Here is a 57,506-nt window from a genome sequence, read left to right as displayed (position 1 = left end):
CTCTACACAGAGCGTACAGATGGGACAGGAGGGTTCCCTGGTAACCTCAAGATCTGGATCAGCTACCACTTGGAAGAAACTGGTGCCTACGAAGTCAGCTATAAGGTGACGACAGATCAGGATACGCTTGTCAATCCAACTAATCACAGCTACTTCAACTTGTCTGGTGATTTCACGCAGACAATTGACCGCCATGTCTTCCAGCTAAATACGGAGGGCATTTACCCAATCGCTCCCGACGGTGTTCCAGCAAAAACTCCAGATGTTGATCGTGATGTGGTGAAACACATCTACAATGGTGCTTTGTTGAAGGATATCTTTGCAGAGGAAGATGAGCAAATCCAGTTGGTATCTGGTTTGGATCACCCATTTGCTCTTCCTGCAGGTCATGACAATGCTGGTTTCCTTTATGACCAAAACTCAGGTCGTTTCCTGCTTTTCAAGACAGAGGCCCCTTGCTTTGTGGTCTACACAGCAAACTTTGTGGATGAGAGTGTCATCATAGGAGATCAGCCAATGGCACAGCACAATGGGATTGCCCTTGAAGCGCAGGCTTTACCAGATGCCATTCACAGTGACCTTAAAGACCAAGTCATTCTCAAAGCAGGGGAAACTTTCACCAGCAAAACTCGCTACGAGCTTGTTGTTAAATAAAAAGAAGAGCTGGTTTCCAGCTCTTTTGAGTTGTCTTCGTTGACATTTTATCTCAATAGTGTATAATTGATGTAATCTAAAAAGTTACAACAAAAAGGAGACACCCCGATGACTTATGCTTACCAAAGCCATATTTACCTAGCAGAGGTGGTTTTAAATGTCAAGGATTTGACGAGTCAAACGGCTTTTTATCACCAGATTATTGGCTTGGAGATTTTATCGCAAACGGAGACGGAAGCGATTTTGAGACTTGGTAAAAAAGCCTTGGTCCACTTGATTCAGGCAGAAAAAGCTGGGGAAGTAAGGGATCATTATGGACTCTACCATCTAGCGATTTTATTGCCAACACGAAAAGCCTTGGCAGATGTCTTGAAACACCTAAGTGACTTGCGGATCCCTCTGGTTGGGGGTGCAGATCATGGATACAGCGAGGCGATTTATCTAGAGGATTTGGAAGGGAATGGCATTGAACTCTACCGTGATAAGCCAGTGTCTTCATGGGATATTCGAGAAGATGGTCGCATTATCGGTGTGACCGAAGCCCTTGCGGCACAGGACATCTATGAGTTAGGAGAAAAGGTGGATCCCTTTGTCCTAGCTGAAGGGACGAGAATGGGGCATATTCATCTATCGGTCAAGGATAGTCGTGCGGCGAGCCAGTTTTATCAAAAGGTCTTAGGACTAGAAGATAAATTTAGCATTCCTAGTGCTAGTTGGATAGCGGCTGGTCAGTACCATCACCACCTGGCTGTCAACGAATGGGCTGGAAAAGGGCTGGCTCCGCGTGAGCAAGGCTTACCAGGCTTGGCCTACTACGTCCTTGAGGTCGAAAGCAAGGAAGAACTCTTGGACATCGTTCAGCAAGCACAAGAGCTAGAAGCACCGATCAAATGGCTAAATTCGAGTGAGTTGGATCTTGTAGACCCAGATGGGATTGTGACCCGCATTCGCTTGGCACGATGAGACGAGGAAAACATATCATTTATTTTAGAGACATAGGAAAAGGCGGATAAGCTCGTATTCTGTTTTTAGAATGCGAACTTGTTCGCTTTTTTATGAAATGACGACCCCTTTCTTGGATCTAGCAAAGGTATCTGCCGGGGATATTTTCCCTTTTCTGGGGGTTCATGCTATAATACTAATAAACTTTTCTTTCTCTAGGAAGCAAATGCCAAAAATCGGCTAGACTGCTGGCAATCGTCGTCACGATGCTTTTAAGAGAAAGTAGAACTCTGTTTGAACATCCGTATTGAGTTTAGGAGACAGGAAATAGATGGACACAAGTGTAAAAAATTTAATCAGTATGGGACCTCTGGAGAATTCTTTTATCTATTATGATTTGGGGAATCAAGTATTCTACAGTGTAAAACAAGGCATGAATTATTCAGCCATTGCAGCTCCTATTGCAATCTATTCCTTGCAACGGCTGTCGAAGTTGCTCAACCAAACCTTTGGAGATGTCTCATCACCTTTCAATCTGCTTTTCTTTATCTTGATGTCTCTGTTTTTGATTTTCGGGACCATTCTCCTTGCCAAATCTACCCGACGTAACATGAAGACAGATAGATTTAGAAAAGTCCGGCTCACAAAAGCCAATATCAAAACACTTAGGAGAAAATCTAGGGCGTTGACAGTAGTTGGCTACATTTTTGTTTTAATAACGATTTTTTCAGCCTATCGTTATCTGACTGTTTCTGATTTTCAATTTTTACTTATGTACATGTTAGGGATTGGTATTCTTACATATATAGTCTATGATTTTCGGATGAAAACGCGCAAACGACTGTTCAAGGAGCTGATGGAGACATTACAGGACGGTAGCCGAGGGAAAGAGGGAGAAATGTAAGATGAGAAAAATCATTTATATAGGCCAAGGATGCCAGCAATCCGTCTACTATAACACAAGGACGAGAGAGGCTTTAGCTACAGAATCTAGCACCTCGTCTGACACCGAACAAAGGGAGTAAAGGTTCCCTCGGCTGAAGCCAATAAAAGAACCTTAGCTGGTATTGGGACCTTGATTGCCTTACTCTTGTCTTTCGGACTATCCTATAAACCTGTGAAACAGTCGAACGTAAAGGTGAATCAAGTAGACAAGCTACCTAAGATTGATTTTAAAGCTCCTGAAAAGTCTAGGTCTTCGGAGTCTGAGTCATCTAGCTCCTCTGAGACGAAAGAATCCAGTTCCTCAGAGTCGAAAGCCTCGTCTTCGACTGAACAAAGTTCTAAAACCGAAAGTTCAGAAACACGGCCGTCAAAAAGCGAGTCCAATAATTCTTATTATCAGATTCCAGGGCTTACTGACGAACAGATGAGAGATATCGTATCGAAATCTGTGAAAGATTTGAAAGAACAAGAGTCAAAAGAAAAATCCGAAGAGTAGATTCGATGTCGATTCTGGACGAGTTCCTTCTTTGGGCTTTCACTCTATAGAATAACTGGAGGAGTTCATATGACTAAAGAAATGATTGGTTTGATAGTTGGGACAGTCGTCACTCTCCTATCTTTTGTGTTTGTATGCGGGACCTTCCTCTACCTCTATCTTCGAGATCGGAAGATGGTACGGCTTGCCCAGTCATCTGTAGAGGGAACGGTTGTTGGCTATAGTCGTTTTCGTGAGGGTTATCCACCTATCGTTGAATACACGGTGGATGGGATTACTTATAAGAAAACCTTGCAGTATTTTATGATCAAAACGGTCACAACTCCGTGGGGGCCTACTAAGGTTTCAAATGATTATACAAGAGAAGAAATGCTGGCGCCATCGATCACTCGCTACAGCAACTCCTTTGTTTCCTTCAAACGATTGATGCAGACCCATTTTCCTCTTCATTCGGAGCTGACGGTTTGGTACGATCCAGACAAGCCGAACAGGGCCTATGTCGAACGCTATAGCGGGATGGACAAGTTTTACAAGTGGTTTGGTATCGGATTTGGACTGACCCTAGTTCTGGTCTATGGGATAGTAATCCTAGCCTTTTTGTCTAAGATATAAGGCATAACTAATCGGAAACTTGATTTCCTGATCGTGCTTCGAGGAGAACAGCTTTAGTTCTCCTTTTTCATGTTCAGTAATCTTTTCTAGCCAATACAAAGAAAAGGTTGTCTCCTATAAAGACAGATAGGATGAGAATTTTGACAAAGAACCTTATTCGAGATATAATGAAGAAAAAGTGACCAAGGATAAATCAATGACAAACTCAAAGTATATAACACGCCTGAAACGTTCAGAGGGCCAGTTGCGTGGGATCCAAAAGATGATCGATGAAGATCGTGACTGCGCAGATATCATTACCCAGTTGACCGCGGTGCGCTCCAGTGTTGAGCGCGTGATTGAGATGATGATTACCGAAAATCTCACTGCTTGCATCAACCAACCGCTAGACGACCCTGAGGCTCAAAAGGAACGCTTGGAAAAGGCTGTTCAGTACCTAATCAAACGAAAATAACCCACTTTTGGGGACTATCAAGTTGATAAAGGAGGCTAGAAGATGGAAGCATACGAAAAAGTTGTAGAGGTGCTAAATGGGCTAGATATACCCTTTGATATCGTGGAGCACGAGCCAGCCTTGACAACCGAGCAGGCAGACAGTTTTATCGAGGGAATCGAAGGTGTCCGTACCAAGACCATGTTTCTCACAAACAAAAAGAAAATAGCCTACTATCTGCTAATCATGGATGATCAAAAGCGTCTGGATATGGACCTCTTGAAAGAACTAATAGGAGCTAATAGAGTTCGGATGACCTCGTCTGAGAGCTTGTTTGAAAAAATGAGCTTGCCCGCAGGAGTTGTTTCGCCTTTTGGCTTGCTCAATAATACCGACAAGGACATTCAAGTTTATTTCGACAAAGAAATCATGTCGGAAAAACGGATGAGTTTTCACCCCAATACCAACGAGAAAACCCTCTTTTTGGATACCGTAGATTTGCTTCGTTTTTTAGAAGCGATTGGTTACGAGCCCCATATCATTGAGTTGTAAAAACGAAAAAACCGATTAAGTTCCTTAATCGGTTTTTTGCTTATTCTACTTGACCGGGCCAAGCATTCATACCACCTTCTACATTGGTAACGGTGAGGCCCTGGGTGCTGAGAAATTGACAGGCAGAGGCAGAACGCACTCCACCTTGACAGATGACATGGTATTCATGGTCAGGTTTGAGTTCTTTGTAGCCTTGCTCCAAGGTACTTAACGGAAGATTTTTGGCACCTGGTGCATGTCCTGCTTGGAATTCATGTACTTCACGGACATCGATAAGATCTAGATTTTCATGTTGATATTTTTCATAAAAGTCAGCCATGCTGATATTAGTTAGCATATTCTACTCCTTCTGGCTTAGCCATTTTGTATAGTGAATAAGCGCCGTCAAGGTTTTGGACGGTAAATCCTGCTTGCTTGAGGATACGCTCTGCGATATAGCTGCGCAAACCACTGTGGCAGCTAACGATGTAGGCTTGGTTCTTGTCTAGTTCATCCAAGCGTTCCCGTAGTTCGTTTAGGGGGATATGAATGGTGTCGACTTTGAGTCGACCACTTTGGAATTCGCCACTGGTCCGCACGTCTAGGAATTTCTTTCCCTTAGCCAGTTCGTCTTCGAGCTGGTACCATTGAATATTGTCGCTGAGACCTTCGATAAGGTTCAAGGCTGCGTAACCCAGCATATTGACGGGATCCTTGGCAGAGCCAAATGGTGGCGCATATGTGAACTCCAATTCTGGTAAGTCAAAGACGGTGAGATTTCCCTTGATAGCAGTTGCTAGGATATCAATTCGCTTGTCAACACCTTTCTTCCCAACTCCTTGGGCACCATAGATTTTTCCAGTGTTTGGGTCAAAGAGGAGCTTCAAGGTCATATCAGTAGCGCCAGGATAATAACCAGCGTGGTCTTTTCCACTGACATGAAGTGCCTTGTAAGGAAGTTGATTCATGCTAAGGATACGCTCGCTGAGACCAGTCGAAGCAGCTGTCATATCAAAGGCACGAACGATCGCAGTGCCGATACTTCCCTTGTTTGTACGACCAAGTCCTGCGATGACGTCCGCCACTTGGCGTCCTTGACGATTGGCAGGAGAAGCGAGTGAGATGAGAGCGTCTTGGCCCGTAATCTCTTGCTTGACGACGATGGCATCCCCAACTGCAAAAATATCTTTTTGACTGGTTTCATAATGTTCATCGACCAGGATTCCACCACGAAGTCCCAGTTCAATCCCCGCAGCTTTGGCCAGTCCGTTTTCAGGTTCAACACCGACAGAAAGGATGGTGAGGTCAGAAGTGATCTTTTGACCGTTTTCGAGAACGATGACTTTTCCTTGGTCTTCAAATCGAGTCGCAGACTGAGAAGTGATAACGCGAACACCGTTTGCCAGCAATTCTGCTTGGACAAAGGCCGCCATTTCGTGATCTAATGGTGGCAAGACATGGGGTGCTTTCTCAACGATAGTAACTTGCAATCCACGTTTCGCAAGGTTTTCAGCCATTTCAAGCCCGATAAAGCCTGCACCGATAACGACAGCTTCTTTTGGATGATTGTCCAAGGCAGCCATAATCTCGTCAAGATCGGGGACATTGCGAAGCGTGTAGGCATTCTTAGCTTCTGCCAAACCTTCAATGGTAGGAACAAATGGTTTAGCTCCTGGGGAGAGGATCAACTTGTCGTAGCTTTCTGTGAATTCCTGTCCATCATGGCGTACGGTCACAGTGTGCTCTGCTGGCGAAATGCTGATGACCTCGTGAAATGGTCGCACATCAAGATTAAACCGTGCCTTGAGACTTTCAGGAGTTTGGACCAATAAACTATCACGATTTGCAATTTCTCCTGAAACATAGTAAGGAAGTCCGCAGTTTGCAAAGGAAACAAAGGGACCTTTCTCAAAAATAGTGATTTCAGCGTCTTCCATGAGACGTCTGAGGCGGGTTGCTGCTGACATACCGCCTGCCACTCCCCCGACAATGATAATTTTCATTAAATTTCTCCTTTATGCTTCTAGATGACCTTGCCTGTCCAAGCGCTCATACCGCCTCGGACGTTGATGACATCGTAGCCTTTTTTCTTTAGCTTCTTTGCAGCTAGTTTGCTTCGCACACCAGAATGACAAATGACATAAAGCGCTTCTTTTGTCGCTGGTGCATAAGAGCCGATTTCGGATAGAGGGACATTCTTGGCATTTTTGATATGACCTCTATGGAATTCCGTAGGCGTCCGAACATCCAGTAGCTGAATCGGTTCTCTGAGTTTAGCTTCTAACTCGCTGGTCGAAATACTGTCAATTTTTGTAAATAATAAGTGAAACATAGGCACCTCCAAATATACCCTTATGGGGTATATTAAACCATGAAGTTAAGCTTTTGTCAAGCAAGTTGTTTTGAGTTGGGATGGGGAATGGTTTCGAGAGTCTAGAAAGCAGGCTATTCTTGACCTTTCAAAGGCTTTTTGATATGATGGGTCCAAAGTGAGTATGAGGTGATAAGATGACCAGTGAATACCAGAAAATGATAGCAGGGGAGCCTTACCGTCCGTCGGATCCTGAATTACGGACCTTGGCGCAGGCTTCTCGCCAAAAACAGTTTGCCTTCAACCAGGAGTTAGATCTCTTGAAGGGAGCGGAGATTATCAAGACTTGGTTTGGTTCAACTGGGGAAAATCTCTATGTCAATCCACGTCTGGTGGTCGATTATGGAGTCAATATTCATCTAGGGGAAAATTTTTATTCTAATTGGAATTTGACCATGCTGGATGTTTGTCCGATTCGCATCGGCAACAACGCCATGATTGGCCCCAACTGTCAGTTTTTAACCCCACTCCATCCACTGGATCCGGATGAACGCAATTCAGGGGTTGAATACGGCAAGCCCATCATCATTGGAGATAATTTCTGGGCTGGAGGTGGCGTCATCGTCCTTCCTGGGGTGACACTGGGTAATAATGTCGTTGCTGGAGCTGGATCTGTGATTACCAAATCCTTCGGAGATAATGTTGTCCTAGGTGGCAATCCTGCGCGAGTTATCAAGGAAATCCCAGTGAAAGAAAATTAAAAAGAACAGCTGGGGCTGTTCTTTTTGTAATCTTTATCTTGGTCTTATAGATTTTTCTTCTTTTTGGCTTTTTTGATTAGAGTGGCATCGCACTTGGGGATGTTGCTTTTAAAAACTATTAAATGCATTTTAGTACTCTCAAATTGTTTCTGGTAGCCCTTTCAAAAGAATACTGAGTGAAACTGAATTCAAGGAAACTTTCAGAAAAGTTTTAGTTTCGTTTCAGGAATCTTCTGTAGACTGTCTAGCTATATCATACGAAGGAGAGGAAAAAGGTATGAAATCAAAGAAATGGACCCTACTCGCAACGAGTTTAACGGCAATGGTGCTGTTGGCAGCATGTTCCCAGTCAGCAACTACATCCAATACCAAGGCAACGACAAATAATGCAACAACTTCAACAAAGACAAACCAAACTTCCTATTTTACAGAGAAGGACAATGATACTTCTTATGATGAAAGCACAGCTTCTAAGATTGAGTTATCTGGCTCATCAGCAAACGTCTCTGGAGATGGGGTGACAGTTTCTGAATCAACAGTGACCATCACAAAATCTGGAACCTATGTAATTTCAGGTCAGTCTGACGGAGTGCAGATCAAGGTCGAGGCAGATAAGTCTGCAGATGTTCATCTAGTCCTAAAAGGTGCGACCATGACCAATACCAATGCAGCGATTTCTGCGACATCAGCTGGCCATGTCTACTTGACTCTAGTAGAGGGAACCACCAACAGTCTCTCTGACTCAAGCTCTAACAGCGACGAAAAAGCAGACGCAGCTCTCTTTTCTAAGGTGGATTTGACCATAAACGGGAAAGGAACTCTCAATGTAGATGGCAGGAAAAACAATGGTATCAAGGCTAACGACACCCTCCACATCATGGGTGGAACCTATAACATCACAGCAGTTGGCGATGCCTTCAATGTCAATGATGAACTCAACATCACTGGTACGACCATGACTATCGATGCCAAAGAAGATGGAGTCAAGGTGGACAATGATGAAGATACTTCAGTCGGAACCATGTACCTATCTAACAACAAGATTACCGTTACAGCAGGGGATGATGGCATCCACGCTTCTGGAGACCTCGTCATCGATAGTGGGACCTACACCGTCAAGAATTCGACAGAAGGACTTGAAGGGAAATCCATCACTATCAACGAAGGGGATATTAGCATCTATTCAACAGATGATGGAGTCAATGCGGCCAACAAAAATGCCCAACAAAGTGAAATCTTCTTCACCATGAATGGCGGGAACCTGACTGTAGAAGTTGGTCAAGGAGATACAGACCCAATCGACTCGAATGGGAATATCACTGTCACCGGCGGAACCATTAAAATGATTAGTCAAACAGGTTTTGACTTTGATGGAACTGCGACCTACACAGGTGGGGACATCTATCTCAACGGTGAGAAACAAACGGAAATCGTCAATTCTATGCCTGGAGGCGGTGGGCCGAATGGAGCTCCTCAAGGTGACGGTCCAGCCCCTGGCGGACAAGGATAAGCAAAATTCTCCTTTCTCGAGAGAGAAGGGAGATTTTTGTGTTGTTACTAGAGGAAATGTAAAGACAACTCCTTGACACTCTGTCAGCTTTTGATACAATAGTACAAAATTAGAGGAGGTGGGCGATGATTCAGAAGCATGCGATTCCCATTTTAGAGTTTGATGATAACCCCCAAGCGGTCCTTATGCCAACACATGAGGGGTTAGACTTGAAGTTGCCAAAGAAGTGTATCTATGCATTTTTGGAGGAGGAGATTGACCGCTACGCCCAGGAAGTAGGGGCGGACTGTATTGGTGAGTTCGTTTCGGCCACCAAGACTTATCCAGTCTACGTCCTCAACTACGAGGGCGAGGAGATCTGTCTGGCCCAGGCGCCCGTGGGCTCTGCCCCAGCGGCCCAGTTTATGGATTGGTTGATTGGCTATGGTGTGGAGCAAATCATTTCCACTGGTACTTGTGGAGTCCTAGCCGATATAGAGGAAAATGCCTTTCTAGTTCCTGTTCGCGCTTTGCGAGATGAGGGGACCAGCTACCATTATGTAGCGCCTTCTCGTTATATGGAGATGCAGATTGAGGCTGTCTCTGCCATTGAGCAAGTCTTGGAGCAAAGAGGCATTCCTTACGAGGAGGTCATGACCTGGACGACAGATGGTTTTTACCGAGAGACGGCTGAAAAGGTTGCCTATCGCAAGGAAGAAGGCTGTGCTGTTGTGGAGATGGAGTGCTCTGCTCTTGCGGCAGTAGCTCAACTACGTGGGGTTGTCTGGGGAGAGCTGCTCTTTACCGCAGATTCCTTGGCGGATCTAGATAACTACGACAGTCGTGACTGGGGCTCAGAAGCTTTTGATAAGGCACTCGAACTCTGTCTTGCCATTTTGCACCATATGTGAGTACTCTTACTGTTTTTATGGTAGAATGTAGTTATGTTATTCAAATCTTTTTTGGAAAAAATCAAGACGACATTGGGACGTTTATCGCCAGCCCGTCGCATCTTTTTAAGTTTTGCTCTGGTTATCCTCCTAGGCTCACTCCTTTTAAGCCTTCCCTTTGTGCAAGCAGCAACGTCACAAGCGACCTACTTTGACCATCTCTTTACGACTGTGTCCATGGTCTGTGTGACAGGGCTCTTCACCCAGCCGGTGGCCTCTACTTACAATATCTGGGGCCAGTTGATCTGCATGATCTTGATCCAGATTGGTGGTTTGGGGCTCATGACCTTTATCGGAATCTTTTATATCCAAGGCAAGCAAAAGCTCAGTCTTCGTGGCCGTGAGACTATTCAAGAAAGTTTTAGTTATGGGGAAACCCAGTCTCTAAAGGACTTCATCCGCTCAATCTTTCTGACGACTTTTCTGGTGGAAGGAATTGGTGCCTTTCTCTTGAGTTTCCGCTTTATTCCTGAATTTGGTTGGGGACGAGGGATTTTAACCTCTATCTTTTTGGCTATTTCAGCTTTCTGCAATGCTGGATTTGATAATTTTGGTAGTACGAGTTTGGTAGCCTTTCAAACGGATCCCTTGATCAATCTAGTGATTGCAGGTTTGATTATCACGGGTGGGCTAGGATTTATGGTCTGGTTTGATTTAGCGACCCAGTTTGGAAAAAAGAAAAAACGCCGCCTGCGTTTCCATACCAAGTTGGTTCTCTTTTTAACGGCGGGAATTTTACTCTTTGGAACCGTATCGACTTTGTTAATCGAGTGGAACAATCCTGGAACGATTGGAAATCTCAGCGCTCCAGAGAAATTGCTGGTTAGTTTCTTTCAGACCGTCAGCATGAGAACGGCAGGTTTTGCTTCCATTGACTACACCCAGGCTCGACCAGTTACCTTGTTCATCTATATCCTACAGATGTTTCTGGGAGGGGCGCCTGGAGGGACAGCAGGGGGGCTCAAGATTACGACCTTCTTTGTCTTGTTGGTCTTCGCTCGTAGCGAACTATTGGGCTTGCCTCATGCCAATGTGGCTCGGAGGACCATTGAACCCCAAACCGTGCAAAAATCTTTCAGTGTCTTTATTATCTTCTTGCTAACATTCTTGCTGGGCTTGATTCTACTAGGGATAACAGCAGAGGGAAATCCGCGCTTCATCTACCTCATGTTTGAGACCATTTCAGCCCTTGCGACAGTTGGGGTGACGGCAAATTTAACACCAGAGCTAGGCAAGATAGCCCTCAGTATCGTTATGTTGCTGATGTTTATCGGCCGTATTGGTCCCTTGACACTACTGGTCAGTGTAGCAGAATACCAGCCAGACAAGAAAGATACGATTCACTATATGAAAGCAGATATCACTATCGGATAAGAAAGGAAGAACGATGTCAGATCGGACAATTGGAATTTTAGGCTTGGGAATTTTTGGGAGCAGTGTTTTGGCTGCCCTAGCCAAGCATGACATGAATATCATTGCTATTGATGACCACGAGGAGCGTATCAATCAATTTGAACCTGTGCTGGCGCGTGGAGTAGTTGGAGATATCACGGATGAAGAACTCCTTCTATCAGCGGGGATTGACACCTGTGATACCGTAGTTGTCGCAACGGGTGAAAATCTGGAGTCCAGTGTTCTCGCGGTTATGCACTGCAAGAGTCTAGGAGTGCCGACCGTTATTGCCAAGGTCAAAAGCCATACAGCTAAAAAGGTTCTAGAAAAAATTGGCGCGGACGCAGTCATCTCACCAGAGTTTGAAATGGGGCGCTCATTGGCACAGACCATCCTCTTTCATAACAGCGTAGACGTCTTTCAGCTGGACAAGAATGTATCGATTGTCGAGATGAAAATCCCCCAATCATGGGTAGATAAAAGCCTCAGTCAGTTGGATTTGCGTGGGCGATACAACCTCAACGTACTTGGTTTTCGTGCCTACGAAAATGCTCCTCTGGATGTCCAATTCGGACCCAATGACCTCTTGCAGGCAGATGCCTACATCATGGCCGTCATTAATAACCAACATTTGGATACCTTGGCAGAGCTGACTGAGTAGAAGAGGAAGGGATACTCTCTTTCCAATAATTAACGAGTCAATATAAGTATTTTATAAGAGGGATTTAAGAAAAATTTTAACTTTTTCTTAATCCTTTTTAATTTTAGGAGATTATACTAGAGTCATCAAAAAAAGAAAACTCTAAGGAGAATCCTATGAAATTCAATCCAAATCAGAGATATACTCGTTGGTCTATTCGCCGTCTCAGTGTCGGTGTTGCTTCAGTTGTTGTGGCTAGTGGCTTCTTTGTCCTAGTTGGTCAACCAAGTTCTGCACGTGCTGATATCGTCAATCCAACTCCTGCCCAAGTCGTGCCAGACGCAACTTCGGTGAGTGAAAAGAGCGACTTACCAGCAGAGGTTCTCAAAAAAGCAGTCGATGTAGCTCTTCCTTCAGAACAAGCAGACTCAGCACCTAAAGCAAGTGTGGATACGACAAGCTCTTCAGAAAAAGCGGACGCAACTGCTAAAGAGCTTGCAGTAGCGCCAAAAGAAGAAGTACAAGCACAACCTGACTCTAAGAAACAAACAGAAGATGCAGTTAAACCTGTGGAAAGTCCTGTGCCTACAGTTTCTGGACATGACCGTGAAGCCAGTGAAGCGAAATCAGCGACCACACCAGCTGAAGTGCAAAAAGGTGTGGCTGACAACACCAAAGACACAGTAGATGTCCCAGCTAGCTACCTTGACAAAGCTAATTTCCCAGGACCATTCACAGCTGGTGTCAACCAAGTCATTCCATATGAATTCTTCGCTGGAGATGGCATGTTGACTCGCCTTATCTTGAAAGCATCTGATAAGGCTCCATGGTCAGACAATGGTTCAGCTAAAAATCCAGCTCTCCCACCAGTAGAGAAATTGGGCAAAGACCTTTACTTCTACGAAGTGGATTTAGCAGGCACCCAAGGAAAATCAGATAAAGAGCTGCTTGATCTCTTGAAACAAAATGGTACTCAAAGCTATAAAGCTACTATCAAGGTGTACGGTGCGAAAGACGGCAAGCCTGACTTAACTAACCTCGTAGCAACTAAAGATTTGACTGTTAATTTGAATGGCTTGACCACTCCAGCTGAAGTCCAAAAAGGTGTGGCTGACAATACCAAAGATACAGTAGATGTCCCAGCCACTTACTTGGACAAGGCTAACTTCCCAGGACCATTTACAGCTGGTGTCAATCAAGTCATTCCATATGAATTCTTCGCTGGAGACGGCATGTTAACTCGTCTTATCTTGAAAGCATCCGATAAGGCTCCATGGTCAGACAACGGAACAGCTAAAAATCCTGCTCTCCCACCAGTAGAGAAATTGGGCAAAGGTCTTTACTTCTATGAAGTAGACTTGGCAGGCACCCAAGGAAAATCAGATAAAGAGCTGCTTGACCTCTTGAAACAAAATGGTACTCAAAGCTATAAAGCTACTATCAAGGTGTACGGTGCGAAAGACGGCAAGCCTGACTTGACTAATCTGGTAGCGACTAAAGATTTGACTGTTAATTTGAATGGTTTGACCACACCAAATCAGGTTAAAGAGTCTGTTGTTAACAATGTCAAAGACATGATTGATGTTCCAGCTAGCTACCTTGATAAGGCTAAGGTTCCTGGACCTTTCTTGGCCGGCGTCAACCAAGTTATTCCGTACGAAGCTTTTGGTGGAGATGGTATGTTGACTCGCCTCTTGTTAAAAGCTTCAGACAAAGCTCCATGGTCAGACAACGGAACAGCTAAAAATCCTGCCCTATTGCCACTTGAAGGCTTGGCTAAAGGTCAATATTTCTACGAAGTGGATTTGAATGGCAATACGGTTGGCAAAGATGGTCAGGCCTTGCTGGATCAACTTCGAGCTAACGGAACCCATACATATCTAGCTACTGTTAAAGTCTATGGATCTAAAGATGGCAAACCTGACTTAACTAATCTCGTAGCGACTAAAGATTTGACTGTTAATTTGAATGGTTCAACCACACCAAATCAAGTTAAAGACTCTGTTGTTAACAATGTCAAAGACATGATTGATGTTCCAGCTAGCTACCTTGATAAGGCTAAGGTTCCTGGACCTTTCTTGGCTGGTGTCAACCAAGTTATTCCATACGAAGCTTTTGGTGGAGATGGTATGTTGACTCGCCTCTTGTTAAAAGCTTCAGACAAAGCCCCATGGTCCGACAACGGAACAGCTAAAAATCCTGCTCTATTGCCACTTGAAGGCTTGGCTAAAGGTCAATATTTCTACGAAGTGGATTTGAATGGCAATACGGTTGGCAAAGATGGTCAGGCCTTGCTGGAGCAACTTCGAGCTAACGGAACCCATACATACCTAGCTACTGTTAAAGTCTATGGCTCTAAAGATGGCAAACCTGATTTGACCAATCTGATTGCTACTCGTCAAGTAACGATTCAGCTTCGTGGAAAAGAAATGGCGACAATACCATCTCAACAAGGTCAGATGAATACGAAGCCTTCTGAAACAGGCTCTACAGGTACGACTGAGGGTATGATGGGTACAAATCACCATATGTCAGATATGAAAGTAGATCAACCAGCTTCTAGCCCAATGGCTAATATGATGAAAAAAGATGATAAAGCGATGCTACCAAATACTGGGGAAGCTAAAACGGCTACAGCTGGCCTTGGCATCTTTGGTCTAGCCTTGGCAGGGCTTGTTGGACTTTTGGGTTTGACAAGCAAACGAGAAGATTAAGATTCAAATCACTTAAACATTAGAGAAAATAGTGTTATACTAAAGCAAGTATAACACTGTTTTTATCGAAGGAGTGTCAGATGAAAAAGACAATTTTGCTGGTTGATGATGAAATAGATATTCTAGATATTCAAAACCGCTATCTTATACAGGCAGGTTACGATGTTTTGGTCGCCCATGATGGTAAGGAGGGATTAGAGCTTTTCAGAAAAAAATCTATCGACCTCATTATCACAGATATCATGATGCCCAATATGGATGGTTATGATTTTATCAGTGAAGTTCAGTATATCGCTCCGGATCAACCCTTCCTCTTTACAACTGCTAAGACAAGCGAACAGGATAAGATTTATGGATTAAGTTTGGGGGCAGATGATTTTATAGTCAAACCCTTTAGCCCACGCGAATTGGTTTTAAGAGTGAATAATATCTTGCGTCGCCTTAGCCGTGGAGGAGAGACAGAACAGATCGAGTTTGGTGACTTGGTAATCAACCATGTGACTCATGAGGTTCGCATTGGGGATCAACCTTTGGAATTGACAGTAAAATCCTTTGAACTTCTATGGATATTAGCCAGCAATCCCGAGAGAGTCTTTTCAAAGACGGAACTTTACGAGAAGGTATGGCAAGAGGACTATGTGGATGATACCAATACACTTAATGTTCATATCCATGCTTTGAGGCAAGAGTTGACCAAGTATACAAATTCAAATGCTCCTGCTATCAAAACTGTCTGGGGTTTGGGCTATAAGATGGAAAGGCCAAGAGGTAGAAAATGAAATTAAAAAACTATATTTTAGTGGGGTATCTAGTGTCGACTCTGCTAACGATTTTGGTCGTTTTCTGGGCAGTCCAACGAATGTTGATCGAGAAAAGTGAAGTTTACTTTCTAGTTGGAATGACCTTGATTGCTAGTTTCATTGGCGCTGCAGTGAGCATCTTTCTTTTGTCGCCTGTGTTCTCTTCTCTGAAACATTTGAAAAAACAAGCTCAGGATATAGCAAGCAAGGATTTTAGCACAGAAATTGAAACCAAGGGACCATTAGAATTTCAAGAGCTGGGCCAGGCTTTTAATGACATGTCCCACAATTTGCAAGCCACCTTTCAATCACTTGATGAGAGCGAGCAAGAAAAGAGAATGATGATTGCGCAGCTCTCTCACGATATTAAAACTCCCATTACCTCCATTCAGGTTACTGTGGAGGGAATTCTAGATGGAGTGATTAAGGAAGAGGAACGGCTCCACTACTTAACCACGATTGGTCGGCAAACTGAGCGTCTAAACAAGCTAGTGGAGGAATTGGATGTTTTGACTCTTAACACCCAACCTCAAGATACTGCTGATGAAGAAGTCGAAGAGGTCTTTTTAGATCAGTTGCTGATTGAGTCAATGAGTGAATTTCAACTCCAGATTGAACAAGAGGAGCGGGATGTTTACATTCAAGTATCACCTGAGTCAGCGAAAATCAAGAGCCATTCTGACAAACTTTCTCGCATTCTAGTCAATTTGTTAAACAATGCCTTTAAATATTCAGAACCAGGAACCAGAATCGAGGTTCTTGCCCAATTAACAGAACAAGAGCTGACAATCAGTGTGAAAGACGAGGGTCAGGGGATTCATCCTGAGGATTTGGAAAAGATCTTTAAACGACTTTATCGTGTAGAAACTTCGCGCAATATGAAGACAGGTGGACATGGCTTAGGTCTTGCGATTGCACGAGAACTAGCTCATCAGCTTGGTGGCGAAATCACAGCAGAAAGTCAATATGGCTTAGGAAGCAAGTTTACATTCAGCCTCAATTTGAAATAAAGCCGTAAAATCCCTTTACAAATCTAGCTTTTCATGGTAAAATAGCCTTTGTGTGAAATAGCAGCAGGAAAGCATGAAGCTCGTCAACAGGTGTCTTATGACAAGTAACCTTGGCTGTTTAGGCGAAGGGCATCTGCACGAATCAGGGCTTTCTAAGTGACTATTTCCACCGAAATATTATTTATATCAGGAGGACATTCACATGTCACGTTATACAGGACCATCTTGGAAACAAGCTCGTCGCCTTGGCCTTTCACTTACAGGTACAGGTAAAGAATTGGCACGTCGTAACTACGTACCAGGACAACACGGACCAAACAACCGTTCTAAATTGTCAGAATACGGTTTGCAATTGGCTGAAAAACAAAAACTTCGTTTCACTTACGGTGTAGGTGAAAAACAATTCCGTAACTTGTTCGTACAAGCTACAAAAATCAAAGGCGGAATCCTAGGTTTCAACTTCATGCTTCTTTTGGAACGTCGTTTGGATAACGTTGTTTATCGTCTTGGCCTTGCGACTACTCGTCGTCAAGCTCGTCAATTCGTAAACCACGGTCACATCCTTGTTGACGGAAAACGCGTTGATATCCCATCATACCGCGTAACTCCAGGTCAAGTGATCTCAGTTCGTGAAAAATCATTGAAAGTTCCAGCAATCCTTGAAGCAGTAGAAGCTACTCTTGGACGTCCAGCATTCGTATCATTCGACGCTGAAAAATTGGAAGGTTCATTGACTCGCTTGCCAGAACGCGACGAAATCAACCCAGAAATCAACGAAGCGCTTGTCGTTGAATTCTACAACAAAATGCTTTAATTTTAAGAAATATCTTACAGAAAGCCTACAACAGTGGGCTTTTTGCTTTGTCTTAAAAGAGTGATTTCTGGGTTTGTTCAGTTATTTGTTCAGTTATAAACTTTTTAGTGCAGTTTCATAGAATGAAACTGCTTTTTTTGTATTCTCTTTTGAGAGGTGACTATATATATCCATGGTCATAGATAATTGGGAATGTCCTAAACGGTGCTGAAGTTCCTTGTAAGGTATTCCAGAGTTAAGCAAGAGACTAGCGTGAGTATGGCGAAAACCATGAAAGCCTATATTAGTTACCTTTGCCCGTTTAAAGTGGGTTCTTAACCTAGTATGTAAGGTTCGATTATTGGGGTATTCATGAATAAAGTCAGAAAATACTACAGTTTCAGACCGCCCAAGTTGCCAAGCTTATTGTACTTGTCTATGTTTGCACTGCTTCAGCATACTAACAGTCGCTTGATCTATATCGATATCACGATAGCTAGACTTTGATTTTGGGCTATTGATTTGCCCTAGATGGTTTAGTGTATTTGTAATGCTAATGGTTGCATTCTCTAGATCAATATCGGACCAGCTAAGCGCTAGAGCTTCATTGATACGATAATCGATTTCTATATACCAAAAATACCTATCGAGTAACTATAAAGTCAGCGCGAATCAAATACTTTCGCTTCTTTCTTATGGTAAGTTGAATTAATAAAATAATTATGATATTCTTTTTCTATAAGGAAAAAATTAAAATGATTATAGGATAGTTTAATTAGAAAATTAGTCAAAATTTTTTCTAATTAATTTAGAAATCATTAACAAGGGGGATATTATGGCTGAAAGAATAATACATCAAGCTGATCTTCGTGAAATCGAGAATAGTTTGCGCTCTATCCATGAAGGATTACGAACAATTGATGCTAGAGTTGATGTAGCAAACGAAAATCTTCAAATCGTTTATGATGAAATTGGTAGTTTAGCACAAGAATTTCATGAATTTGTGAATATCCAACAAAAAGCTAATAGATTAGGACAAGCTGAAACTCGACTCGTAAAAATCCGTCAGGAAATTGAGAAGAAATATGGACATTATGATATTGTTCGTCGTACTACCACAGGGATTTTACAAGCTGATGATTTAGGAATTGTCAAAAAAGAAACAATCAGTACTGCAACAGAAGAACTAATGATATCAACTCCAGGCTACTGGCTTGCTCCATGCTTGGTTGCATTAGCAGCATGGATAAATAATCAACCTGAGTTAGCTGAAAAAGCAGTCAAGGAAGGGATTAAACGAAACGATGAAAAAACCTCCCTTTTCTTTGCCTTAATTTGTAGAAGAGCTAACAGAAAGAACGCATGCCTTAAGTGGACTCAACGTTATCTAGCTAATCAAGATGAAGAAAATCTCGACAGAAATTCTATAATTATCTTAGATGCTTTTGCGAGTGGACTCTTGGGAGCTGATACCGAAGGAGTCATCTCACGTCAAATGAATGAATGGCTCAGTCGACTTGAAGAAAAACCTGGTTTTACTGAACAGCAAACAGAACAATGGTCCGAAGCCATTAACTTAAAAAGAAGAGAACTAGATGAAGATTTATACCCTAACCTAAGAAAATATAGTAATAGTTGGCCTGTTCTAGAGGATATTTTAGAAGGTGCTCATCTCCATGAACAAATATTAAACTATCTAACTGATATTTTTGAGAAAAAAGGGTCTACAGAAAGCATCAAAGAACAATTAGATGATATTTTAGATACACTTGTGACTGATTTTGATAACGAGGAACTAGCTCTTCGAAAACAAGAAAAATTCGAGCAGTTTGTGGTTGACTTTGGAGGAGATGACAACCGTGCTCATCAAAACATGGATATTGAGGTGACTGCATTTGAAACCCATAAAGACTTCACCCAGTTGCTTACCGATGCAGCAATGAAACCCGAATCTTCTCACTCAAGTATATCAACCCAAAAATTTGCACTGGCTCTTTCTCGTGATTGGGTAACAAACGCTTATAATGACGTTACTGCAAAAAATCGCATGAAGATTCCTTACGAAATTGAAATTAATGTGGATACTTTTAATGATAAATCAACAGATGGCCAAAACGAAAACGAGTTGATTGAAAAATTCAATTCTCAGATTGACTCTGAAAAAGAACAAACTTTGTCAAACTACTTCCCAAGTTTATTTGATAAATTCCTTTTGTATGGTGGTATAGCTATCGGAGTAATCGGTTTAATGATGATTTTTGGGAATATTTTCTTAGGTTTAATAGCTATTATAGCAGGGATTGTTATGGTTCTTAAGCATAAATCTAATATTGAAAACATTGAAACGAATCGCAAGAAAATTGAAGAACAATACGAGAATAAAAGAGTGAATGGTGAACAAATTATAAGAGCTACTCTAGCTGAAATTGTAGACTTTAGAATTGAATTCGCAGAGAAAGATGCTGAAAGCACTAAAGTTCTTGATTTCCTAGAACAAATAAGACCTGAACAATATGTAAACAAGTTGGCATCATCTAATAGAAAGATTAAAATTTGAGGAGGTAATTGACATGGATGAAAAATATAAAGGCGATAGTAAGCTATCATCTAATAACACCACTCCATTTAAGAGCATTAATACTGAAGAAGATATCACTGAAGAACCTATGAGCGTATTTGCTGAGGGACTCCCTTCATGGGATATTGTGCCCCCACAATTGCTAGTCAGAAGGAAACGGCAAAAATAATGAATAAACCACAAACATATGCAGAATGGGTAAACGTCTTAACTGTTTTTAAAAACAAAGATGATGATGAAACAGTTTTAAAAATGATGAAATCTGGAACTATCGAATGGCAATACGGTGTGGCAGAACGTTTCTCTACAAAGTTAATTGACGCTGTTAATTACCGTATGAATGTAGCTTCAGATAAGTTTCAAAATGATTTACTAAAATCCCAAGGATATGAGGGAGCTATTATTCAAGCAATTCTTTCTTTGAGAAAAGAAATGACGTTCTTAGCTGAAGCAATCAATCTTCCTGTAATTCCGGATAAAGAGCGACAACACTACCTAAATCTCGTTATAGAACAAGCTAATAGTATGCAAAAATCTTTAGAAGAATCTGCAAAACAGGACCGAAGCGGGAAAATGTCAAGTATTATTAGAAATCATAAAATTAATTCTTTTTTAAATAAAGGTGAACAGTAAATGAGCAATATAGTAAAAAGCAAAGAACTTCTTACGAGATATTCACTTGCAAGAATTCCTTTTATTGCTATCAATACCATTGAGCCAAGTAGAACATTAGATATGTTAAAGGAAATATCTGAAGAATTACAACTTCCGTTCAACGTACATACTCTCACCAAAGGTGTGTATGATCTTAGTTCTGGTAAGAATGTTAACGATGATAAATCTATTTATGGTGCAATAGATTACATGACGGACCAAATGCAAAAGAAACAATACCAAACTATTGTACTGACAGAAGTTCCGGATCTTAGTAATGAAAATAGCGATTCTAAACAAGTCTTAGCACTGGTCAATCTAGCCAATGAAACTGGAGGCGTTGTAATAGTTTTTACCAACACCCCTATTTGGAATCAACTTCAACGGCAAGGTATGACAGTAAAAATAGATTTACCTAACGAAGAGGAAATGTACTCAATAATTCAAGAATACATTGACGACTATAGAAACGATATCCAGATTGAATGGGACAACTCCGATATTCGAGAAGCTGCAGCAGCTCTCAATGGGGTAACTAGAATTGAGGCGGAGAACGTTATCGCTGCTTTGATTGCAAATAAGTGCATAAGAAAATCTGATTTAGATGAGATAAGATTTGCAAAAGATCGCCTATTCTCTGATATCTCTGGTCTAGAAAAAATCGTTGTAGATGATTCTGTAAAGGATGTCGGAGGACTTGAAGGATTAAGGAAGTGGCTTAATGAAAAGAAAGAACTACTAACTCCCGAAAAGAAAGATATGTTACGTGAGAAAGGATTGCAACCACCTAGAGGAATACTCCTAGTAGGTGTCCCTGGATGCGGAAAATCTTTATCTGCTAAATCAATTTCCGCTAACTGGAAACTTCCATTATATCGTTTAGATTTTGCAACGGTTCAAGGAAGTTATGTAGGTCAGTCTGAACAGCAACTCAAAGATGCTCTAACTACCGCTGAGAATGTATCTCCATGTATTTTATGGATTGATGAAATAGAAAAAGGACTGTCAGGAGCTACTGGAGGCGCTAATGATGGCGGTGTATCTACTCGTATGGTTGGTCAATTCTTATTCTGGATGCAAGAATGCAAAAAACAAGTTTTTGTAGTTGCAACAGCTAATGATGTGTCTATGCTTCCATCAGAACTTCTCCGTCGAGGAAGGTTTGATGAGTTATTCTTTGTTGATTTACCTACTGCAGATGAGCGTAAAGAAATACTTGCTTTGTATTTTAAAAAATACTTAAGTCTAGAATTTGAAGGAAAGTTTGCTGATAATATCATTCAAATAAGTGATGGTTTCACTGGTGCGGACTTAGAATCGACAGTTAGAGATTTAGCTTACCGAGCTATCGCTAATAACAATTTTATTCTCAACGAAGAGAATATCATGAATGCTTTCAATAATGTAGTCCCACTCTCTCAAACTAGCCCAGAAAAAATTGAGGCTATTAGAGATTGGGGGAAAGAAAGAGCTGTTCCTGCATCTGGAAAACCAATCGGTGGAGAGGGACTTGTTCATAAACAAAGTGGACTTAAAACAAGAAAAGTACTTGTTTAATAAGTTCATTATTTGGACACGGTAACTGTAATCTCAGTTTCGTGTCCATTTTTATAATTCCTTAAATGAAGATCTATTCTGAGAGTACCATTAAAAGGAATCTTAAATTTCAAAATATAACTTATAACACAATTAGGAGAAAAATAGATGCCTAAACCAATATTAAATCCATATCAATCCAAAAAACAAACACAAGCAAGCCATATCATGACTTCTAACTTAAAACAACCACAGATAGATAAATTGAGTTTAGATAGGCTTCTAAGAAAATCACGATCTAAAGAATATATGGATGCTATTCATCAACTAGATGCAGGTGGACATGTTCATAATAAAAAAGAAGTAAATGAAATTATTAATACAATTAAGTCAGAATTCCCAGATGTGGATATTAATGGAATTCTCCTAGGTTTTGTAGCAAAATGTTATTTAGGAGCACCTTATGAAGCGCACACCCTAGACTTAGTTGGAGAAATCATTGAGCATTATAAACGAGGAGAGACATTACCTGGTGGGCTCGATAAAGCCAAAAGCATTGCTTTACATGGAGGATATGATTTTATCGAAGTTTATACAGATTGTTGTCGAGCAATTAGCTCAAATGGTTCCGTATCAGTAATATAGTTGCTTGTTTTAAACTAAGCAACTATATAACTAAGCACATAGAAATAAATCTAAGGTTTTTTGTGCACTTATATTGTATACTCAAGATTTTAAAAATACAAAAAAATGACTTCTGAAATAAATTCAGAAGTCATCTAGTATAGTCTCTAATAATCTATACTGCAATCAATAAAGGAATTATATCACTTTATCTCAGCTTTTGTCAAGTAGAATAAATAAAAAATCACACATAACTACTAATACTATTTATTTTACGATATATATCTGTTCCAAGAATTCTATGAAATTCACTCTTTGGAATTTCATTATCTAAATTATCCACAATCTGTTCAAAATCTCTGATTAATCTTCTTAATTCTGTTTTTGAATAACCAAATCCCTTTAAGTACATAACTATAAGCATAAAATAATCTACAATAGAATTAAACCTTATATTTGAAATTCTATATTTTAAACTCATATCATTTAATAGTGTTCGATTAATGTTACGTTTCTTAAAACGAGTATCAAAAATAATATGATTATGTGCGATCGCATTTCTCAATTCGTTTAAAATAAATATATGATTTGTCAGATGACTTGCATTGGTATCCATAACATCATAGATTCCAAGTATATTAAGTACATTTTTTCGGTAATCTCTATGCATTTGCTCAACGAAATCTCCAAGTTTCCCAAATGATAAAATTTCAAATACTATCCACAAAGGGATCTGAGCTCCCGAATTAATTTTATTAGTGACCATTTTATTTTTATTGTAATTCATATGAATACTCGTATGAACATTTTTTTGAAGATTCAAACGTTTTTTGAGCATATCCGTTCTCTGATTAGAAGCAAAATGCATACAATCGGTCAATTTGTTAATATATATGCCTTCAAATATTGGATCACTATTACTTACCAGTTCATCTAAAATATAATTTTTAATATGTGTTTCACAAGAGACTAAAGGCGAGAATAATAAATCTTTTAAGGCGGTGTCAAAGTTATAAATAGCTACAATTTCATCAAAGTTACTAAAGTTGAATAAATTTTGCCTAGATCTATAAAAACGATATCCTTTATAGCCATGGTAATAACCCATTCTAAGTAAATATTTTTTATGTTTAGAACCATATATAGTAATTCCATGGTTATTTCTTATATGCCTCATTAAACTATTGGTTGATTGACCGTTCACCATTTAAAATTACTCCATTCCTTTAACTTTGCTTTCGATAAAATTAATTTCATTATAATAAAACACCCCAAGTTAAGTTAGATTTTTCTGTCTAACTTTTGAGGTGCAGTTCAAATCAGCGTTTTTCTTCTGTATTGATTCGTATTGAATGCTTACTTCACTTCTGTAAACACAACGTGTTTGCGAAGTTTTGGTGAGTATTTCTTCAATTGAAGACGGTCTGGAGTGTTACGTTTGTTTTTAGAAGTAAGGTACAAGCGTTCACCAGATTCTTTGTGTTCAAGTGTGATATTTACGCGCATGGTATCTCCCTTCTATTATTCAGCTGATGCAGCTTTAGCGATTTTACGTCCTTTGTAGTATCCTTTAAGTGATACGCGGTGAGAACGTGAGTAATCTCCAGTAGTTTCGTCAAAGTTTACAGATGGAGCTGTTACTTTGTAGTGTGTACGACGTTTGTTTTTCTTCGCTTTTGAAGTGCGACGTGCAGGTACTGCCATTTTGATTTCTCCTTTAGGTATTTAAATTCGATTCAATCTACTGATTTTCATCAACCATATTAGAATAACACATTTTTTTTGTAAAGTAAAGTTACTTGACAAAAAAAGATGAAAAAATTCTCCCGTCCGACTCAGCAGACAGGAGAAGGTGTTAAATATCAATCTCAAATGGTTCATCAATGGTTTCTGATACGTATTTTCCATCTTTCTTTCGTTGTTTGACACATTCTGTTAGGAGATATTCGATTTGCCCATTGACTGAACGAAAGTCGTCTTCTGCCCATGATGCGAGTGCAGCGTATAACTTTGTTGAGAGTCGAAGGGGGATCTGCTTTTTTTTAGCTTCAGCCATCTTTAGTAAAGACTTCCTGCGTTGACAATTGGTTGTGCATCATGATTGCCACAGAGAACGACTAAGAGATTTGAAACCATGGCAGCTTTTCGTTCTTCGTCAAGTTCTACCAATTCCCCTTCATTGAGTCGTTCTAGTGCCATTTCAACCATTCCTACAGCACCGTCTACAATCATCTTACGGGCATCGATAATAGCAGATGCTTGTTGACGTTGAAGCATGACAGCAGCAATTTCTGGTGCATAAGCTAGGTAAGTAATACGTGCTTCAAGGATTTCCAAGCCAGCGTCCTCTACGCGACTTTGAATCTCTTCACGAATACGGTTAGCTACAATCTCACTAGAACCACGGAGACTTCCTTCATCTGCTTGTCCATCCCCTGTAGTATCTACATTAGGAGACACATCGTAAGGATAGATGCGGACAATATTACGAAGGGCGCTATCACACTGCAAAGAGAGATATTCCTTGTAGTTATCAACGTTGAAGACTGCCTTAGCGGTATCGACAACTCTCCAAGTTACCGCAATTCCAATTTCAACAGGGTTACCTAAGCAATCGTTAATCTTTTGACGGGAATTGCTCAAGGTCATAACCTTGAGGGAAATCTGTTTCTTGCCAATTTCAAGATTTACATCATTGCCATTTGATGATTTCATTCCCGAAAAAGGAGATTTTGTGCTAACATCTCCACTTTGACCAAGTCGAGTGTGGTTTGCAGGGTTGACTGCTATGCTAAAAGGATTGACAAAGTAAAAACCAGGTTCTTTGATGGTACCTGTATAGTTACCAAAGAGTGTCAGAACCAGGGCTTCCTGAGGTTTGACAACTTTTAAACCAGCATGAGCTAGTGCTGTAATTAAGCTTAATAAAAGTCCGATAATAATTCCAAAAATGTTTTCCGAACCAGCACCCATTATAAATATAAAGATACCAAGTACGAGTGTCAATTCAATGAGAATCAATGCGAATACACCATTTGGTTTTGAGTTGATGAGTTTTTCAGTCATAAGAATGACCTCCTGTTATATGATATCTAAATGATATCACTTTAATTTATAAAGTCAAGAAATAAATGTAACATTATTAAAGAAAATATTACTGTATAGAATTTTCTGAAAATTCAAGAATTTTCTTCTGTTCATTGCCTTTAAAATGTGCTATAATAGTAAAAACTGAAATGGGAGGGATAAGATGACTGAATTAGATACACGTCACCGCAGTAGCATTTATGACAGCATGGTTAAATCACCAAACCGTGCTATGCTTCGTGCGACTGGTATGACAGATAAGGACTTTGAAACACCGATTGTGGGAGTGATTTCGACTTGGGCGGAAAATACACCATGTAACATTCACTTGCATGATTTCGGGAAATTGGCGAAAGAAGGTGTCAAATCGGCAGGTGCTTGGCCGGTACAGTTTGGAACCATTACCGTAGCGGACGGGATTGCCATGGGAACGCCTGGTATGCGTTTCTCTTTGACATCTCGTGATATCATCGCAGACTCAATCGAGGCGGCTATGGGTGGTCACAACGTCGATGCCTTTGTCGCCATCGGTGGTTGTGACAAGAACATGCCTGGTTCTATGATTGCCATTGCTAATATGGATATCCCAGCTATTTTCGCCTATGGTGGGACTATTGCACCCGGAAATCTTGATGGTAAAGATATTGACTTGGTTTCTGTCTTTGAGGGTATCGGAAAATGGAACCACGGTGACATGACAGCTGAGGACGTGAAACGTCTTGAATGTAATGCCTGCCCTGGCCCTGGTGGCTGTGGCGGTATGTACACTGCTAATACCATGGCGACTGCTATCGAAGTGCTCGGTATGAGTTTGCCAGGATCTTCATCTCACCCTGCTGAATCCGCTGACAAGAAAGAAGATATCGAAGCGGCAGGACGTGCTGTTGTTAAGATGCTGGAGCTTGGTCTCAAACCATCAGATATCTTGACTCGTGAAGCCTTTGAAGATGCCATTACTGTAACTATGGCTCTCGGTGGTTCTACAAATGCCACTCTTCACTTGCTTGCCATTGCCCACGCCGCAAATGTTGACTTGTCACTTGAGGACTTCAATACGATCCAAGAACGTGTGCCTCACTTGGCTGACTTGAAACCATCTGGTCAGTATGTCTTCCAAGACCTCTACGAAGTCGGTGGTGTCCCTGCGGTTATGAAATACCTCTTGGCAAATGGCTTCCTTCATGGAGACCGTATCACATGTACTGGTAAGACAGTCGCTGAAAACTTGGCTGATTTTGCAGACCTTACACCAGGTCAAAAAGTCATTATGCCACTTGAAAATCCAAAACGTGCAGACGGTCCGCTTATCATCTTGAATGGGAACCTTGCCCCTGATGGCGCGGTTGCTAAAGTATCAGGTGTGAAAGTGCGTCGTCACGTTGGACCAGCTAAGGTCTTTGACTCAGAAGAAGATGCGATTCAGGCCGTTCTGACAGATGAAATCGTTGATGGCGATGTAGTCGTTGTTCGTTTCGTGGGACCTAAGGGTGGTCCTGGTATGCCTGAGATGCTGTCCCTTTCATCCATGATTGTTGGTAAAGGTCAAGGAGACAAGGTTGCTCTCTTGACGGATGGCCGTTTCTCTGGTGGTACTTATGGTCTGGTTGTCGGACATATCGCTCCTGAAGCTCAGGATGGTGGACCGATTGCCTACCTCCGTACAGGTGATATCGTTACGGTTGACCAAGATACCAAAGAAATTTCCATGGCCGTATCCGAAGAAGAACTTGAAAAACGCAAGGCAGAAACAACCTTACCACCACTTTACAGCCGTGGTGTCCTCGGTAAATATGCCCACATCGTATCATCCGCTTCTCGCGGAGCCGTGACAGACTTCTGGAATATGGACAAGTCAGGTAAAAAATAAACTCAAAAAGCAAGACAACTTCGGCTTGCTTCTTTTCATCTTCAAAAGTGATTTGCCTGCTTATACTCAATAAAAATCAAAGAGCAAACTAGAAAGCTAGGCGCAGGCAGTACTTGAGTACGACAAGCCGACGCTGACGTGGTTTGAAGAGATTTTTGAAGAGTATTAACGAGGTGGCAGTCCAAGGGCAATGCGGCCGTAGCGACTGATTCGTGTAATCTTCCAGGCAGGCGACCAGGTAACTTCAACCTTGACATCTTCGATACCCTCGATTTGTTTCAGACCTGCCACGATTTCGATAGGTAAGCTTTCTGCACAATCGCAGGCAGTGTCGGTGAAGGTCATGACAATCTTGCAGAGACCTGTTTCGTCCAGATTGATTTCATAAATCAACCCTAGATTGTAAACATCCAATTCCACATCTGTGTCAAAAACCTTCTCTAGTTTTTCGATAATTTGGTCTTGTAAGGCCAAAGCGCGGTCATTGATTTTGATATCGTCTCTCATAACAGTCCCTCCACGTGATAAATATCCTCTATTTTCTCATAATTCTGACAATTTGGCAAGTTTTTGATGAATTTTCTGAAAAATATGATAAAATGAAGAAAATACTCAATTAAGGGGAAGTCTATGGAGCAGATTGGAAAAGTCTTTAGACAATTACGAGAGTCAAGAAATATCTCGCTGAGACAAGCAACTGGTGGACAATTTTCGCCGTCCATGTTGTCCCGATTTGAAACAGGTCAGAGTGAACTTTCGGTGGGAAAATTTCTGTTTGCCCTAGAAAATATATCTGCCAGTGTAGAGGAAATCCTCTTTCTGGCGAGAGGTTTTCAGTATGATACAGATTCTGAGTTGAGAAAAGAAATCACAGATATCTTGGACCCAAAGAACATAGCACCTCTCGAGGACTTGTATCGCAAGGAGTATCAAAAGTATGCTAATTCTCAAAACAAACAAAAACATATTCTAAATGCCATTATGATCAAGTCTTATATGAAGAGCATGGATGAAACGGTAGAGTTGACAAGAGAGGAAGGGGAAGTCCTTCATGATTACCTGTTTTCTACCGAGATTTGGGGGGAACTATGAACTTAATTTGTTCTCAGTTAGTTCCCCACTCTTATCTGTTCCTCTTTTTACTAGATATGTACGAGAAATGGTCCGAAAATCTGATTTTCTAATGGAGACGAAGGGCAACCGAAACCTTTTTCATACTATGCTATTGAATGGTTTTTTAGCTAGCATTGAGTGTGAAGAATTTACCAATGCCTATTATTTTAAAGGTGTCATCAAAGAGCATTTCTACAAGGAAAACGAGACCTATTTCCGAATTGTCTATTTGTGGGCGGAAGGTCTCCTTGATAGCAAGCAAGGCAGAGTTAAGGAAGGACAAAAAAAGATGGAAGATGCTGTCCGTATTTTTGAGATGCTTGGCTGTAACAAATCTGCCGAATACTATAGAAAAACGACTGATGCTTGAATATCTGCAAGGTAAGAAAATAATTTAAAATTTGAAGCGATAGAACTCCTGATCTCTCTCAGGCCATTAAAGAAGTTCTATCGTTTTTTTATTTGTTGCATATATTCAAAAGTTCTCCCTCTTAAATTTCTAAGTGCTATACTATAGTCATACTTCATATAGGGATTAGAACAGGAAGGGAGATTATCTATGAAATTATTGTTTAGAAATCAAGCTTATCGACTGTTGACTTTGTCACGATTCTTCAATGCTTTTGGTGCTTCGATTTTTAACCTGGTATTTATCGTCTATGCATCGACCTTGCCACAAGCATCTTTTGCGGTTGCTATGGCGAATATTGTCATGATTCTTCCGACCCTCTTTACAGTTTTTGTAGGGATTCGGGCAGATTATACGAGGGACAAGGTCAAATGGATGGTCTATAGCGGTTTGTTTCAGGCGGTTTTGTTTTTTCTAGCAGCTTTAGTTGTCCAGCAAGCTAGTTTATTTGCCTTTTCTAGCCTGTGTTTGATTAATGTCATTAGTGATATCATCAGTGATTTTGCTGGTGGTTTGCGCATGCCTCTCATTAAGGAAAAAGTGGCTGAAAATGATTTGATGGAGGCTTATTCTTTTTCCCAGTTCATCACCTATATTTCAGCTATTGGTGGTCAAGCTTTCGGAGTCTGGCTTTTAGGGCTATCGGTTAACAATTTTTCCCTCGTTGCGGGAATCAATGCCTGTTTTTTCCTAGTATCAGCCTCTATTCTCTTTTTAGGAAAAAGCAAATTAAGCCTGTCGATTTCATCTCCTGATGGTGAATCACTAAAAAATGAGAAGCTATCTATCAAAGAGCAGTTCCTAACAATTTATCGAAATTTACGCCTCGTTTTTCTTAAAAGTGGACAGAAAAACTTTGGTTTTATGCTCTTTGCTGTCTTGCTTATCAATGCCTTGGGTGGCGCTTTGGGTGGAATTTATAATATCTTCTTTTTGAGCCATTCTCTCTTGAATTTTTCTTATACAGAGGCGCTATTTATCAATCAAGCCTGTGTTTTAGTAGCAGTCATCATCAGTAGCCTTACGGGCAATGATTATTTTGGGAAGCAGTCCTTGCCTAGATTGATGATGTGGGCGACCGTAGGACTCTGTCTAGTTGGTTTGGCGAATGTATTCAATCAAGTCGTACTTGGTTTGCTATTTCTCTTTTTAACTCTGTATGTGTCTGGTAAAGTTTCACCAAAGATTAGTGCCATGCTCATGAAAAATCTAGCTCCGGAGGTTTTAGCTCGTACCAGTAATTTTTTAGGTTTATTGTTTACCTTATCCATACCTGTGGGAACAGCTTGTTTTTCACTTGTAGCCGTATGGAATATACAGTTGACGTGGATGCTATTTGTTGGCCTTTCCTTGCTAGCTATTTTTTTGACAATTCTTAATCTCAAAAATGACATCTAAATCCTGATTTTTTCATACTGTTTTAATCCCTCTATTTATGGTAAAATAAGACTATTAAGTTTAAAGAGGATACCCTATGAAATTACAAAAACCAAAAGGAACGCAGGATATTTTACCTGCTGAGTCTGCCAAATGGCAGTACGTTGAGGGCTTTGCCCGTGAAATTTTCAAGCGCTATAATTACGCAGAAGTGCGCACGCCTATTTTTGAGCATTACGAGGTCATCAGCCGTTCTGTAGGGGACACGACCGATATCGTGACCAAGGAAATGTACGATTTTTACGACAAGGGTGACCGCCATATCACCCTTCGTCCAGAAGGAACTGCGCCCGTTGTCCGTTCCTATGTGGAAAATAAACTCTTCGCACCAGAAGTGCAAAAGCCAAGTAAGTTCTATTACATGGGCCCTATGTTCCGTTATGAGCGTCCACAGGCAGGTCGTTTGCGTCAGTTCCACCAGATTGGTGTTGAGTGTTTTGGCTCAAGCAATCCAGCTACCGATGTGGAAACTATCGCTATGGCAGCTCATTTCTTGAAAGAAATCGGCATCCAAGGTGTCAAACTACATCTCAACACTCTTGGAAATCCTGAGAGCCGTGCGGCTTACCGTCAAGCCTTGATTGACTATTTGACACCGCTCAAGGAGACCTTGTCTAAGGATAGCCAACGTCGCTTGGAGGAAAATCCTCTTCGTGTCTTGGACTCTAAGGAAAAAGAAGACAAGGTGGCAGTGGAGAATGCACCTTCTATCTTGGACTTCCTTGATGAAGAAAGCCAAGCTCACTTTGATGCTGTGCGTCAGATGTTGGAAAATCTGGGTGTAGACTACATCATTGATACCAATATGGTGCGTGGTCTGGACTACTACAACCACACAATTTTCGAGTTCATCACTGAAATCGAGGACAATGAATTGACAGTCTGTGCGGGTGGTCGCTATGATGGCTTAGTTGCCTATTTTGGTGGTCCTGAGACTGCTGGATTTGGTTTTGGACTTGGTGTAGAGCGCCTGCTTCTTATCCTTGAAAAGCAAGGTGTGGCTCTCCCTATCGAAAATGCCCTAGATGTCTATATCGCAGTCTTGGGTGAAGGAGCAAATGTCAAGGCCTTGGAATTGGTACAAGCCCTTCGCCAACAAGGATTCAAAGCAGAGCGTGATTACCTCAACCGTAAACTCAAAGCTCAATTCAAGTCAGCCGATGTCTTTGCGGCTAAGACCCTCATTACCCTAGGAGAGAGTGAAGTCGAAAGCGGACAAGTAACGGTCAAGAACAACCAAACCCGAGAAGAAGTTCAAGTGTCACTTGATGCTGTCAGCCAAAACTTTTCAGAAGTATTTGAAAAACTAGGGTTTTAATAGTAGAAAAACTGGTCAGGATCTTATTCCTGACCTTTTTCTTTTGCAAAATGACAAAAATGTTAAACTTTTTGACAAATATGCTTGTCAAAAATAAAAAGATGTGTTACAATATAAGCAAGTTAAGAGAAAAGGAGAAAGGAATGCTTAAAAATCGTTTAAAAGAGCTTCGAGCTCGCGATGGTCTCAATCAAACGGAACTGGCCAAGTTGGCAGGAGTTTCCAGACAGACCATTAGCTTACTAGAACGGGACGAATACACCCCGTCGGTTGTGATTGCCCTGAAGATTTCGCAGATATTTAACGAAACAGTCGAATCGGTATTTCGTATAGAGGAGGATGAGTGATGAACAAGTATAAAGTGATTTATTATCTATCTATAGTTGTGTTTATCGTAAATCTTTTAGCTATGATTGGAAGCCTATTTGGTTGGTTTACAATTGTTGAAAGTAAATACCTCTTCTGGATTAACATAGTTTTACTATTAGTCTTTAGATGGGTAGAGAGAAAGATAAAGTTTAAAGAGATCCTAAAAGGAGAAAAGTTATGAAAGAGTTTTTAGCGGGTTTTCAAGTCGATACTGAGCACAAAGAACTTGCGGGTGTTTGTGCAGGTTTAGGAAATTATTTTAACATTCAAGCCAATATCGTTCGTTTGGTGACAGTCTTCTTGTTTCTCTCTTCTACGGAGATTGGTATTATAACAGTAACTCTCTATGCCTATCTAGCAGGTTGGCTTGGCAATGAACCCTTGGGGGATGGAGCAAAAAAAGCTAGAAACCAAGCTATTCTCTTACTTGCTGTTTGTTTGATTTTGGTGTCACTTGGAACAGAAGGCTTGACCGCTATCTTCGAATCAGGGAAAGCTTTTGGTCAATGGTTAGTTGGATTGGTTTAGTTTAGAAAGAAGATGAATATGAAAAATAAACGTGTATTGTTATTTTTAATGTCTGTTGTCTTGGGATGTTTCTTGGGCGTGTTTGTAGGGATGTTTAAGGCTGTTGCCGAATCCAACGGAATTATTTTAGATGTAAAAGTCTTGATACCATGGATATCAGCTATTTGTTTACTGTTAGGTTTCATTGGCATTCTTTTGACTTTCAATTTCTTAAAGAAAAGCAGAACATTTCACTCCTTGTATCAAGAGGAAATGGATGATAATCTGAATGAAACCTATTATGTGCAAATGAATCGTAATCTTGAGTTTGGGACAGTTGCTTTTAATATTACAGGTGTAGCGATTCCATTGGCTATTTTTATCTCATTAAATGAAGTGATTATATTGCATACGAGCCATCAAACATTTTTCCTTTCTTTCTTACTCTTTGTGGGATTCTTAATCGTTCAAAAATATTTTTATAAGACCATTGCGATTGTTCGTCAGTTTGATTTGGCATTTTTCTCTACACCAAAGGATGTTTTGGACTATATAAATTCTCATGATGAAGGGGAGCGTCAGGCTAATTTGGAACAGAGTTTTCGAATTTTATTCCAATTACACCAATATGTCTTACCAGCCTTATATATTTTTCTTCTTATCATTTCTTTTCTGACAGGTGAGATTCAGCTGCTAGCTTTCTTGCTTGTAGTAGCGATCCATATTTATATCAATGTGATGCAATTACCTATGGTAAAACGTTATTTCAAATAAAGGAGTTCCTATGATTCGTGTTGAAAATGTAAGCAAAAGTTTTGGAAGCAAGAAAGCTCTGCAGCAGCTTTCTTTCGAGATTCAAGAGGGTGAAATTTTTGGCTTCCTAGGACCTTCAGGTTCAGGTAAAACAACCATGATCAATGTTCTGACGGGGCAGTTAGCTGCAGATCAAGGTAAAACAGTTTTGTTAGGCAAGAATTCTCAAGATTTAACCTCAAATGATTTAGAACAAATCGGGATTGTTAGTGATGGCAGTGGTTTTTATGAAAAGATGAGTCTTTATAAAAATCTTCTCATCTATGCTAAGTTATACGGACTTAAAGCTTCTAGAGTAGATACAGTGCTTGATCAAGTTGGGTTATCAGATGCCAAAAATCTTATTGCCGAAAAACTATCTACAGGTATGAAACAGCGAATGTTCTTGGCTCGTGCTCTTCTAAATGCTCCTAAGATTCTCTTTCTAGATGAGCCAACCAGTGGCTTAGACCCTACAACATCCAAGATGATTCATAGCCTACTTCAAGAATTAAAGCAGGCGGGGACAACTATCTTTCTGACCACGCATGATATGAATGAAGCAACTCTGCTTTGTGATCGCTTATCTCTTTTAAATAAGGGTAATTTAATAGAGTATGGAAGTCCGCAAGATATTATCCAGAAGTACCATGTGGATAAGAAAGTACGTGTGGTTTATAACGATGGACGAGAACAGATAGTTCCATTTGAAGAATTGCCACATTTAGACACGACAGATTTGATGATGGTTCACTCTTGTGAGCCGACTTTAGAAGAGATCTTTATCAGATTGACAGGAGAAAAGTTAGATGTTTAGAAAATTAAATGCCCTACTATGGTTAAGATTACAAGTTATTATTAGTAATTCAACTTTATTGGCGACTCTATTGCTGCCTTTTGGAATAACTATTCTACAAAATGAATTCTTAAATAAGAATGGAGAATTGAGTATGTTCCTCCTCTCTACGAGTTTGACGATGGTCTTGAGCATGGGAAGTGGTTATATGGTATCGATTATGATTGCAGAAGATAAGGAAAAGCGCAATCTTAAATCACTCATCCTAAGTGGTGTGACAGCAACGGAGTATACTCTTAGTATGATGGCTCTTCCTCTTCTCGTGATGCTTCTTTCTATGGTTTTTCTACCTCTCTATCTTAAAGTGGATTTGACAAACTACTTGCTTGCCTATAGTCTCTATCTGATTTTGGCAACTATCAGTATGATCTTTCTTAATATTTTTATCGGTGCAGTATCAGATACTCAGTCGAAGGCGCAAGTCTATAGCATTTTTCCTATGCTGATTTTTTCTTTCTTGCCCGTTCTTGCCATTCAAAATGCAACTGCTCAAAAACTGTTGGACTATTCTTTCATTGGTCCTTTGGTAAGTCTGTTAAAAGAAGGTGGTGGAGAGTTATCTTTGAGAAGTCTTGCTCTCTTGCTAGCATGGATTCTTTTGCTAGGATTAGCTAGTCTCTTCGTATTGAAAAATAGTTATAAAGGGAAATAGGAGGCCTATATGAACTTACTTAAAAACCTTGGCTGGTTTCTTCTAGCTGTTCTATCCTTTTTCTTTGGCTATGGTCTGATTCAGAGTATGGCTCTGTCAGCTCTTGAACTAGGGGCTTCAATCTTTGGAGTCTTGCCACTTTATATCGTTCTGTCAGGGGCCTATGTTTATGGAGTTTACAGATGGTATCAGACAGAAAAGGTTAGCATCCAGACGACGGCTTTTAATCGTTATATTTGGTTGCCAACCCTGGTTTTGCTAGTGGCGATTACAGCCCAGTTCTATTTGCCAGATGATCCGTCGGTCAATCAACAAATCGTATCACAACTGACAGTTGCTCAGCCTGTCTTTGGTTTCTTTATGGTGGTAGTCTTTGCTCCTCTGACGGAAGAACTCATCTTTAGAGGAATCTTGGCGCGCTATCTCTTTCCTAAGCAGGACAATAGCAAACAGACAGCTCTGTTTCTCCTTGTATCGAGTGTGCTCTTTGCCTTGATTCATTTTCCAGGGACTTTGCAACAGTTTTTAGTCTATGCTAGTCTGGGATTGAGTTTGGGTCTGGCTTATGTGAGCCGAAAAGGCCTTCTTTACAGCATTTCTTTACACGCTTTGAATAATTTAATCGGCTTTTTGATGATACTCATGCTATAATAGAGTCAGGAGGTCACATGAAACGAGTAATTTTATTAGCAGTGATACAGGCGGTTGTTCTCTTCTTTATCATCGGGGCACTTGCCTATGCCTTTAAAGGCGATTTCTTTTACAACTATCTAGCAGTTGTCTTTGCGCCTATTGCAGGTGTCTTGCGTTTTGCTTCGGCTTATGCGACGGAGATTGTTCTACCTAAAAAGGCAGCTGAGATTGCTGAAAAGCGTAAAAAAGGTTAAGAATCATAATCAGAGAATCCGATGACGTTTTCATCGGATTTTTTGTCTGTTCGTTTTGATTTCTAAAGACAATCAAACTTTTCTGCTGATTTTCATGAAGAGCCTGCGCTTTTATGGTAAAATAGTAACAGAATAAAAGAGGAGAGAAAACATGAAACGTAGTATGTATGCTGGTCGTGTTCGTGAGGAACATATCGGACAAGAAATTACCCTGAAAGGATGGGTTGGGCGTCGTCGTGACCTTGGTGGTTTGATTTTTATCGACCTTCGTGACCGTGAAGGGATCATGCAGTTGGTTATCAACCCTGAAAAAGTATCTGCAGAGATCATGGCAACAGCTGAAAGCCTTCGTAGCGAATTTGTCATCGAGGTGACTGGGCAAGTCGCTGCGCGTGAGCAAGCCAATGATAAATTGCCGACTGGTGCGGTTGAATTGAACGCGACAGCTTTGACGGTGCTTAATACAGCCAAAACAACGCCTTTTGAGATTAAGGATGGGATTGAGGCAAACGATGATACACGTTTGCGTTACCGTTACCTTGATCTTCGTCGTCCAGAAATGCTAGAAAACCTTAAGCTTCGTGCCAAGGTGACCCACTCTATCCGTAACTACTTGGATGAGTTGGAGTTTATCGATGTGGAGACACCATTCCTTTCTAAGTCAACGCCAGAAGGGGCGCGTGACTATTTGGTGCCATCTCGTGTCAATAAAGGGCATTTTTACGCCCTTCCTCAAAGTCCGCAGATTACAAAACAGCTCTTGATGAATGCTGGTTTTGACCGTTACTATCAAATCGTTAAATGTTTCCGTGATGAGGACTTGCGTGGAGACCGTCAGCCTGAGTTTACCCAGGTCGACTTGGAAACTTCCTTCCTTACGGAGCAAGAAATCCAAGATATTACAGAAGGCTTGATTGCGCGTGTAATGAAGGAAACAAAAGGGATTGAAGTAACGCTTCCCTTCCCACGTATGAAGTACGATGAAGCCATGGCCCTTTATGGTTCTGACAAACCTGATACCCGTTTTGACATGTTGCTTCAAGACTTGACAGAAGTGGTCAAAGGTGTCGACTTCAAAGTCTTTTCAGAAGCACCAGCAGTTAAAGCCATTGTGGTCAAAGGGGCTGCGGACAACTATTCACGTAAAGATATTGACAAGATGACCGAAGTAGCCAAGCAGTACGGTGCCAAAGGTCTTGCTTGGGTTAAGGTTGCTGAGGGAGAATTAAACGGACCGGTTGCCAAGTTTTTGACGGGTATCCAAGGAGAATTGACAGCAGCACTTGCTCTTGAAGACAAGGATTTGGTTCTCTTTGTGGCGGATACGCTTGAAGTGGCGAATGCAACACTAGGTGCCCTTCGTGGCCGTATTGCCAAAGAGCTTGGTTTGATTGATAACGATAAGTTCAACTTCCTTTGGGTGGTTGATTGGCCAATGTTTGAATGGTCTGAAGAAGAAGGCCGCTACATGAGCGCCCACCATCCATTTACCCTTCCACAGGAAGAAACAGCTCACGAATTAGAAGGTGATTTAGTTAAGGTTCGTGCCATTGCTTACGATATCGTCTTGAACGGCTATGAGCTTGGTGGTGGTAGTCTTCGTATCAACCAAAAAGACCTTCAAGAACGCATGTTTAAGGCTCTTGGTTTCTCAGCTGAAGAAGCCAATGACCAGTTTGGTTTCCTTCTTGAGGCTATGGACTATGGTTTCCCACCACACGGTGGTTTGGCTATCGGACTTGACCGATTTGTAATGCTCTTAGCAGGAGAAGAAAATATCCGTGAAGTCATTGCCTTCCCTAAGAATAACAAGGCAACCGACCCAATGACACAAGCTCCATCAACAGTCGCTCTCAAACAACTAGAGGAACTCAGCTTACAAGTAGAAGAAGATGAAACAAGCAAAACGAATTAAGCGGTGGCGCTATTATCTGCGCCGCTTTGCTTATCAGATAAAAATCTTACGAGTTTTACAAAGTATCTCTCGGGAAAAATATGATGAGAAAATCTCGGCTTCTCTAGTCTATGGATTTTTGTCAGCAGTAGCAGTCAATTTCTTTTTTCAACCAGGGCACGTTTACTCCAGTGGTGCGACGGGTCTGGCACAGATTATCTCTGCTTTGAGTAATCACTGGTTTGGTTTTTATATTCCGATATCGCTAACCTTTTATGCTATCAATTTTCCGTTGATGATTTTGGCTTGGTATCAGATTGGGCATAAGTTTACAATCTTTACCTTTATCACAGTATCCATGAGTTCCCTCTTTATCCAGCTTGTGCCAGTTGTGACCTTGACAGAGGATCCCATCATCAATGCCCTTTTTGGGGGTGTTGTCATGGGCTTGGGGATTGGTTTTGCGCTCCGTAACAATATTTCTAGCGGTGGTACAGATATTGTCAGTCTGACTATTCGAAAGAAAACGGGTAAGAATGTTGGTAGTATTTCTTTCTTGGTAAATGGGATGATTATGCTGATAGCAGGTCTAACCTTTGGTTGGAAATACGCCCTTTACTCCATGATTACGATTTTTGTATCGAGCCGTGTGACAGATGCAGTCTTTACCAAGCAAAAACGCATGCAGGCTATGATTGTAACCAATAATCCTGACAAGGTAATTGCAAAAATTCATAAAAAATTGCACCGCGGCGCTACCATGATCCACGATGCAGAAGGAACCTATAATCATGAGAGAAAAGCAGTCTTGATCACTGTTATCACGCGAGCAGAGTTTAATGATTTTAAACACATCATGAAACAGGTCGATCCGACAGCCTTTGTCTCTGTATCCGAAAATGTCCACATCCTCGGACGATTCGTAGAAACAGACAATTAGACATGAAAAACCAGCTCTGTGTACTGACCCCAAAAAGTTAGACAAATAATTTAAGCGAAGGATTTAGTTCTGTATTGCACAGGGCTAAGTCCTTTTAGTTTGATCTTAATTCGTTTGTTGTTGTAGTAATCAATATAGTCCACAATAGCTTGTTCCAATTGCTTAAGCGACTGAAACGCCTTCTCATAACCATAAAATATTTCCGATTTCAAAATGCCAAAGAAAGATTCCATCATACCGTTGTCTGGGCTGTTACCTTTACGTGACATAGATGTTTGGATTCCCTTACTCTCTAAAAACCTGTGATAAGAATCGTGTTGGTATTGCTATCCTTGATCACTATGGAGACTCGTATTCTCGTAGTGTTTCTCTGTGAATGCCTGTTCCAACATGGTTTTCACTTGTTCTAAGTTGGGTGAGGTAGACAAATTATAGGCTATAATTTCGCTATTAAATCCATCTAAAACAGGCGATAAATACAATTTCTGTGTACTATTTGGAATGGCAAACTCTGTCACATCCGTATAGCACTTTTCCATTGGCCTTGATGCTTCAAATTGACGTTGAATGAGATTCTCTGCTTTCTTACCAATCTCTCCTTGGTAGGAAGAATACTTCCGTTTACGACGAACTCGAGCCTTTAAACCAAGGACCTTCATCAGACGTTGAACTCTTTTATGATTGATCGAATAACCACGTTTCCTCATTTCCAAAGTGATTCGACGATAGCCATAATTTCCTTTATGGTCATTATAAATGGCCTGAATTTCGATTTTAAGCTCTTTATCTTTGTCAAGCCCATCTAGTTGCTTCAACTGATAATAGTAAGTTGAGCGAGGTAAACGAGCCGCTTCAAGAAGTAAATCTAGTCGAAATCCTCCTGAAGCCATTTCTCTAACTGTCTCTGCTTTTCTCGCTCTAAGGCTTCGTCCCTTTCCTCTAACTCTTTTAACTTTTTTAGGTAAGCCACCTCAGTCCGTAAGCGTTCATTCTCCTCTTGGAGTCGCTCTAGTTCTGTCGTTTCTTCCCGAGTTTTCTTCCGTTTACGTCCCATTTTAGGTACTCTCCCTCTTATTTTCTCAACAATAGTATACGCGTTTTTCTTGTATTTTGCTAGCCAGTTAAGAAGTATCGTACGACTTGGGAAACCGTATTCAAGAGAAACTCTATCTTTAGTCCAGCCTTCATGTAAGACTTTATTAATCATTTCTTGTTTTAAATCAGGAGAATAGTAACGATTTTTTCCTTTTTTGGCGAACTCTATTCCGTAACGATCAATCAATTTAATCATGTATCTAAGATTAGAATTGTTTATCCCCAATTTATTTGAAAGCTTCTCTAAGCTATATCCTCGTTTTCTTAGTTCATAGATTTGAACTTTATCTTCATAACTCAGTTTCATAATAAAACACCTCAAAAGTTAGATTTTGTCTGTCTAACTTTTGGGGTGCAGTTCACTGGAGCTGGTTTTTATTTTTCGATAATTTTGTGGGCAATCAACTGACGGTAACAAATCTGTCTATTATTTTTCGCGTCATTGATAATCTGTAAAATCGTTTCAAATGATGTTCGTCCAAGTTCAAGACTATTGATGTCAACATAAGCTACTAGATCGAGTCGAGGATTGACAGAGTCAAAACTCAAGACGGGAACATTTAATTGGTGTTTACTGATGTAGTCGCAAACCCCTTCAGCTAGAAGGCTGTCGGTTGTGATGATGGCATCAATCTGCGGATCGTGTTTGAAGAGGCGCTTACTAAATTGATACCCCTTTTCTTCTAGAAATTCATTTGCAAAGTAGGTCAGGTTCGTATCAATCGAAAGTTGGTGTTGTTTGAGTGCCAATTCGTAACCTTTTAGACGATCTTGTGTAACGAAAAGTTTCTTTGTTCCTCCGATAAAGGCGATTCGTCTGCACCCCTTTTTGATGAAATACTCTGCTGCATCAAAACCGGCTTGGACATTATCATTGTCGACAAGGGGGATAAAGGGTGAGAGGGATTTTCCGAGGATGAGGAAAGGAAACTGTTCTTCCGCTACGAGCTTAACCAGTGGATCTTCCTCTTGAGCATAGAGGAAGATTAGGCCGTCAACACGCTTGCCATAAACCATCTGAGAAATAGCTTTGAGACGTTCCTTCTCATCTTTACCAGTTGCAATCTGAATAGCATAGTGGTTTTCAGACGCGACTTGGGCGATCCCTCGTAGGACAGATGGGAAGAAAGGATTTTGGTAGAAGGCATCCGAGTCGTCAGGCAATACCAAACCAATAACTTGAGTATAGCTGCTAACTAGGCTACGAGCATTGAGATTGGGATGGTAGTTGAGTTCCTTCATAGCCTTGCGAACTCGTTTTTTGGTTTCATCACTAATTGTTGATTTGTTTTGAATAACGCGGGTTACAGTTGAAGGTGAGACACCTGCAGCCTTGGCCACATCTTTAATCGTAACGGGCATAAAAATCTCCTATTTATGATAATCTGGATCGCGGTAATGTGTTTTATAAAAGATGATGACCAGATAAAGAACAAAAAGAATGTTTTGTACAGTGATAAGGGTTGTCATATTTTGGCCGAAAAGTCCCAAAATAAGTGTAATCAAAGTTGGTAATCCTAAACAGTTCAAGATAAAATGGTAGCACTCTTTAAAGCTCCTAAATGAAAAGAGGCGTGATTTTTTGGTGATATAAAGGAGAAGACTAGCTCCAAGAGAGACAATGAAGAAATTCAATCCAAAGAGGAAGCTAGCACCAAGGACGAGAAAGAGACTGATATAGACACGGTTCTGTTGGTACCAGTCTTTAGAAATAGCCTGGGTTAAAGTTTCCTTACTCTGGAAACTCTCCGTTTGAATGGCGTGGTAGCGAATGCGAGTCAATTCCTTGCTTTCCTTGCTGATGATGAGTTCTTCCGTATCAAAATGAAGTTGCAAGTCCTTTGGCAATTCCTTACTTGGACTTGGACCAATCAGAAGAGAAGCTTGCTGATTTTTAGTTCCAGCATAGTTCAGTTTTCCATCTATTATCTGTGCATTCTCCGACAAATCCATGATTGCTTCATCTGTCAGGGGTGTGTAGACATTATCGATAAAGGTATCCAGTGGATACGTTTCCTGCGAGCTGTTTTGAATGGCAATTGGAACCATGGACAAGCTGATGAGGAAAATGCTCGTAAAGAGGAGTTGAAACCAGTTGAGTCCGAAACGTTTTGACAGGGGCTTACGAAATCCCCAGATACTAGTAAAATACGAGAATGGATATGGAAGCATAGGCATCTTTCTAAAAGTGTTTTCTATATGAGTATTATTATATAGAGAAATGTACTTTATTTCAAGTCTAGTAGATAAATTGCTTACTGAAAAGCTGATTTTGCTACTATTTGCGGTCTTTTGTCTAATCTTTTAACTTTAGAAACAAGCTCCAAAATGAAAAAGGGTGGCGGGGATAGATTATCCCTTGTCGCCACCACTTGTAAGTCCTGAAACAAAGTTCTTTTGTAAGAAGAAGAAGAGTGTACAGATTGGAAGAGCGATGAGGATAGCACCTGCTGAGAAGTAGGCAATCTTCAAGTTCTTCGCATTGTTGATGAAGGTTTGGAGACCAACGGCAACTGTAAAGTATTCTTTCTCACGAAGCAAGAAACTAGAGAGGATATAGTCTCCGAAAGGTCCCATGAAGGCCCAGAGGGCTTGTACCGCAACCATCGGGCGAACAAGAGGGAGGACGATTTGCCAGAAGCGACGGAAGTGTCCTGCACCATCAAGTTTTGCTGATTCATCAAGAGACATTGGTACGGTATCAAAGTAACCTTTCATCAACCAAGCGTTCATAGGGATACCACCACCGACATAGAGGAAGATGAGGAACCAGCTATGGTTAAGGGCGTTCAACATAAGTGCCATAACGAAGAAGGCAGTCAAAGCAGCCATGGTTGGCACCATTTGGATAATCAAGAAGAAGACCAAACTTTGTTTACGAGCCAAGAAGTTGTATCGGCTGTAGGCATAACCAGCAAGTACGATGATGCTTGTTTGGACAGCCATTGTAATCAAGGCGATGATCAAGGTATTGAGATACCAAGTGCCGTACAAGGTTTCAGTGAAGAGTCCTTTAAAGTTATCAAAACTAAAATCGACGTTACCATCTAGTTTAAAGGCTACCACGTTACCAGACTTGAAGGCTGACATAATGGTGATCAAAAGTGGATAAATAATGACGATTGATAAGCCAATCAAGTAGAGGTAAGTGAGGGTTTGAGTCAGTCTACGTTTGAGTTTGATTGAGTTATTCATCTTAGACGTCCTCCATATCAAATGCGTGTAGTTTCTTGAATGCAATCATAGAGATAGAGATGACAATGATGGAGATAATCAAGGTAACAGCTGCCGCCATAGAGTATTGTGGGGCTGTACCTGTTGTCAAACGGTAAATCCATGAAATCAAGATATCAGTTGAACCGGCTCCACCACCAACGCTACCAGGTCCTCCATCATTGAAGAGGTACATGATAGAGAAGTTGTTAAAGTTGAAGGTGTATTGGCTGATCAATGTTGGAGCTGCAACAGCCAAGATCATTGGGAAAGTGATGTTGCGGAATTTTTGCCAAGCATTGGCACCATCGATGTAAGCCGCTTCGTAGAGGTCGTTAGGAATAGACTGCAAGATACCCAAGGTCAAAACGTAGATGTATGGGAATCCTAGCCAACCTTGCATCATAATCAAGGCAATCTTCGTCCAAGTTGGGTCTGTTTTCCAAGGGATAAGAGCCCCATCTAGGAAAGGAAGGACCTTAGACAAAAGAGGCAAGACTTGGGTGTTGATAGCACCAATACTATCATTAAACATGTTTGAGAATGTCAAGATAGTGATGAAGGCTGGAACTGCCCAAGGAAGAAGGAAAATAACACCGAAGATACGTTTTCCTTTGATAAATGGTTGGTTGGCAATGATTGCAGTAAAGATACCAATGACAATCTGCAAAGTAGAAGCAGATAGAGCCCAGATAATGGTCCAAGAAAGAACGGAACCAAAGGCTGAACGGAAGGTACTCAAACTCCAGATGTTTGTGAAGTTCGTTAAACCAACCCAGTCCAATAATTTGTTTGGTGGCAAGTGTTGGAAGTCGTAGTTGGTAAAGGCAATCATCAAGGTTACGATAACAGGGAAGATAATCGCAAATGTCATCGCTACATACGATGGGATGATTAAAAGATATGGGAATCCATTCTCATAAATGCCTTTAATCATGTCCTTGAAGGTACGAGCTACGGGAATACCGTTGTTGATACGTTTAGCAGTCGTATGTGCATCTTTGATATTAAAGATATAAAAGAGCAAGTAAACGACAACAAAGATAGAATGGAAAGCACCGCGAATCAGCATGAACAGTGAATTATCACGGCCAGGTTTGTCACCAAGGGTGATCAAATTGCTCAATTCAGGGGTTGCAAGTGTTAGAAAATACAGAACAAATAGAACAGTAATGCCAAGGAAAATAAATCCTTTAGCTTTTTGTTTGTTATAGATTTGTCCTAAACCAGGAATGATTGACAGCAAGGCTGCTTTGCGAGGCTGTTGTTTTTCCATGATTACTCCTTTCATAGGATGCGAGTTTAAACTCGGATTCAATCGTAAGATACGTACATCTGATAAGAAGCATATCTATAAATTCAAAGGGGGATTTTGCTTCCACCCCCCTTGAACAATTCAATTAGTTACCAAATTTTTGTTGGATTGTTTCCTTGATCAATGTTACAGCATCGTTAGCAGCTGTTTTCGCATCTTTCTTACCACTTACAGCATCAAAGAGCATAGTTTTCGCTGGATCCCAAACTGTTGACATTTGTGAGATGTTTGGCATTGGTTGAGCGTTCTTGAACTGTTTGATAACAGCTGTAGTCAACTCATCGTTTTTGCTTTCAGCATAAGTACGAGCCTCAGTGTTAGCTGGGATTTCGTTCGTTGCATCGTAGAATGCTTTTTGTTGTTCAGTTGAAACTAGGAAGTCTACAAATTTTTGAGCGCCTTCAAGGTTCTTAGTGCTTGATGGGATGATCCAAGCTTTACCACCACCGAATGCTGCGTAATCTTTACCGTTTGGAAGAGTTGGGATAGTCGCAACACCGTAGTTTACTTTAGCATCTTTAAAGGATTGAGCTTTCCAAGGGCCATCGATGATAGCAGCTGTTTTACCTTCTTGGAATTGAGTTTGAATCAAGTTACCAGCACCTTCAGTATCTTGCATACCTTTAGGCCATTTTTCGTACCAAGATTTAGCGTATTCGATACCTTTGATTGATCCGTCGTTTGCAAGACCGATATCTTTAGGATCTTTACCATTTTGACCGAATACATAACCACCGTTACCAGCAAGGAGTCCATATGCGTAGTAGAAGTTTGTCCAGTCAGCTAGGAAGGCAGTAGTTTTGCCATCTTCACCAGCGAAGGCATATTTACTATCTTTAGCAAGGTTTTCTAAATCAGCAAAAGTTTTTGGAGCTTCTTTTAGCAAGTCTTTGTTGTAGTACATTACGAGAGACTCGATAACGGCTGGAGCACCATAGACTTTACCACCAACAGTTACAAGAGATTTAGTAGTATCGTCTGTTTTTGCACCATCACTAAGAGTTACTTCTGAAAGTTGTCCGTCAGTACCAAGACTACCTACACGGTCGTATGGAGCCATCATAACGTCAGCAGCTTTACCAGATTGGTTGTCAAGTGAAAGGTTATCAAGACCACCCATTTGGTCTCCTGTTTTGATAGTAACTTTTACGCCAGATTCTTTTTCGTAAGCTTTTGCAGCTGATTCAGCGAAGGCTTTATATTGGTCTTCAACGTAGAAAGTGATTTCTTTTGCTTCTGAAGAGCTAGTATCAGCAGCTTTGTCAGCAGATTTGCTTCCGCAAGCTACCAAGAGCAAGCTAGCGAGAGTCGCAGTTCCGAGCACAGCAGCGCTCTTCATGAATTTAGATGACATAGTGTATTCCTCCTAAAGAATAACAGTATAATTTATTTAGAAAACGCAAACGTTTTCTTTTATGAGCCTAGTATAACACAAATAGAAAACGGTTGCAAGCTTTTTTAGAAAAAATTTTAAAAAAATTTTAAGGTTTCAAACATTTGTCAATGCTTTTATATAGGAAGAAACTGAAAATTTTTGTTTTTCTTGATTTGAAAATGCACAAGGGAAACGATTGCATTGATTGGGCTGATTTCTTAGCAAAAATGAGGATGTTTTTAATTTCAACTATCTTAAATAAGCAAAACTTTATAAGAAAAGTGTTCGTTTCATAAAATAACAGTGGAACCAAGATTCATTCGAAGAAAAAGAAATCAAAAAAAGTTTCTAAAACCGCTTGCATTTGTTTTTGAAATGCGTTATACTTAAAATAACGCAAACGTTTGCGCCTTGATTTGCGCAGCGTTATATTACAAACACATGAGGTGCTATTATGAAAAAACGTCAAAGTGGTGTGTTGATGCACATCTCTTCTCTTCCAGGAGCATACGGGATTGGATCATTTGGCCAAAGCGCCTATGATTTCGTTGATTTCTTGGTTCGTACCAAGCAACGTTACTGGCAAATCCTCCCTCTTGGGACTACAAGCTATGGAGATTCTCCTTACCAATCATTCTCAGCTTTTGCTGGGAACACGCATTTTATCGACCTTGATATCTTGGTAGAGCAAGGCTTGTTGGAAGCTAGCGATCTTGAAGGTGTTGACTTCGGTAGCAATCCAGCAGAAGTTGACTATGCTAAGATTTATTATGCACGTCGCCCTCTTTTGGAGAAGGCGGTCAAACGTTTCTTGGAAGTGGGAGATGTCAAAGCCTTTGAGAAATTTGCTCAAGACAACCAAACCTGGCTTGAACTTTTTGCTGAGTATATGGCGATTAAAGAGCATTTTGACAATCTAGCATGGACAGAATGGCCAGATGCAGATGCTCGTGAGCGTAAAGCTTCAGCACTTGAAAGCTACCGTGAGAAATTAGCAGACAAGTTGGTTTACCACCGTGTGACTCAATACTTCTTCTTCCAACAATGGTTGAAATTGAAAACATACGCTAACGACAACCACATCGAGATCGTTGGGGACATGCCTATCTACGTTGCGGAAGATTCAAGCGACATGTGGGCAAATCCACACCTCTTCAAGACAGATGCCAGCGGCAAGGCGACTTGCATCGCAGGATGTCCGCCAGATGAGTTTTCTGCAACTGGTCAACTTTGGGGGAACCCAATCTATGACTGGGAAGCAATGGATAAAGACGGTTACAAATGGTGGGTTGAACGCTTGCGTGAAAGCTTCAAAATCTACGATATTGTTCGTATCGACCACTTCCGTGGCTTTGAATCTTACTGGGAAATCCCTGCTGGTTCCGATACAGCGGCCCCTGGTAAATGGGTGAAAGGTCCAGGCTACAAACTCTTCGCAGCCGTTAAGGAAGAACTTGGTGAGCTGAACATCATCGCAGAAGACCTTGGCTTCATGACAGATGAGGTTATCGAGTTGCGCGAACGTACTGGTTTCCCGGGAATGAAGATTCTTCAATTTGCCTTCAACCCAGAAGATGAAAGTATCGATAGCCCACACTTGGCACCTGCTAACTCTGTTATGTACACAGGAACACACGACAACAATACGGTCCTTGGTTGGTACCGTAATGAAATCGATGATCCAACTCGTGAGTACATGGCTCGTTACACGAACCGTAAAGAGTATGAAACAGTGCCACACGCAATGCTTCGCACAGTATTTTCATCAGTGAGCTTCATGGCTATTGCCACTATGCAAGATTTACTAGAATTGGATGAGGCAGCTCGCATGAACTACCCATCTACTCTTGGCGGAAACTGGTCTTGGCGTATGACTGAAGATCAATTGACACCAGCTGTCGAGGACAATTTGCTTGACTTGACTACAATTTATCGCCGAATCAATGAGAATTTGGTAGAATTAAAGAAATAAGACATTATCAGGAGACACAAAAATGTTACCACTAAAAGAATTTGTACAAAAACGTTACAATAAAACCATTGCAGAATGTAGTAACGAAGAACTTTACCTTGCTCTTCTCAACTACAGCAAGCTTGCTAGCAGCCAAAAACCAGTCAACACTGGTAAGAAGAAAGTTTACTACATCTCAGCTGAGTTCTTGATTGGTAAACTCTTGTCAAACAACTTGATCAACCTTGGTCTTTACGACGATGTGAAAAAAGAACTTGCTGATGCCGGTAAAGAGTTGATTGAAATCGAAGAAGTAGAATTGGAACCATCTCTAGGGAACGGTGGATTGGGACGTTTGGCAGCCTGCTTTATCGACTCAATCGCTACTCTTGGTTTGAACGGTGACGGTGTTGGTTTGAACTACCACTACGGTCTTTTCCAACAAGTTCTTAAAAACAACCAACAAGAGACTATTCCAAACGCTTGGTTGACAGAGCAAAACTGGTTGGTACGTTCAAGCCGTAGCTACCAAGTGCCATTTGCACACTTTACCTTGACATCAACTCTTTACGACCTTGATGTTCCTGGTTACAAGACTGCTACTAAGAACCGCTTGCGTTTGTTTGACTTGGATTCAGTTGATTCATCTATCATTGAAGATGGTATCAGCTTTGACAAGACAGACATCGCTCGCAACTTGACTCTCTTCCTTTACCCAGACGATAGTGACCGTCAAGGTGAATTGCTCCGTATTTTCCAACAATACTTCATGGTTTCAAACGGTGCGCAATTGATCATCGACGAAGCGATCGAAAAAGGAAGCAACTTGCACGACCTTGCTGACTACGCAGTTGTACAAATCAACGATACTCACCCATCAATGGTGATCCCTGAATTGATCCGTCTTTTGACTGAACGTGGTATCGAACTTGATGAAGCAATCTCTATCGTTCGTAGCATGACTGCCTACACGAACCACACCATCCTTGCTGAAGCCCTTGAAAAATGGCCTCTTGAATTCTTGGAAGAAGTGGTTCCTCACTTGGTACCAATCATCAAAGAATTGGACCGTCGTGTGAAAGCAGAATACAAAGACCCAGCTGTCCAAATCATCGACGAGAGCGGACGTGTACACATGGCTCACATGGATATCCACTACGGATACAGTGTTAACGGGGTAGCAGCACTCCACACTGAGATCTTGAAGAACTCAGAGTTGAAAGCTTTCTACGACATCTACCCAGAAAAATTCAACAACAAAACAAACGGTATCACATTCCGTCGTTGGCTCATGCATGCTAACCCACGCTTGTCTCACTACTTGGATGAAATTATTGGACGTGGTTGGCACCATGAAGCGGATGAACTTGAAAAACTCTTGTCTTACGAAGATAAAGCAGCCCTTAAAGCAAAACTTGAAGAAATCAAGGCTCACAACAAACGTAAATTGGCTCGTCACTTGAAAGAACATCAAGGTGTGGAAATCAATACAAACTCTATCTTTGATATCCAAATCAAACGTCTTCACGAGTACAAACGCCAACAAATGAACGCTTTGTATGTGATCCACAAATACTTGGATATCAAGGCTGGTAACATCCCTGCTCGTCCAATCACAGTATTCTTTGGTGGTAAAGCAGCTCCTGCCTACACAATCGCTCAAGACATCATCCACTTGATTCTTTGCTTGTCAGAAGTGATTGCAAACGACCCGGCAGTAGCTCCACACTTGCAAGTGGTTATGGTTGAAAACTACAACGTTACTGCAGCAAGCTTCCTTATCCCAGCATGTGATATCTCAGAACAAATCTCACTTGCTTCTAAAGAAGCTTCAGGTACTGGTAACATGAAATTCATGTTGAACGGAGCTTTGACTCTCGGTACTATGGACGGTGCTAACGTAGAAATTGCTGAGTTGGTTGGCGACGACAACATCTACATCTTTGGTGAAGATTCAGAAACTGTTATCGACCTTTATGCAAAAGCAGCTTACAAATCAAGCGAATTCTACGCTCGTGAAGCCATCAAACCATTGGTTGACTTCATCGTCAGCGACGCTGTTCTTGCAGTAGGTAAGAAAGAACGCTTGGAACGTCTTTACAACGAATTGATCAACAAAGACTGGTTCATGACTCTCCTAGACTTGGAAGACTACATCAAGGTGAAAGAGCAAATGCTTGCTGACTACGAAAACCGTGACGCATGGTTGGATAAAGTCATCGTCAACATTGCTAAAGCAGGATTCTTCTCATCTGACCGTACAATCGCTCAGTACAACGAAGATATCTGGCACTTGAACTAAGAATTTTTGCATCAGATTATAAAACAAAACGCATCTTTAAAGGTGCGTTTTTTTATCTTTAAAATATTTTACCCTACTTTCCCCACAAGTATCTCTGCTTCGATGGTAATCTCTGTCAGTTGGCTCCAGTCAATCTTGGTCTGGTCAACATGAAAGAGGAGAGGCGTCATGGCAAGCAGGGCTTGGCGTTGCTCTGCTGTGATGGATTTGGTTAGGGAGGCTGTTTGGCTAGATTGGATACTGAAGTGTTCCTGGAAATGTTCCTTAATATCTTGATTAGAATAATCCTTCTTTGTCAGCTGGTCCTGCACCATTTGGCGGATTTCTTTGAGGTGGTTTTCAGTCGGGATGACCTTAATCAAGATACCGTCTTTGGATAAAACACGACGAAACTCCCCATAGTTGGCAGGCGAAAAGATGTCGAGCAGAATATCCATACTGGCATCTTTTATAGGAAGTCGAGCTAGGTCACCAACAAACCAATTGACCGCCCAGTTGGGTTCACTCTTGGCAGCGATTTGAACGGAATCTTTGGAAATATCAAAGGCATAGAAGGTTTTTTCAGAATGACTTTCTTGGAGTTTACGAGAGTAGAAGCCTTCGCCACAACCGATGTCCAAGACAGTTTTTGCAGATGATTTAGTCGCTAGTAGGTCAGAAATGCCTTCTAAGATAGCCTGGTAAAAGCCAGCTTCCAGGATTTGTTGGCGGTTTTGAAAATTTTCCTTGTTGTAGTTGGCGGATTGCTTGATTTGCGGTGCTAGATTGACATAGCCGAATTTTGATAAATCAAAAGAATGGCGGTTGCTACACTTGAGGCTAGACTCTACCAAGGTCAGATCTTCTTGGCAGATGGGGCAGGAAAAGGCGCTAGCAGAAGCAAAGCGCTGGAGTTTGGGTTTGAGGTTTGTATTCATAGTTTAAGTCTAGCAAAAAAAGGACTGGATAGCAAATGCATCCAGTCTGTTTTTAATATGTAAGGACGAAGTATTTTTTCTTACCACGGCGGATAACAGTCAGTTCGTTCTCTAACTTATCTGCATCACTCAAGACATAGTCAAGGTCTTGGACGCGGTCACCATTTACGTAGATAGCTCCGTTTTGGACGTCTTCACGGGCTTGGCGTTTTGAGTTAACCACGCCAGAAGATACAAGAAGTTCAACGATGTTGTGATTTTCGTCTGCTTGTACTTGGTAGTTTGGCACACCACGAAGTCCTTGTTTGAGTTCTTTGACAGAAAGATTTTTGATATTTCCAGCAAAGAGTTGCTCAGTGATGTTAAGGGCTTCTTTGTAAGCTTCTTCTCCGTGGACAAGAGTCACGACTTCACGAGCGAGGACTTTTTGAGCCAAGCGTTCGTGTGGTGCTGCTTCGAATTGTTTGCGGATGTCTTCAATCTCATCAAGTGTCAAGAAAGTAAAGATTTTCAAGAAGCGAACAGCGTCAGCGTCCATGACATTCATCCAGAATTGGTACATTTCGTATGGAGAAGTCTTTTTAGGGTTGAGCCAGACTGCGTTTCCTTCTGATTTACCAAATTTCTTACCAGTCGCATCAGTAATAAGGGGAACTGTGATAACATGACCTGTCTTGTCAGCCTTACGACGAAGCAATTCGGTACCAGCTGTCATATTTCCCCACTGGTCAGAACCACCGATTTGCAGGGTAACATTGTGGTCTTGATTTAGGACATAGAAGTCGTACCCTTGCATGATTTGGTAGGCAAACTCTGTGTAAGAAATCCCTGTTTCGATCCGTTTTTTAACAGACTCTTTGCTCATCATGTAGTTGACAGTGAAGTATTTTCCGATATCACGGAGGAAGTCAATGAAGCTGATGCTGCCAAACCAGTCGTAGTTGTTGACCATGACAGCCTTGTTTTCGCCATTTTCAAAGTCAAGAAAACGAGAAAGTTGTCCTTGGATAGACTTGACCCAGCCATCTACTGTGTCTTTTGTTTGGAGACTACGCTCAGCATCTTTGAAGGACGGATCTCCGATGAGACCTGTAGCACCGCCAACGAGCGCATAAGGTTTGTGACCTGCTAATTGCAAACGACGACTGGTCAAGATTGCGACAAGGTGGCCTAGGTGAAGGCTGTCAGCAGTTGGATCGTAGCCAGTATAATAAGAAACTTGACCTTCTTCTAGGGCTTTACGCAAAGCTTCTTCATCAGTCGTTTGAAAAATCAAACCACGCTCTTTTAGCTCATCAAAAATGTGCATATGTCTTTTCTCCTTTTTAAAATATTGTTTCTACCTATTGTATCACAAACTTGGGCAATAGCCTAGTGGAATAGGGAAGAAAGTGGCTATTTTATTGAAAGTTTACCTTTTATGGTATAATAGAGAAAGTGAGGACATTCATGAAAAAAAGAATTGATGAATTAAAAACAAAAATGCTGCATTTTTTCCAGCAACTAACTGCCAAATGGAAGAAAAAACAAGCAAATAAAAATACTGATAAGAAAGTAGCTTCTTCTAACAAACTCAAAAGGGTAGGGTCTATTCTTGCTAAGATTTTGAGTGCTTTTAAAGTGACCTTCAACACTCTCTTTATCCTAGCCTTTATCGGAGGTCTTTTGGGAGCGGGTGTGGCCATGGGCTATGGGGTTGCTCTATTTGACAAAGTCAAGGTGCCTCAAACAGAGGAATTGGTCAAACAAGTGAAGGATATTGCCTCTATCTCAGAAATTACCTATGCTGACGGAACTACCATCGCTTCGATTGAAGGAGATTTATTGCGCACATCAGTCGCTTCGGAGGCTATCTCAGATAATCTCAAGAAGGCTATCATTGCGACAGAGGACGAGCATTTCAATGAGCATAAGGGAGTTGTGCCTAAGGCCGTTATTCGTGCGACTCTGGGAACCTTTGTCGGTTTGGGATCGTCTAGTGGTGGTTCGACCTTGACGCAGCAGGTCATCAAGCAGCAAGTGGTGGGGGATGCTCCCACTCTGGCTCGTAAGGCCAAAGAAATTATTGATGCCTTGGCTTTAGAACGGGCCATGGGCAAGGATGAGATCTTGACAACCTACCTTAATATTGCTCCTTTTGGACGCAATCACAAGGGCCAAAATATTGCAGGTGCCCAGCAGGCTGCAGAGGGAATTTTTGGAGTTAATGCATCGGATTTGACAATACCTCAAGCCGCCTTTATCGCAGGTTTGCCCCAGAGTCCTATTAGTTATTCTCCTTATGAATCTGACGGCAGTATGAAGAGCGATGAGGATATGGCTTTGGGAATTAAGCGTGCCAAGGATGTCCTCTACAATATGTATCGGACAGGAGCTCTGAGTCAGGAAGACTACGACAAGTACAAGGATTATGACTTCAAGCAAGACTTTCTACCATCAGGTATTGTCAGTGGTACTTCGCGCGACTATCTCTACTATGCAACCTTGGCAGAAGCAACGGATCGGATGTACGACTACCTTATCCAGAGAGATAATGTTTCTGCGCAAGAGCAAAAAAATGAATCGATCCAGAAAGCTTACCGCGATCTAGCGACGAAGGAAATCGAGAATGGTGGATATAAGATTACGACAACTATCAATAAAAATGTTCATGCTGCGATGCAAAATGCGGTTGCGACCTACGGCTATCTGCTAGATGATTCGACAGGCCAGCCTGAAGTAGGGAATGTCCTCATGGACAACCAAACGGGAGCCATCCTTGGATTTGTTGGTGGTCGTAATTATCAAGAAAATCAGAACAATCACGCTATCGATACCAAACGTTCTCCAGCTTCAACCACTAAGCCTATACTGGCCTATGGTATCGCCATTGACCAAGGTTTGATGGGAAGTGCAAGTATCTTATCAAACTATCCGACAAACTTCTCAAACGGCAATCCCATCATGTATGTCAATAGTCCTGGTACAGCGATGATGACCTTGGGAGAAGCCCTCAACTATTCATGGAATATTCCAGCCTACTGGACTTATCGTACGCTTCGAGAGAAGGGTGTCGATGTCAAGGGCTATATGGAAAAAATGGGTTATGAAATCCCAGAATATGGCATTGAAAGTTTACCGATGGGTGGAGGAATTGAGGTTACAGTTGCCCAGCATACCAACGGATATCAGACAATAGCTAACAACGGGGTTTACCACAAGAAACACATGATTGCCAAGATCGAATCAACGGATGGTCGAGTGGTCTATGAGCATAAGGATGAGCCTGTGCAGGTTTATTCAAAAGCTACAGCAACCATCATGCAAAGTCTGCTCCGTGACGTCATTTCTTCTCGGATTACTACTAGCTTCCAGACCGACTTGGCTTCGATCAATCCAGGCCTATCTCGTGCTGACTGGATCGGAAAAACTGGTACGACCAATGAAGATGAAAATATGTGGCTCATGCTTTCTACACCTCGATTGACTCTAGGTGGCTGGTTAGGTCATGATGATAACCGACCGCTAGCCAAGGGTGCGGGTCACTACCGCAATGCCAAATACATGGCTTACTTGGTCAATGCTATCCAGCAAGCTGAACCTGGAATATGGGGAAATGATCGCTTTAATCTTGACCCAAGTGTGACTAAGTCCCAAGTTCTCCGATCAACAGGCCAAAAGCCCGGCAAAGTTTCCATCAATGGTAAGGAAATCGAACTTTCTGGTTCTACAGTGACAAGCTACTGGGCTAGCAAAGAAGGGGCGCCAGTAACCACTTACCGCTTTGCCATCGGAGGTAGCGACGCAGACTATCTGAACGCTTGGAAAACCATTCTTGGAAGCCTACCTGCAGTGACTCCTCCAAGTTCAAGCAGTGGATCAAGTTCAAGCAGTAGCTCAGGGGCAAATTCGAACAACAACACTCAAAGTGGTTCGTCAGGTCGTTCCCGTCTATTTAATCGATAATAAAAAAAGTAGCAAGAGGCAATTTTTCTTCTCTTAGCTACTTTTTTCTTTTTCTATTTCGTGTTACAATAAGGGAATGAATAAGTATCAAAAGAAGATTTTTAAGGGAACCTTGTATTCACTGTTCTCAGGTCTGATTTGGGGGATTTGCGGGATTTTAGGAGAGTATTTTTTCACTCATTATCCAGTATCGTCTGGTTGGATTACCTCTATGCGTTTGCTGGTGGCGGGGAGTTTGGTTTTAGCTTTATCTGCCTTTCAGTTGCGTGGTCGCTTGTTGGATATCTGGAAAGATAAGAAAAATTATCTACCTTTTTTAGCCTATGCTATTCTAGGTATTTTTTCTGTGCAGTTTTTCTTCTATCTCTGTGTTGAGTATTCCAATGCGACGACGGCGACTATTTTACAATTTATCAGCCCTGTTTTTATTTTGTTTTACAATCGCATTGTCTACCAGAAGAAGGCTTCGATTACAGCGATTCTCTATGTTTTGATTGCCATGCTAGGTGTTTTTTTGATGGCCACAAAAGGGGACTTGTCCCAGTTGTCCATGACACCCTTGGCTCTAGTGACAGGCTTGCTCAGTGCAGTAGGCGTCATGTTTAATGTCATCCTGCCCCAACGATTTGCCCGCCACTATGGTTTTGTACCCACTGTTGGTTGGGGGATGATTCTCGCAGGGCTCTTTAGCAATCTGCTCTATCCAGTCCATCATGTCACCTTCCAATTGGATGCTAGCAGCGTGATGATTTGTTTGATTATTGCCGTATTTGGAACAGCTTTTGCCTTCTTCCTGTCTATGAAGGCCGTCTCTCTCGTTTCTCCTCTGGTTGTATCTGTAGTGAGCGCTAGCGAGCCTCTCTCTTCAGCGCTATTGAGCGTCCTCTTTCTCGGTCTCGTCCTAGATGGATTTCTAGTTTTGGCCATGATTTTGATCATAGTCCCTATGGTCTTCTTGTCTATCGAAGAAGCCAAAGAAGGGAAGTAAAGACGATTATTTTGATAGTTTAGGCTTCAAATTTGAAGCCTTTTTTGGTAGAATAGGTATCATTATAATGAACCAGGAGGCGCCTATGACTGCCACAAAAATGAATGCTCAAGAAATCATCCAATTTATCGCCAATGCAGAGAAGAAAACCAGTGTCAAAGTAACCTTTGAAGGCCAACTAGCAACTGCTATTCCTAGCTCTGTTGTCAAACTAGGCAATGTTCTTTTTGGAGATTGGAAGGATATCGCTCCGCTTCTCGAAGGCTTGGTAGAAAATCAAGATTATGTTGTCGAGCAAGATGCTCGTAATTCGGCAGTTCCCTTGCTAGACAAGCGTGATATCAACGCTCGTATCGAACCAGGTGCTATTATCCGTGACCAAGTGGAAATTGGTGACAATGCTGTCATTATGATGGGAGCGGTCATCAATATCGGAGCAGAAATCGGTGCAAGAACCATGATTGATATGGGTGCTATCCTTGGTGGTCGTGCCATCGTTGGGAAGAATAGTCACGTTGGTGCAGGTGCAGTTTTGGCAGGTGTGATTGAGCCAGCTAGTGCTGAACCAGTCCGTGTCGGAGACAATGTTCTTATCGGTGCCAATGCAGTGGTTATTGAAGGAGTCCAAATCGGTAGTGGTTCAGTTGTCGCTGCAGGAGCTATCGTTACCCAAGATGTTCCAGAAAATGTGGTAGTAGCAGGTGTTCCGGCTCGTATCATCAAAGAAATTGATGCCCAAACCCAACAAAAAACAGCGCTAGAGGATGCGCTTCGTACCTTGTAAGTGTAAAAGTAAAAAAGAGGCGGACCCCTTTTTCCAGCCTCTTTCTGCTATATAGGAGGACAGATAGATGTTAGATTTGATTCAGACTCGACGAGATTTGCACCAGATTCCAGAGATTGGCTTGGAAGAGTTTAAAACTCAGGCTTATTTGCTGGATGTGATTGAAAAATTGACTACGGGCAAGGATTTTGTTCAGGTTCGTACTTGGCGAACAGGGATTTTGGTCTATTTGCAGGGAAGCCAGCCGAAGCGGACTATTGGTTGGCGAACAGACATTGATGGCCTCCCTATCCTTGAACAAACAGGCCTTCCTTTTTCTTCCCAACATCAAGGTCGTATGCATGCTTGCGGACATGATTTCCACATGACCATTGCCTTGGGCTGTTTAGAGCGTGCTCTTGAGGAGCAACCCAAGAATAATCTGCTTTTTCTATTTCAGCCTGCTGAAGAAAATGAAGCTGGTGGCATGCTCATGTATGAGGAGGGTGCTTTTGGAGACTGGCTACCAGACCAGTTTTATGGACTCCATGTTCGTCCGGATTTGAAAGTTGGTCAGATTGCGACCAATACCCATACGCTCTTTGCAGGGACTTGTGAAGTGAAGATTCGTTTCAAAGGAAAAGGTGGG

The 57,506-nt window shown here is 41.4% G+C and carries 55 protein-coding genes and 4 pseudogenes (1 of these 59 only partly in view); 41 read left to right on the top strand and 18 right to left on the bottom strand.

Annotated features, from left to right (window positions below; genetic code table 11):
- The 7 genes and pseudogenes from SORDD24_RS09740 to SORDD24_RS09710 form a co-directional block, all read left to right on the top strand.
- Positions 1 to 654, top strand: the 3' portion of a protein-coding gene (locus SORDD24_RS09740) for an aldose epimerase family protein (RefSeq protein ID WP_061409936.1). The gene continues 384 nt to the left of window position 1, outside the view; only the last 654 of its 1,038 coding nucleotides appear in the window; its start codon lies off the left edge, out of view; its stop codon occupies positions 652 to 654.
- Positions 655 to 762: 108 nt separating this feature from the next.
- A complete protein-coding gene (locus SORDD24_RS09735; protein WP_061409934.1) occupies positions 763 to 1,617 on the top strand; it encodes a VOC family protein in 855 nt (284 codons plus the stop codon).
- A gap of 310 nt (positions 1,618 to 1,927) precedes the next feature.
- Complete coding sequence (locus SORDD24_RS09730; RefSeq protein WP_061409932.1) at positions 1,928 to 2,500, top strand: hypothetical protein; 573 nt, start codon at positions 1,928 to 1,930, stop codon at positions 2,498 to 2,500.
- A 108-nt stretch (positions 2,501 to 2,608) separates the two neighbouring features.
- Positions 2,609 to 3,037: pseudogene (locus SORDD24_RS11860) on the top strand (hypothetical protein); the annotation flags it as partial.
- A 69-nt stretch (positions 3,038 to 3,106) separates the two neighbouring features.
- Complete coding sequence (locus SORDD24_RS09720) at positions 3,107 to 3,649, top strand: DUF3592 domain-containing protein (RefSeq protein ID WP_061409928.1); 543 nt, start codon at positions 3,107 to 3,109, stop codon at positions 3,647 to 3,649.
- A 196-nt stretch (positions 3,650 to 3,845) separates the two neighbouring features.
- Positions 3,846 to 4,103, top strand: coding sequence for a metal-sensitive transcriptional regulator (locus tag SORDD24_RS09715; protein ID WP_049484505.1), 258 nt, complete (start codon positions 3,846 to 3,848; stop codon positions 4,101 to 4,103).
- A 42-nt stretch (positions 4,104 to 4,145) separates the two neighbouring features.
- Entirely contained in the window at positions 4,146 to 4,634 is a 489-nt protein-coding gene (locus SORDD24_RS09710; RefSeq protein ID WP_061409926.1) for a prolyl-tRNA synthetase associated domain-containing protein, read from the top strand.
- 40 nt (positions 4,635 to 4,674) lie between these two features.
- Here the strand turns inward: SORDD24_RS09710 and SORDD24_RS09705 are convergent, their stop codons facing one another.
- The 3 genes from SORDD24_RS09705 to SORDD24_RS09695 are packed head-to-tail and all read right to left on the bottom strand — an operon-like array spanning position 4,675 to position 6,945.
- Positions 4,675 to 4,971 (bottom strand): rhodanese-like domain-containing protein, encoded by a 297-nt coding sequence (locus SORDD24_RS09705; protein ID WP_061409924.1) that lies wholly within the window; start codon positions 4,969 to 4,971, stop codon positions 4,675 to 4,677.
- On the bottom strand, positions 4,961 to 6,616 hold the full coding sequence (locus SORDD24_RS09700) for an FAD-dependent oxidoreductase (RefSeq protein WP_061409921.1): 1,656 nt from the start codon (positions 6,614 to 6,616) through the stop codon (positions 4,961 to 4,963). The genes SORDD24_RS09705 and SORDD24_RS09700 overlap by 11 nt, the downstream gene beginning before the upstream one ends.
- A gap of 20 nt (positions 6,617 to 6,636) precedes the next feature.
- Positions 6,637 to 6,945 (bottom strand): rhodanese-like domain-containing protein, encoded by a 309-nt coding sequence (locus tag SORDD24_RS09695; RefSeq protein ID WP_061409919.1) that lies wholly within the window; start codon positions 6,943 to 6,945, stop codon positions 6,637 to 6,639.
- Positions 6,946 to 7,121: 176 nt separating this feature from the next.
- Between SORDD24_RS09695 and SORDD24_RS09690 the strand changes: the two genes are divergently transcribed.
- The 9 genes from SORDD24_RS09690 to rpsD all read left to right on the top strand — a co-directional run bounded on the left by SORDD24_RS09690 (position 7,122) and on the right by rpsD (position 17,494).
- On the top strand, positions 7,122 to 7,685 hold the full coding sequence (locus SORDD24_RS09690; protein WP_061409917.1) for a sugar O-acetyltransferase: 564 nt from the start codon (positions 7,122 to 7,124) through the stop codon (positions 7,683 to 7,685).
- Positions 7,686 to 7,962: 277 nt separating this feature from the next.
- Complete coding sequence (locus SORDD24_RS09685; protein ID WP_061409915.1) at positions 7,963 to 9,195, top strand: carbohydrate-binding domain-containing protein; 1,233 nt, start codon at positions 7,963 to 7,965, stop codon at positions 9,193 to 9,195.
- 125 nt (positions 9,196 to 9,320) lie between these two features.
- Entirely contained in the window at positions 9,321 to 10,085 is a 765-nt protein-coding gene (locus SORDD24_RS09680; protein ID WP_061409913.1) for a nucleoside phosphorylase, read from the top strand.
- Between the two features lie 33 nt (positions 10,086 to 10,118).
- Complete coding sequence (locus SORDD24_RS09675) at positions 10,119 to 11,498, top strand: TrkH family potassium uptake protein (RefSeq protein ID WP_061409911.1); 1,380 nt, start codon at positions 10,119 to 10,121, stop codon at positions 11,496 to 11,498.
- A 13-nt stretch (positions 11,499 to 11,511) separates the two neighbouring features.
- Positions 11,512 to 12,177: a potassium channel family protein gene (locus SORDD24_RS09670; protein WP_061409909.1), complete on the top strand. Its 666-nt coding sequence runs from the start codon at positions 11,512 to 11,514 to the stop codon at positions 12,175 to 12,177.
- A 155-nt stretch (positions 12,178 to 12,332) separates the two neighbouring features.
- Positions 12,333 to 14,870: an SSURE domain-containing protein gene (locus SORDD24_RS09665; RefSeq protein ID WP_061409907.1), complete on the top strand. Its 2,538-nt coding sequence runs from the start codon at positions 12,333 to 12,335 to the stop codon at positions 14,868 to 14,870.
- Positions 14,871 to 14,950: 80 nt separating this feature from the next.
- Positions 14,951 to 15,649: a response regulator transcription factor gene (locus SORDD24_RS09660; RefSeq protein ID WP_049506218.1), complete on the top strand. Its 699-nt coding sequence runs from the start codon at positions 14,951 to 14,953 to the stop codon at positions 15,647 to 15,649.
- On the top strand, positions 15,646 to 16,680 hold the full coding sequence (locus SORDD24_RS09655; protein WP_000769394.1) for a sensor histidine kinase: 1,035 nt from the start codon (positions 15,646 to 15,648) through the stop codon (positions 16,678 to 16,680). Before SORDD24_RS09660 ends, SORDD24_RS09655 begins: the two co-directional genes overlap by 4 nt.
- A 202-nt stretch (positions 16,681 to 16,882) precedes the next feature.
- On the top strand, positions 16,883 to 17,494 hold the full coding sequence (gene rpsD / locus SORDD24_RS09650; RefSeq protein WP_000092756.1) for a 30S ribosomal protein S4: 612 nt from the start codon (positions 16,883 to 16,885) through the stop codon (positions 17,492 to 17,494).
- Positions 17,495 to 17,587: 93 nt separating this feature from the next.
- Here rpsD and SORDD24_RS11035 read toward each other — a convergent pair.
- Positions 17,588 to 18,091 (bottom strand): annotated as a pseudogene (locus tag SORDD24_RS11035) (site-specific integrase); the annotation flags it as partial.
- 217 nt (positions 18,092 to 18,308) lie between these two features.
- Between SORDD24_RS11035 and SORDD24_RS09645 the strand changes: the two are divergent.
- The 5 genes from SORDD24_RS09645 to SORDD24_RS09630 all read left to right on the top strand — a co-directional run bounded on the left by SORDD24_RS09645 (position 18,309) and on the right by SORDD24_RS09630 (position 22,886).
- Entirely contained in the window at positions 18,309 to 20,030 is a 1,722-nt protein-coding gene (locus SORDD24_RS09645; protein WP_061409905.1) for a hypothetical protein, read from the top strand.
- A gap of 13 nt (positions 20,031 to 20,043) precedes the next feature.
- Positions 20,044 to 20,220 carry a hypothetical protein gene (locus SORDD24_RS11375; RefSeq protein ID WP_000343799.1) on the top strand — a complete coding sequence of 59 codons (177 nt, stop codon included), beginning with the start codon at positions 20,044 to 20,046 and terminating at the stop codon, positions 20,218 to 20,220.
- Positions 20,220 to 20,684, top strand: coding sequence for a hypothetical protein (locus SORDD24_RS09640; RefSeq protein ID WP_038804250.1), 465 nt, complete (start codon positions 20,220 to 20,222; stop codon positions 20,682 to 20,684). The genes SORDD24_RS11375 and SORDD24_RS09640 overlap by 1 nt, the downstream gene beginning before the upstream one ends.
- Positions 20,685 to 22,262 carry an AAA family ATPase gene (locus SORDD24_RS09635; RefSeq protein ID WP_061409903.1) on the top strand — a complete coding sequence of 526 codons (1,578 nt, stop codon included), beginning with the start codon at positions 20,685 to 20,687 and terminating at the stop codon, positions 22,260 to 22,262. It begins immediately after the preceding gene.
- Between the two features lie 147 nt (positions 22,263 to 22,409).
- The gene (locus SORDD24_RS09630; protein ID WP_061409901.1) at positions 22,410 to 22,886 is read left to right on the top strand and encodes a hypothetical protein; all 477 of its coding nucleotides are present in this window, start codon (positions 22,410 to 22,412) and stop codon (positions 22,884 to 22,886) included.
- A gap of 223 nt (positions 22,887 to 23,109) precedes the next feature.
- Here the strand turns inward: SORDD24_RS09630 and SORDD24_RS09625 are convergent, their stop codons facing one another.
- From SORDD24_RS09625 to SORDD24_RS09605, 5 genes are all read right to left on the bottom strand, one after another.
- A complete protein-coding gene (locus tag SORDD24_RS09625) occupies positions 23,110 to 24,072 on the bottom strand; it encodes an Abi family protein (RefSeq protein WP_061409899.1) in 963 nt (320 codons plus the stop codon).
- A 149-nt stretch (positions 24,073 to 24,221) separates the two neighbouring features.
- Positions 24,222 to 24,371 carry a 50S ribosomal protein L33 gene (rpmG, locus tag SORDD24_RS09620; protein WP_001265622.1) on the bottom strand — a complete coding sequence of 50 codons (150 nt, stop codon included), beginning with the start codon at positions 24,369 to 24,371 and terminating at the stop codon, positions 24,222 to 24,224.
- A gap of 15 nt (positions 24,372 to 24,386) precedes the next feature.
- Positions 24,387 to 24,569 carry a 50S ribosomal protein L32 gene (rpmF, locus tag SORDD24_RS09615; RefSeq protein WP_000290417.1) on the bottom strand — a complete coding sequence of 61 codons (183 nt, stop codon included), beginning with the start codon at positions 24,567 to 24,569 and terminating at the stop codon, positions 24,387 to 24,389.
- Between the two features lie 151 nt (positions 24,570 to 24,720).
- A complete protein-coding gene (locus SORDD24_RS09610) occupies positions 24,721 to 24,921 on the bottom strand; it encodes a type II toxin-antitoxin system antitoxin (RefSeq protein WP_000796544.1) in 201 nt (66 codons plus the stop codon).
- Positions 24,922 to 24,923: 2 nt separating this feature from the next.
- Positions 24,924 to 25,931, bottom strand: coding sequence for an SPFH domain-containing protein (locus SORDD24_RS09605; protein WP_061409897.1), 1,008 nt, complete (start codon positions 25,929 to 25,931; stop codon positions 24,924 to 24,926).
- Positions 25,932 to 26,115: 184 nt separating this feature from the next.
- On the opposite strand from SORDD24_RS09605, the gene ilvD reads away from it, so the two are divergent.
- Positions 26,116 to 27,819: a dihydroxy-acid dehydratase gene (gene ilvD, locus SORDD24_RS09600; RefSeq protein WP_049534874.1), complete on the top strand. Its 1,704-nt coding sequence runs from the start codon at positions 26,116 to 26,118 to the stop codon at positions 27,817 to 27,819.
- A 165-nt stretch (positions 27,820 to 27,984) separates the two neighbouring features.
- On the opposite strand, the gene SORDD24_RS09595 is transcribed toward ilvD, so the two are convergent.
- The gene (locus SORDD24_RS09595; RefSeq protein ID WP_001204052.1) at positions 27,985 to 28,326 is read right to left on the bottom strand and encodes a metal-sulfur cluster assembly factor; all 342 of its coding nucleotides are present in this window, start codon (positions 28,324 to 28,326) and stop codon (positions 27,985 to 27,987) included.
- A 123-nt stretch (positions 28,327 to 28,449) separates the two neighbouring features.
- On the opposite strand from SORDD24_RS09595, the pseudogene SORDD24_RS09590 reads away from it, so the two are divergent.
- The 13 genes and pseudogenes from SORDD24_RS09590 (at position 28,450) to SORDD24_RS09530 (ending at position 38,993) form a co-directional block, all read left to right on the top strand.
- Positions 28,450 to 29,302 (top strand): annotated as a pseudogene (locus tag SORDD24_RS09590) (Rgg/GadR/MutR family transcriptional regulator).
- A 189-nt stretch (positions 29,303 to 29,491) separates the two neighbouring features.
- Positions 29,492 to 30,739: an MFS transporter gene (locus SORDD24_RS09585; RefSeq protein WP_061409895.1), complete on the top strand. Its 1,248-nt coding sequence runs from the start codon at positions 29,492 to 29,494 to the stop codon at positions 30,737 to 30,739.
- Positions 30,740 to 30,815: 76 nt separating this feature from the next.
- Positions 30,816 to 32,096, top strand: coding sequence for a histidine--tRNA ligase (hisS, locus tag SORDD24_RS09580; protein WP_061409892.1), 1,281 nt, complete (start codon positions 30,816 to 30,818; stop codon positions 32,094 to 32,096).
- Positions 32,097 to 32,239: 143 nt separating this feature from the next.
- Positions 32,240 to 32,443 (top strand): helix-turn-helix transcriptional regulator, encoded by a 204-nt coding sequence (locus SORDD24_RS09575; protein WP_061409890.1) that lies wholly within the window; start codon positions 32,240 to 32,242, stop codon positions 32,441 to 32,443.
- Complete coding sequence (locus tag SORDD24_RS09570) at positions 32,443 to 32,646, top strand: hypothetical protein (RefSeq protein ID WP_036758187.1); 204 nt, start codon at positions 32,443 to 32,445, stop codon at positions 32,644 to 32,646. Before SORDD24_RS09575 ends, SORDD24_RS09570 begins: the two co-directional genes overlap by 1 nt.
- Complete coding sequence (locus SORDD24_RS09565; RefSeq protein ID WP_061409888.1) at positions 32,643 to 32,993, top strand: PspC domain-containing protein; 351 nt, start codon at positions 32,643 to 32,645, stop codon at positions 32,991 to 32,993. The genes SORDD24_RS09570 and SORDD24_RS09565 overlap by 4 nt, the downstream gene beginning before the upstream one ends.
- An 18-nt stretch (positions 32,994 to 33,011) precedes the next feature.
- Entirely contained in the window at positions 33,012 to 33,746 is a 735-nt protein-coding gene (locus SORDD24_RS09560; protein WP_049538408.1) for a DUF3169 family protein, read from the top strand.
- A 10-nt stretch (positions 33,747 to 33,756) separates the two neighbouring features.
- Positions 33,757 to 34,581: an ABC transporter ATP-binding protein gene (locus SORDD24_RS09555; RefSeq protein ID WP_061409886.1), complete on the top strand. Its 825-nt coding sequence runs from the start codon at positions 33,757 to 33,759 to the stop codon at positions 34,579 to 34,581.
- Positions 34,574 to 35,272 carry an ABC transporter permease gene (locus SORDD24_RS09550; protein ID WP_061409884.1) on the top strand — a complete coding sequence of 233 codons (699 nt, stop codon included), beginning with the start codon at positions 34,574 to 34,576 and terminating at the stop codon, positions 35,270 to 35,272. The genes SORDD24_RS09555 and SORDD24_RS09550 overlap by 8 nt, the downstream gene beginning before the upstream one ends.
- Positions 35,273 to 35,281: 9 nt before the next feature.
- Complete coding sequence (locus SORDD24_RS09545; protein WP_061409882.1) at positions 35,282 to 35,923, top strand: CPBP family intramembrane glutamic endopeptidase; 642 nt, start codon at positions 35,282 to 35,284, stop codon at positions 35,921 to 35,923.
- Between the two features lie 17 nt (positions 35,924 to 35,940).
- Positions 35,941 to 36,159, top strand: a complete 219-nt coding sequence (locus tag SORDD24_RS09540) for a hypothetical protein (protein ID WP_000832176.1) — start codon at positions 35,941 to 35,943, stop codon at positions 36,157 to 36,159.
- Positions 36,160 to 36,310: 151 nt separating this feature from the next.
- A complete protein-coding gene (gene aspS, locus SORDD24_RS09535; protein WP_061409880.1) occupies positions 36,311 to 38,074 on the top strand; it encodes an aspartate--tRNA ligase in 1,764 nt (587 codons plus the stop codon).
- Entirely contained in the window at positions 38,052 to 38,993 is a 942-nt protein-coding gene (locus tag SORDD24_RS09530) for a YitT family protein (protein ID WP_061409878.1), read from the top strand. The genes aspS and SORDD24_RS09530 overlap by 23 nt, the downstream gene beginning before the upstream one ends.
- 50 nt (positions 38,994 to 39,043) lie before the next feature.
- On the opposite strand, the pseudogene SORDD24_RS11220 reads toward SORDD24_RS09530, so the two are convergent.
- The 6 genes and pseudogenes from SORDD24_RS11220 to SORDD24_RS09490 all read right to left on the bottom strand — a co-directional run bounded on the left by SORDD24_RS11220 (position 39,044) and on the right by SORDD24_RS09490 (position 45,970).
- Positions 39,044 to 40,395 (bottom strand): annotated as a pseudogene (locus SORDD24_RS11220) (IS3 family transposase).
- 68 nt (positions 40,396 to 40,463) lie between these two features.
- The gene (locus tag SORDD24_RS09510) at positions 40,464 to 41,450 is read right to left on the bottom strand and encodes a LacI family DNA-binding transcriptional regulator (RefSeq protein ID WP_061409874.1); all 987 of its coding nucleotides are present in this window, start codon (positions 41,448 to 41,450) and stop codon (positions 40,464 to 40,466) included.
- A 9-nt stretch (positions 41,451 to 41,459) separates the two neighbouring features.
- Positions 41,460 to 42,260 (bottom strand): DUF1189 domain-containing protein, encoded by an 801-nt coding sequence (locus SORDD24_RS09505; protein ID WP_061409872.1) that lies wholly within the window; start codon positions 42,258 to 42,260, stop codon positions 41,460 to 41,462.
- A 180-nt stretch (positions 42,261 to 42,440) separates the two neighbouring features.
- On the bottom strand, positions 42,441 to 43,283 hold the full coding sequence (locus tag SORDD24_RS09500) for a sugar ABC transporter permease (RefSeq protein WP_061409870.1): 843 nt from the start codon (positions 43,281 to 43,283) through the stop codon (positions 42,441 to 42,443).
- Between the two features lies 1 nt (position 43,284).
- Positions 43,285 to 44,577, bottom strand: coding sequence for a sugar ABC transporter permease (locus SORDD24_RS09495; protein WP_061409868.1), 1,293 nt, complete (start codon positions 44,575 to 44,577; stop codon positions 43,285 to 43,287).
- A 124-nt stretch (positions 44,578 to 44,701) separates the two neighbouring features.
- Complete coding sequence (locus SORDD24_RS09490) at positions 44,702 to 45,970, bottom strand: extracellular solute-binding protein (RefSeq protein WP_061409866.1); 1,269 nt, start codon at positions 45,968 to 45,970, stop codon at positions 44,702 to 44,704.
- A gap of 475 nt (positions 45,971 to 46,445) precedes the next feature.
- Between SORDD24_RS09490 and malQ the strand changes: the two genes are divergently transcribed.
- Positions 46,446 to 47,963, top strand: a complete 1,518-nt coding sequence (gene malQ / locus SORDD24_RS09485) for a 4-alpha-glucanotransferase (RefSeq protein WP_061409864.1) — start codon at positions 46,446 to 46,448, stop codon at positions 47,961 to 47,963.
- Positions 47,964 to 47,985: 22 nt separating this feature from the next.
- A complete protein-coding gene (glgP, locus tag SORDD24_RS09480; RefSeq protein WP_061409862.1) occupies positions 47,986 to 50,244 on the top strand; it encodes a glycogen/starch/alpha-glucan family phosphorylase in 2,259 nt (752 codons plus the stop codon).
- Between the two features lie 68 nt (positions 50,245 to 50,312).
- Here glgP and SORDD24_RS09475 read toward each other — a convergent pair whose 3' ends face one another.
- Both SORDD24_RS09475 and tyrS read right to left on the bottom strand, forming a co-directional pair.
- Positions 50,313 to 51,161 carry a putative RNA methyltransferase gene (locus SORDD24_RS09475; RefSeq protein ID WP_061409861.1) on the bottom strand — a complete coding sequence of 283 codons (849 nt, stop codon included), beginning with the start codon at positions 51,159 to 51,161 and terminating at the stop codon, positions 50,313 to 50,315.
- A gap of 52 nt (positions 51,162 to 51,213) precedes the next feature.
- Complete coding sequence (gene tyrS, locus SORDD24_RS09470; RefSeq protein ID WP_061409859.1) at positions 51,214 to 52,470, bottom strand: tyrosine--tRNA ligase; 1,257 nt, start codon at positions 52,468 to 52,470, stop codon at positions 51,214 to 51,216.
- Positions 52,471 to 52,610: 140 nt separating this feature from the next.
- Here tyrS and pbp1b point away from each other — a divergent pair, with 140 nt between their 5' ends.
- The 4 genes from pbp1b to SORDD24_RS09450 form a co-directional block, all read left to right on the top strand.
- On the top strand, positions 52,611 to 55,106 hold the full coding sequence (gene pbp1b / locus SORDD24_RS09465; protein WP_061409857.1) for a penicillin-binding protein PBP1B: 2,496 nt from the start codon (positions 52,611 to 52,613) through the stop codon (positions 55,104 to 55,106).
- 76 nt (positions 55,107 to 55,182) lie between these two features.
- The gene (locus SORDD24_RS09460) at positions 55,183 to 56,094 is read left to right on the top strand and encodes a DMT family transporter (RefSeq protein ID WP_061409855.1); all 912 of its coding nucleotides are present in this window, start codon (positions 55,183 to 55,185) and stop codon (positions 56,092 to 56,094) included.
- Positions 56,095 to 56,179: 85 nt separating this feature from the next.
- Positions 56,180 to 56,878, top strand: coding sequence for a 2,3,4,5-tetrahydropyridine-2,6-dicarboxylate N-acetyltransferase (gene dapD / locus SORDD24_RS09455; protein WP_061409854.1), 699 nt, complete (start codon positions 56,180 to 56,182; stop codon positions 56,876 to 56,878).
- A gap of 67 nt (positions 56,879 to 56,945) precedes the next feature.
- The coding region (locus SORDD24_RS09450) for a M20/M25/M40 family metallo-hydrolase (RefSeq protein ID WP_081103578.1) at positions 56,946 to 57,506 on the top strand (561 nt) is incomplete at its 3' end.

The organism is Streptococcus oralis (genome assembly GCF_001579175.1).
Taxonomy (GTDB): Bacteria; Bacillota; Bacilli; order Lactobacillales; family Streptococcaceae; genus Streptococcus; species Streptococcus oralis_O.
The sequence above is the reverse complement of the archived record's forward strand: the minus strand, read 5'-3'. Positions and strand labels throughout refer to the sequence as shown.

Bases quoted from the DNA above. Each gene is read 5' to 3' on its own strand.
- SORDD24_RS09735 (WP_061409934.1), top strand. From the start codon at position 763: ATGACTTATGCTTACCAAAGCCATATTTACCTAGCAGAGGTGGTTTTA.
- SORDD24_RS09730 (WP_061409932.1), top strand. From the start codon at position 1,928: ATGGACACAAGTGTAAAAAATTTAATCAGTATGGGACCTCTGGAGAAT.
- SORDD24_RS09720 (WP_061409928.1), top strand. From the start codon at position 3,107: ATGACTAAAGAAATGATTGGTTTGATAGTTGGGACAGTCGTCACTCTC.
- SORDD24_RS09715 (WP_049484505.1), top strand. From the start codon at position 3,846: ATGACAAACTCAAAGTATATAACACGCCTGAAACGTTCAGAGGGCCAG.
- SORDD24_RS09710 (WP_061409926.1), top strand. From the start codon at position 4,146: ATGGAAGCATACGAAAAAGTTGTAGAGGTGCTAAATGGGCTAGATATA.
- SORDD24_RS09705 (WP_061409924.1), bottom strand. From the start codon at position 4,971: ATGCTAACTAATATCAGCATGGCTGACTTTTATGAAAAATATCAACAT.
- SORDD24_RS09700 (WP_061409921.1), bottom strand. From the start codon at position 6,616: ATGAAAATTATCATTGTCGGGGGAGTGGCAGGCGGTATGTCAGCAGCA.
- SORDD24_RS09695 (WP_061409919.1), bottom strand. From the start codon at position 6,945: ATGTTTCACTTATTATTTACAAAAATTGACAGTATTTCGACCAGCGAG.
- SORDD24_RS09690 (WP_061409917.1), top strand. From the start codon at position 7,122: ATGACCAGTGAATACCAGAAAATGATAGCAGGGGAGCCTTACCGTCCG.
- SORDD24_RS09685 (WP_061409915.1), top strand. From the start codon at position 7,963: ATGAAATCAAAGAAATGGACCCTACTCGCAACGAGTTTAACGGCAATG.
- SORDD24_RS09680 (WP_061409913.1), top strand. From the start codon at position 9,321: ATGATTCAGAAGCATGCGATTCCCATTTTAGAGTTTGATGATAACCCC.
- SORDD24_RS09675 (WP_061409911.1), top strand. From the start codon at position 10,119: ATGTTATTCAAATCTTTTTTGGAAAAAATCAAGACGACATTGGGACGT.
- SORDD24_RS09670 (WP_061409909.1), top strand. From the start codon at position 11,512: ATGTCAGATCGGACAATTGGAATTTTAGGCTTGGGAATTTTTGGGAGC.
- SORDD24_RS09665 (WP_061409907.1), top strand. From the start codon at position 12,333: ATGAAATTCAATCCAAATCAGAGATATACTCGTTGGTCTATTCGCCGT.
- SORDD24_RS09660 (WP_049506218.1), top strand. From the start codon at position 14,951: ATGAAAAAGACAATTTTGCTGGTTGATGATGAAATAGATATTCTAGAT.
- SORDD24_RS09655 (WP_000769394.1), top strand. From the start codon at position 15,646: ATGAAATTAAAAAACTATATTTTAGTGGGGTATCTAGTGTCGACTCTG.
- rpsD (WP_000092756.1), top strand. From the start codon at position 16,883: ATGTCACGTTATACAGGACCATCTTGGAAACAAGCTCGTCGCCTTGGC.
- SORDD24_RS09645 (WP_061409905.1), top strand. From the start codon at position 18,309: ATGGCTGAAAGAATAATACATCAAGCTGATCTTCGTGAAATCGAGAAT.
- SORDD24_RS11375 (WP_000343799.1), top strand. From the start codon at position 20,044: ATGGATGAAAAATATAAAGGCGATAGTAAGCTATCATCTAATAACACC.
- SORDD24_RS09640 (WP_038804250.1), top strand. From the start codon at position 20,220: ATGAATAAACCACAAACATATGCAGAATGGGTAAACGTCTTAACTGTT.
- SORDD24_RS09635 (WP_061409903.1), top strand. From the start codon at position 20,685: ATGAGCAATATAGTAAAAAGCAAAGAACTTCTTACGAGATATTCACTT.
- SORDD24_RS09630 (WP_061409901.1), top strand. From the start codon at position 22,410: ATGCCTAAACCAATATTAAATCCATATCAATCCAAAAAACAAACACAA.
- SORDD24_RS09625 (WP_061409899.1), bottom strand. From the start codon at position 24,072: ATGGTGAACGGTCAATCAACCAATAGTTTAATGAGGCATATAAGAAAT.
- rpmG (WP_001265622.1), bottom strand. From the start codon at position 24,371: ATGCGCGTAAATATCACACTTGAACACAAAGAATCTGGTGAACGCTTG.
- rpmF (WP_000290417.1), bottom strand. From the start codon at position 24,569: ATGGCAGTACCTGCACGTCGCACTTCAAAAGCGAAGAAAAACAAACGT.
- SORDD24_RS09610 (WP_000796544.1), bottom strand. From the start codon at position 24,921: ATGGCTGAAGCTAAAAAAAAGCAGATCCCCCTTCGACTCTCAACAAAG.
- SORDD24_RS09605 (WP_061409897.1), bottom strand. From the start codon at position 25,931: ATGACTGAAAAACTCATCAACTCAAAACCAAATGGTGTATTCGCATTG.
- ilvD (WP_049534874.1), top strand. From the start codon at position 26,116: ATGACTGAATTAGATACACGTCACCGCAGTAGCATTTATGACAGCATG.
- SORDD24_RS09595 (WP_001204052.1), bottom strand. From the start codon at position 28,326: ATGAGAGACGATATCAAAATCAATGACCGCGCTTTGGCCTTACAAGAC.
- SORDD24_RS09585 (WP_061409895.1), top strand. From the start codon at position 29,492: ATGAAATTATTGTTTAGAAATCAAGCTTATCGACTGTTGACTTTGTCA.
- hisS (WP_061409892.1), top strand. From the start codon at position 30,816: ATGAAATTACAAAAACCAAAAGGAACGCAGGATATTTTACCTGCTGAG.
- SORDD24_RS09575 (WP_061409890.1), top strand. From the start codon at position 32,240: ATGCTTAAAAATCGTTTAAAAGAGCTTCGAGCTCGCGATGGTCTCAAT.
- SORDD24_RS09570 (WP_036758187.1), top strand. From the start codon at position 32,443: ATGAACAAGTATAAAGTGATTTATTATCTATCTATAGTTGTGTTTATC.
- SORDD24_RS09565 (WP_061409888.1), top strand. From the start codon at position 32,643: ATGAAAGAGTTTTTAGCGGGTTTTCAAGTCGATACTGAGCACAAAGAA.
- SORDD24_RS09560 (WP_049538408.1), top strand. From the start codon at position 33,012: ATGAAAAATAAACGTGTATTGTTATTTTTAATGTCTGTTGTCTTGGGA.
- SORDD24_RS09555 (WP_061409886.1), top strand. From the start codon at position 33,757: ATGATTCGTGTTGAAAATGTAAGCAAAAGTTTTGGAAGCAAGAAAGCT.
- SORDD24_RS09550 (WP_061409884.1), top strand. From the start codon at position 34,574: ATGTTTAGAAAATTAAATGCCCTACTATGGTTAAGATTACAAGTTATT.
- SORDD24_RS09545 (WP_061409882.1), top strand. From the start codon at position 35,282: ATGAACTTACTTAAAAACCTTGGCTGGTTTCTTCTAGCTGTTCTATCC.
- SORDD24_RS09540 (WP_000832176.1), top strand. From the start codon at position 35,941: ATGAAACGAGTAATTTTATTAGCAGTGATACAGGCGGTTGTTCTCTTC.
- aspS (WP_061409880.1), top strand. From the start codon at position 36,311: ATGAAACGTAGTATGTATGCTGGTCGTGTTCGTGAGGAACATATCGGA.
- SORDD24_RS09530 (WP_061409878.1), top strand. From the start codon at position 38,052: ATGAAACAAGCAAAACGAATTAAGCGGTGGCGCTATTATCTGCGCCGC.
- SORDD24_RS09510 (WP_061409874.1), bottom strand. From the start codon at position 41,450: ATGCCCGTTACGATTAAAGATGTGGCCAAGGCTGCAGGTGTCTCACCT.
- SORDD24_RS09505 (WP_061409872.1), bottom strand. From the start codon at position 42,260: ATGCTTCCATATCCATTCTCGTATTTTACTAGTATCTGGGGATTTCGT.
- SORDD24_RS09500 (WP_061409870.1), bottom strand. From the start codon at position 43,283: ATGAATAACTCAATCAAACTCAAACGTAGACTGACTCAAACCCTCACT.
- SORDD24_RS09495 (WP_061409868.1), bottom strand. From the start codon at position 44,577: ATGGAAAAACAACAGCCTCGCAAAGCAGCCTTGCTGTCAATCATTCCT.
- SORDD24_RS09490 (WP_061409866.1), bottom strand. From the start codon at position 45,970: ATGTCATCTAAATTCATGAAGAGCGCTGCTGTGCTCGGAACTGCGACT.
- malQ (WP_061409864.1), top strand. From the start codon at position 46,446: ATGAAAAAACGTCAAAGTGGTGTGTTGATGCACATCTCTTCTCTTCCA.
- glgP (WP_061409862.1), top strand. From the start codon at position 47,986: ATGTTACCACTAAAAGAATTTGTACAAAAACGTTACAATAAAACCATT.
- SORDD24_RS09475 (WP_061409861.1), bottom strand. From the start codon at position 51,161: ATGAATACAAACCTCAAACCCAAACTCCAGCGCTTTGCTTCTGCTAGC.
- tyrS (WP_061409859.1), bottom strand. From the start codon at position 52,470: ATGCACATTTTTGATGAGCTAAAAGAGCGTGGTTTGATTTTTCAAACG.
- pbp1b (WP_061409857.1), top strand. From the start codon at position 52,611: ATGAAAAAAAGAATTGATGAATTAAAAACAAAAATGCTGCATTTTTTC.
- SORDD24_RS09460 (WP_061409855.1), top strand. From the start codon at position 55,183: ATGAATAAGTATCAAAAGAAGATTTTTAAGGGAACCTTGTATTCACTG.
- dapD (WP_061409854.1), top strand. From the start codon at position 56,180: ATGACTGCCACAAAAATGAATGCTCAAGAAATCATCCAATTTATCGCC.